The 56,841-nt window shown below is 66.2% G+C and carries 51 protein-coding genes and 7 tRNA genes (1 of these 58 only partly in view); 11 read left to right on the top strand and 47 right to left on the bottom strand.

Features of this window, described 5'->3' with window-relative positions:
* Positions 1-522: the final stretch of a TIGR03862 family flavoprotein gene (locus OC373_RS07010; RefSeq protein ID WP_261997352.1), read on the top strand. 726 nt of this gene lie to the left of the window's left edge; the window shows 522 of its 1,248 coding nt (coding positions 727-1,248); its start codon lies off the left edge, out of view; it ends in the stop codon at positions 520-522.
* Positions 523-626: 104 nt separating this feature from the next.
* On the opposite strand, the gene OC373_RS07005 is transcribed toward OC373_RS07010, so the two are convergent.
* The 8 genes from OC373_RS07005 to OC373_RS06970 all read right to left on the bottom strand — a co-directional run bounded on the left by OC373_RS07005 (position 627) and on the right by OC373_RS06970 (position 8,196).
* Positions 627-1,106 (bottom strand): GNAT family N-acetyltransferase, encoded by a 480-nt coding sequence (locus tag OC373_RS07005; RefSeq protein ID WP_156785767.1) that lies wholly within the window; start codon positions 1,104-1,106, stop codon positions 627-629.
* On the bottom strand, positions 1,103-2,725 hold the full coding sequence (locus tag OC373_RS07000; RefSeq protein ID WP_019183355.1) for an FMN-binding glutamate synthase family protein: 1,623 nt from the start codon (positions 2,723-2,725) through the stop codon (positions 1,103-1,105). Before OC373_RS07000 ends, OC373_RS07005 begins: the two co-directional genes overlap by 4 nt.
* 31 nt (positions 2,726-2,756) lie before the next feature.
* The gene (locus OC373_RS06995) at positions 2,757-4,043 is read right to left on the bottom strand and encodes a nucleotide sugar dehydrogenase (RefSeq protein WP_070427078.1); all 1,287 of its coding nucleotides are present in this window, start codon (positions 4,041-4,043) and stop codon (positions 2,757-2,759) included.
* Positions 4,044-4,346: 303 nt separating this feature from the next.
* Positions 4,347-4,802 carry a BLUF domain-containing protein gene (locus OC373_RS06990; protein WP_070427077.1) on the bottom strand — a complete coding sequence of 152 codons (456 nt, stop codon included), beginning with the start codon at positions 4,800-4,802 and terminating at the stop codon, positions 4,347-4,349.
* A 109-nt stretch (positions 4,803-4,911) separates the two neighbouring features.
* Positions 4,912-5,967 (bottom strand): TraB/GumN family protein, encoded by a 1,056-nt coding sequence (locus OC373_RS06985; protein WP_261997351.1) that lies wholly within the window; start codon positions 5,965-5,967, stop codon positions 4,912-4,914.
* 184 nt (positions 5,968-6,151) lie between these two features.
* A tRNA-Leu gene (locus tag OC373_RS06980) sits at positions 6,152-6,238 on the bottom strand.
* Between the two features lie 66 nt (positions 6,239-6,304).
* Positions 6,305-7,714, bottom strand: a complete 1,410-nt coding sequence (gene hemN / locus OC373_RS06975; protein WP_070427075.1) for an oxygen-independent coproporphyrinogen III oxidase — start codon at positions 7,712-7,714, stop codon at positions 6,305-6,307.
* A gap of 44 nt (positions 7,715-7,758) precedes the next feature.
* Positions 7,759-8,196 carry a group III truncated hemoglobin gene (locus tag OC373_RS06970; RefSeq protein WP_037553174.1) on the bottom strand — a complete coding sequence of 146 codons (438 nt, stop codon included), beginning with the start codon at positions 8,194-8,196 and terminating at the stop codon, positions 7,759-7,761.
* 188 nt (positions 8,197-8,384) lie between these two features.
* On the opposite strand from OC373_RS06970, the gene OC373_RS06965 reads away from it, so the two are divergent.
* Both OC373_RS06965 and OC373_RS06960 read left to right on the top strand, forming a co-directional pair.
* On the top strand, positions 8,385-8,678 hold the full coding sequence (locus OC373_RS06965; protein ID WP_070427074.1) for a hypothetical protein: 294 nt from the start codon (positions 8,385-8,387) through the stop codon (positions 8,676-8,678).
* A gap of 2 nt (positions 8,679-8,680) precedes the next feature.
* Positions 8,681-9,766: a 4Fe-4S dicluster domain-containing protein gene (locus OC373_RS06960; protein WP_237393522.1), complete on the top strand. Its 1,086-nt coding sequence runs from the start codon at positions 8,681-8,683 to the stop codon at positions 9,764-9,766.
* Between the two features lie 54 nt (positions 9,767-9,820).
* Here OC373_RS06960 and OC373_RS06955 read toward each other — a convergent pair whose 3' ends face one another.
* The 8 genes from OC373_RS06955 to OC373_RS06920 form a co-directional block, all read right to left on the bottom strand.
* Positions 9,821-10,069: a hypothetical protein gene (locus OC373_RS06955; RefSeq protein WP_019183363.1), complete on the bottom strand. Its 249-nt coding sequence runs from the start codon at positions 10,067-10,069 to the stop codon at positions 9,821-9,823.
* 280 nt (positions 10,070-10,349) lie between these two features.
* Positions 10,350-10,811: a BLUF domain-containing protein gene (locus tag OC373_RS06950; protein ID WP_070427073.1), complete on the bottom strand. Its 462-nt coding sequence runs from the start codon at positions 10,809-10,811 to the stop codon at positions 10,350-10,352.
* Positions 10,812-10,962: 151 nt separating this feature from the next.
* Entirely contained in the window at positions 10,963-13,017 is a 2,055-nt protein-coding gene (locus OC373_RS06945; protein ID WP_070427072.1) for a PAS domain-containing sensor histidine kinase, read from the bottom strand.
* Positions 13,007-14,506, bottom strand: a complete 1,500-nt coding sequence (locus tag OC373_RS06940) for an ATPase domain-containing protein (RefSeq protein ID WP_070427071.1) — start codon at positions 14,504-14,506, stop codon at positions 13,007-13,009. Before OC373_RS06940 ends, OC373_RS06945 begins: the two co-directional genes overlap by 11 nt.
* 132 nt (positions 14,507-14,638) lie before the next feature.
* A tRNA-Cys gene (locus tag OC373_RS06935) sits at positions 14,639-14,712 on the bottom strand.
* Between the two features lie 77 nt (positions 14,713-14,789).
* Positions 14,790-14,865 (bottom strand) — tRNA-Gly (locus OC373_RS06930).
* A gap of 146 nt (positions 14,866-15,011) precedes the next feature.
* Positions 15,012-15,087: transfer RNA gene (locus OC373_RS06925), tRNA-Gly, on the bottom strand.
* Between the two features lie 172 nt (positions 15,088-15,259).
* Entirely contained in the window at positions 15,260-15,586 is a 327-nt protein-coding gene (locus tag OC373_RS06920; RefSeq protein ID WP_152663769.1) for a hypothetical protein, read from the bottom strand.
* 1,047 nt (positions 15,587-16,633) lie between these two features.
* Here OC373_RS06920 and OC373_RS06915 point away from each other — a divergent pair.
* Positions 16,634-16,876: a hypothetical protein gene (locus tag OC373_RS06915; RefSeq protein ID WP_261997350.1), complete on the top strand. Its 243-nt coding sequence runs from the start codon at positions 16,634-16,636 to the stop codon at positions 16,874-16,876.
* Between the two features lie 89 nt (positions 16,877-16,965).
* On the opposite strand, the gene OC373_RS06910 is transcribed toward OC373_RS06915, so the two are convergent.
* The 10 genes from OC373_RS06910 to OC373_RS06865 form a co-directional block, all read right to left on the bottom strand.
* Positions 16,966-17,041 (bottom strand) — tRNA-Gly (locus OC373_RS06910).
* A gap of 46 nt (positions 17,042-17,087) precedes the next feature.
* A complete protein-coding gene (gene pgsA, locus OC373_RS06905; RefSeq protein ID WP_019183370.1) occupies positions 17,088-17,711 on the bottom strand; it encodes a CDP-diacylglycerol--glycerol-3-phosphate 3-phosphatidyltransferase in 624 nt (207 codons plus the stop codon).
* Positions 17,712-17,720: 9 nt separating this feature from the next.
* A complete protein-coding gene (gene uvrC, locus OC373_RS06900; RefSeq protein WP_070427015.1) occupies positions 17,721-19,568 on the bottom strand; it encodes an excinuclease ABC subunit UvrC in 1,848 nt (615 codons plus the stop codon).
* The gene (locus tag OC373_RS06895) at positions 19,565-20,980 is read right to left on the bottom strand and encodes a hypothetical protein (protein WP_070427014.1); all 1,416 of its coding nucleotides are present in this window, start codon (positions 20,978-20,980) and stop codon (positions 19,565-19,567) included. The genes uvrC and OC373_RS06895 overlap by 4 nt, the downstream gene beginning before the upstream one ends.
* A gap of 46 nt (positions 20,981-21,026) precedes the next feature.
* A complete protein-coding gene (kdsB, locus tag OC373_RS06890; RefSeq protein WP_070427013.1) occupies positions 21,027-21,800 on the bottom strand; it encodes a 3-deoxy-manno-octulosonate cytidylyltransferase in 774 nt (257 codons plus the stop codon).
* A 66-nt stretch (positions 21,801-21,866) separates the two neighbouring features.
* Positions 21,867-22,889, bottom strand: a complete 1,023-nt coding sequence (lpxK, locus tag OC373_RS06885) for a tetraacyldisaccharide 4'-kinase (protein ID WP_070427012.1) — start codon at positions 22,887-22,889, stop codon at positions 21,867-21,869.
* The gene (gene msbA / locus OC373_RS06880) at positions 22,889-24,637 is read right to left on the bottom strand and encodes a lipid A export permease/ATP-binding protein MsbA (protein ID WP_070427011.1); all 1,749 of its coding nucleotides are present in this window, start codon (positions 24,635-24,637) and stop codon (positions 22,889-22,891) included. The genes lpxK and msbA overlap by 1 nt, the downstream gene beginning before the upstream one ends.
* Positions 24,634-25,056, bottom strand: a complete 423-nt coding sequence (locus OC373_RS06875; protein ID WP_019183376.1) for a biopolymer transporter ExbD — start codon at positions 25,054-25,056, stop codon at positions 24,634-24,636. The genes msbA and OC373_RS06875 overlap by 4 nt, the downstream gene beginning before the upstream one ends.
* 3 nt (positions 25,057-25,059) lie before the next feature.
* Positions 25,060-25,734, bottom strand: coding sequence for a MotA/TolQ/ExbB proton channel family protein (locus OC373_RS06870; protein WP_070427010.1), 675 nt, complete (start codon positions 25,732-25,734; stop codon positions 25,060-25,062).
* A gap of 3 nt (positions 25,735-25,737) precedes the next feature.
* A complete protein-coding gene (locus tag OC373_RS06865; RefSeq protein ID WP_070427009.1) occupies positions 25,738-28,146 on the bottom strand; it encodes a DNA internalization-related competence protein ComEC/Rec2 in 2,409 nt (802 codons plus the stop codon).
* Positions 28,147-28,370: 224 nt separating this feature from the next.
* Between OC373_RS06865 and OC373_RS06860 the strand changes: the two genes are divergently transcribed.
* Positions 28,371-29,834, top strand: a complete 1,464-nt coding sequence (locus OC373_RS06860; RefSeq protein WP_261997349.1) for an MASE1 domain-containing protein — start codon at positions 28,371-28,373, stop codon at positions 29,832-29,834.
* Positions 29,835-29,918: 84 nt separating this feature from the next.
* Here OC373_RS06860 and OC373_RS06855 read toward each other — a convergent pair.
* Positions 29,919-29,993, bottom strand: a tRNA-Val gene (locus OC373_RS06855).
* A 107-nt stretch (positions 29,994-30,100) separates the two neighbouring features.
* Positions 30,101-32,131 carry an excinuclease ABC subunit UvrB gene (gene uvrB, locus OC373_RS06850; RefSeq protein WP_019183381.1) on the bottom strand — a complete coding sequence of 677 codons (2,031 nt, stop codon included), beginning with the start codon at positions 32,129-32,131 and terminating at the stop codon, positions 30,101-30,103.
* Between the two features lie 202 nt (positions 32,132-32,333).
* Here uvrB and OC373_RS06845 point away from each other — a divergent pair, with 202 nt between their 5' ends.
* Entirely contained in the window at positions 32,334-32,816 is a 483-nt protein-coding gene (locus OC373_RS06845; RefSeq protein ID WP_051010499.1) for a GspH/FimT family pseudopilin, read from the top strand.
* A 69-nt stretch (positions 32,817-32,885) separates the two neighbouring features.
* Here OC373_RS06845 and OC373_RS06840 read toward each other — a convergent pair.
* The 11 genes from OC373_RS06840 to grxD all read right to left on the bottom strand — a co-directional run bounded on the left by OC373_RS06840 (position 32,886) and on the right by grxD (position 46,486).
* A tRNA-Asn gene (locus OC373_RS06840) sits at positions 32,886-32,962 on the bottom strand.
* Positions 32,963-33,035: 73 nt separating this feature from the next.
* On the bottom strand, positions 33,036-33,428 hold the full coding sequence (locus OC373_RS06835) for a type IV pilin protein (protein ID WP_261997553.1): 393 nt from the start codon (positions 33,426-33,428) through the stop codon (positions 33,036-33,038).
* Positions 33,429-33,487: 59 nt separating this feature from the next.
* Complete coding sequence (locus OC373_RS06830) at positions 33,488-37,303, bottom strand: PilC/PilY family type IV pilus protein (protein WP_261997348.1); 3,816 nt, start codon at positions 37,301-37,303, stop codon at positions 33,488-33,490.
* Positions 37,304-37,312: 9 nt separating this feature from the next.
* A complete protein-coding gene (locus OC373_RS06825; RefSeq protein ID WP_070427006.1) occupies positions 37,313-37,831 on the bottom strand; it encodes a PilX N-terminal domain-containing pilus assembly protein in 519 nt (172 codons plus the stop codon).
* A gap of 1 nt (position 37,832) precedes the next feature.
* Entirely contained in the window at positions 37,833-39,002 is a 1,170-nt protein-coding gene (locus tag OC373_RS06820; RefSeq protein WP_070427005.1) for a PilW family protein, read from the bottom strand.
* Positions 38,999-39,481 (bottom strand): type IV pilus modification protein PilV, encoded by a 483-nt coding sequence (gene pilV, locus OC373_RS06815; protein ID WP_070427004.1) that lies wholly within the window; start codon positions 39,479-39,481, stop codon positions 38,999-39,001. Before pilV ends, OC373_RS06820 begins: the two co-directional genes overlap by 4 nt.
* Positions 39,478-39,993: a GspH/FimT family pseudopilin gene (locus OC373_RS06810; protein ID WP_261997347.1), complete on the bottom strand. Its 516-nt coding sequence runs from the start codon at positions 39,991-39,993 to the stop codon at positions 39,478-39,480. The genes pilV and OC373_RS06810 overlap by 4 nt, the downstream gene beginning before the upstream one ends.
* 161 nt (positions 39,994-40,154) lie before the next feature.
* Positions 40,155-41,543, bottom strand: coding sequence for a nucleotide 5'-monophosphate nucleosidase PpnN (ppnN, locus tag OC373_RS06805; protein ID WP_026070247.1), 1,389 nt, complete (start codon positions 41,541-41,543; stop codon positions 40,155-40,157).
* A 298-nt stretch (positions 41,544-41,841) separates the two neighbouring features.
* Positions 41,842-45,000: a TonB-dependent receptor gene (locus tag OC373_RS06800; protein WP_037554124.1), complete on the bottom strand. Its 3,159-nt coding sequence runs from the start codon at positions 44,998-45,000 to the stop codon at positions 41,842-41,844.
* Between the two features lie 428 nt (positions 45,001-45,428).
* Positions 45,429-46,169, bottom strand: coding sequence for an SDR family NAD(P)-dependent oxidoreductase (locus OC373_RS06795; protein ID WP_261997346.1), 741 nt, complete (start codon positions 46,167-46,169; stop codon positions 45,429-45,431).
* The gene (grxD, locus tag OC373_RS06790) at positions 46,166-46,486 is read right to left on the bottom strand and encodes a Grx4 family monothiol glutaredoxin (RefSeq protein ID WP_019186185.1); all 321 of its coding nucleotides are present in this window, start codon (positions 46,484-46,486) and stop codon (positions 46,166-46,168) included. The genes OC373_RS06795 and grxD overlap by 4 nt, the downstream gene beginning before the upstream one ends.
* A 162-nt stretch (positions 46,487-46,648) precedes the next feature.
* Here grxD and OC373_RS06785 point away from each other — a divergent pair, with 162 nt between their 5' ends.
* The gene (locus OC373_RS06785; RefSeq protein ID WP_261997345.1) at positions 46,649-47,230 is read left to right on the top strand and encodes a Fe-Mn family superoxide dismutase; all 582 of its coding nucleotides are present in this window, start codon (positions 46,649-46,651) and stop codon (positions 47,228-47,230) included.
* Positions 47,231-47,359: 129 nt separating this feature from the next.
* Here OC373_RS06785 and OC373_RS06780 read toward each other — a convergent pair whose 3' ends face one another.
* Together OC373_RS06780 and purE are read right to left on the bottom strand one after the other, a co-directional pair.
* A complete protein-coding gene (locus tag OC373_RS06780; protein WP_261997344.1) occupies positions 47,360-48,508 on the bottom strand; it encodes a 5-(carboxyamino)imidazole ribonucleotide synthase in 1,149 nt (382 codons plus the stop codon).
* The gene (gene purE / locus OC373_RS06775; RefSeq protein WP_019186188.1) at positions 48,505-49,008 is read right to left on the bottom strand and encodes a 5-(carboxyamino)imidazole ribonucleotide mutase; all 504 of its coding nucleotides are present in this window, start codon (positions 49,006-49,008) and stop codon (positions 48,505-48,507) included. Before purE ends, OC373_RS06780 begins: the two co-directional genes overlap by 4 nt.
* Positions 49,009-49,067: 59 nt before the next feature.
* Between purE and OC373_RS06770 the strand changes: the two genes are divergently transcribed.
* From OC373_RS06770 to OC373_RS06755, 4 genes are all read left to right on the top strand, one after another.
* The gene (locus tag OC373_RS06770) at positions 49,068-49,337 is read left to right on the top strand and encodes a Trm112 family protein (protein ID WP_019186189.1); all 270 of its coding nucleotides are present in this window, start codon (positions 49,068-49,070) and stop codon (positions 49,335-49,337) included.
* Positions 49,334-50,191 carry a carboxylating nicotinate-nucleotide diphosphorylase gene (gene nadC / locus OC373_RS06765; protein ID WP_261997343.1) on the top strand — a complete coding sequence of 286 codons (858 nt, stop codon included), beginning with the start codon at positions 49,334-49,336 and terminating at the stop codon, positions 50,189-50,191. Before OC373_RS06770 ends, nadC begins: the two co-directional genes overlap by 4 nt.
* Before the next feature lie 95 nt (positions 50,192-50,286).
* Positions 50,287-51,402, top strand: coding sequence for a DUF2272 domain-containing protein (locus OC373_RS06760; RefSeq protein ID WP_261997342.1), 1,116 nt, complete (start codon positions 50,287-50,289; stop codon positions 51,400-51,402).
* An 84-nt stretch (positions 51,403-51,486) separates the two neighbouring features.
* Entirely contained in the window at positions 51,487-51,843 is a 357-nt protein-coding gene (locus OC373_RS06755; protein WP_019186192.1) for a DUF3301 domain-containing protein, read from the top strand.
* 178 nt (positions 51,844-52,021) lie between these two features.
* Here the strand turns inward: OC373_RS06755 and OC373_RS06750 are convergent, their stop codons facing one another.
* The 6 genes from OC373_RS06750 to OC373_RS06725 all read right to left on the bottom strand — a co-directional run.
* Positions 52,022-52,465, bottom strand: a complete 444-nt coding sequence (locus OC373_RS06750) for a ClpXP protease specificity-enhancing factor (RefSeq protein WP_019186263.1) — start codon at positions 52,463-52,465, stop codon at positions 52,022-52,024.
* A gap of 152 nt (positions 52,466-52,617) precedes the next feature.
* Positions 52,618-53,253, bottom strand: coding sequence for a glutathione S-transferase N-terminal domain-containing protein (locus OC373_RS06745; protein ID WP_019186262.1), 636 nt, complete (start codon positions 53,251-53,253; stop codon positions 52,618-52,620).
* A gap of 160 nt (positions 53,254-53,413) precedes the next feature.
* A complete protein-coding gene (locus OC373_RS06740; RefSeq protein ID WP_019186261.1) occupies positions 53,414-54,160 on the bottom strand; it encodes a cytochrome c1 in 747 nt (248 codons plus the stop codon).
* Positions 54,153-55,412 carry a cytochrome bc complex cytochrome b subunit gene (locus tag OC373_RS06735; protein WP_019186260.1) on the bottom strand — a complete coding sequence of 420 codons (1,260 nt, stop codon included), beginning with the start codon at positions 55,410-55,412 and terminating at the stop codon, positions 54,153-54,155. Before OC373_RS06735 ends, OC373_RS06740 begins: the two co-directional genes overlap by 8 nt.
* 2 nt (positions 55,413-55,414) lie before the next feature.
* Positions 55,415-56,035: a ubiquinol-cytochrome c reductase iron-sulfur subunit gene (gene petA / locus OC373_RS06730; protein WP_070426998.1), complete on the bottom strand. Its 621-nt coding sequence runs from the start codon at positions 56,033-56,035 to the stop codon at positions 55,415-55,417.
* A gap of 171 nt (positions 56,036-56,206) precedes the next feature.
* Positions 56,207-56,841: lytic transglycosylase domain-containing protein (locus OC373_RS06725; protein ID WP_261997341.1), on the bottom strand; the 635-nt coding region annotated here is incomplete at its 5' end.

The following is a 56,841-nucleotide window of genomic DNA, read 5'->3' as shown; positions in this document are numbered from 1 at the left end:
ATCACGGCGACCGGCATCGAAGGCAGCCTGATCTACGCGCTGTCGGCCGATCTGCGCGACAGCCTGGCCCGCGACGGCCAGGTGGAACTGCAGCTGGATCTGCTGCCGGGCCAGACCGAAGCGCAGGTGCTGGAGAAGCTGGGCAAGCCGCGCCAGGGCCGCAGTTTCGGCGAGGTCCTGCGTCGCCAGCTCGGGCTGGGCGGGGTGAAGTCGGCCCTGCTGTTCGAGGTGCTGGGCCGCGAGGCCGGGCAGCTGCCGCTGGCGCAGATCGCGCACGCGCTCAAGCGGCTGCCACTGGCCCTGGAACGACCGCGTCCGATCGATGAAGTCATCAGCACCGCCGGTGGCGTGCGCCTGGAGGCATTGGATGCGCAGTTGATGCTGCGCGCACGGCCGGGCACGTTCTGTGCGGGCGAGATGCTGGACTGGGAAGCACCGACCGGCGGCTACCTTCTGACGGCGTGCTACGCCAGCGGGCTGCGCGCCGGGCGTGGCGTGGTGGCCTGGCTGGCGCAGGGATAGATCGTGAGGTGCCGGCCAGCGGCCGGCACTACCAGTGACGTGCCCTGACAGGCGCTCGGCGCGGCTCAGCGCGGCATCCGGGTAGTGCCGGCCACTGGCCGGCATCAACGCGTGCGCTGCATCCGCACCGACGCGAGTGCGACGCCGCTGGGGTGCGGGTAGCTCTCCTCGCGCAGCGCCTCAAAACCACACCGCTGGTAGAACGGCACCGCATTGAGCGAGGCCGAGAGCACCAGCGGCCGCGCAGGGTCGGCCAACGCCTCCATCGCCTGCATCAAGGTCAGGCCGATGCCACGGCCGCCGCAGTCGGGATCGACGAACAACGCATCGATCTCGTTGCCGGCCAGATCGATCACGCCATAGCCCAGCAGCGCACCCTCGGCGTCTTCGGCAATCACACCGCCACCGGCGGCGAGCAGCGCGCGGTAGTGTTGCGGCGGCGGCGAGGCCGACCATGGGGCAATTACCTCCGGCGGATACGCCGTACTGCACACCTCGCGGACGCAGCGCGTGCGCAGTACCCACAGCCGGTCCGCCTCGTCGGCGCGGCCGACCCGCAAGCGCACTGCACGATCGCCCGTCATCGCGATTTGCTCGCGCGCAGCGCCTGGATGCGCGCTGGTGGCTGGAACGAGTCGCTGCGCGCATCGGCCCAGTAATCGTGGAAGACCGCGTGGTCCGGCACCTTGCGCAGCAGTTCACCGGGCGCAAGATAGCGATACAACGAGGCCAGCGAACGGATTTCCACCGGCGAGACCCGGCGCAGGATGTGCTCCGGCCCCAGCTCGGAGGGATCGTTGAGGCCGGCCGCGCACAGCAGGTCGCGCAACGCGCGCAGCGTGTTCTCGTGGTAGCTGTGCACGCGCGTGGCCTTGTCGGCCGCATCCAGGTGGCGCCAGCGATTGGGGTTCTGGGTGGCGATGCCGGTCGGGCACTTGTCGCTGTGGCAGCTCAACGACTGGATGCAGCCCAGCGCGAACATGAAACCACGGCCGGCGTTGCACCAGTCCGCGCCCAGCGCGATGGTGCGCGCGATCTCGAACGCGCTGGTCACCTTGCCGGCCGCACCCACGCGGATGCGGTCGCGCAGGTCCAGCCCGACCAGGGTGTTGTGTACCAGCAGCAGGGCTTCGTGCATCGGCACGCCAACATGATCGATGAACTCGGCCGGTGCGGCGCCGGTCCCGCCCTCGGCGCCGTCAACGACGATGAAGTCCGGCAGCAGTCCGGTTTCCTGCATCGCCTTGGCAATGCCGAACCACTCCCACGGGTGGCCGATGGCCAGCTTGAAGCCGACCGGCTTGCCGCCGGACAACTCGCGCAGCCGCGCGACGAACTGCAGCAGCTCGACCGGGGTATTGAACGCGCTGTGCCTGGAGGGCGACACGCAATCCACGCCCATCGGCACGCCACGGGTGATCGAGATCTCTTCGCTGACCTTGGCCGCCGGCAAGACGCCGCCGTGACCAGGCTTGGCGCCCTGCGAGAGCTTGATCTCGATCATCTTGACCTGATCATGGTTCGCGTTGGCGACGAACTTCTCTTCACTGAAGCCGCCGGCCTCATCACGACAACCGAAGTAGCCCGAGCCGATTTCCCAGACCAGGTCACCGCCCATTTCGCGGTGATAGGGAGAAATCGACCCTTCGCCGGTGTCGTGGTAGAAGCTGCCGCGGCGCGCGCCTTCGTTCAGTGCGCGGATCGCGTTGGCCGACAACGAGCCGAAGCTCATCGCAGAGATGTTGAACACGCTGGCCGAGTACGGCTTGGCACAGTTGGGCCCGATCTGGATGCGGAAATCGTGGTGGCCGATCTCGGTCGGCGCCAGCGAGTGGTTGATCCATTCGTAATCCACCGCATACGTGCTGCGCAGCGTACCGAATGGCACCACGTCCATTTCATTCTTGGAGCGCTGGTAGATCAGGGCACGCTGCTGGCGCGAGAACGGCACGTCTTCCAGATCGCTCTGCACGAAGTACTGGCGGATCTCCGGCCCGATCGATTCCAGCCCGTAGCGGAAGTGCGCCATCACCGGGTAGTTGCGCCGCAGCGTGCTGCGCTTCTGCAGCATGTCCCACGTGCCCAGCACCACCAGCAGGGCCGTCACCCCCACGCCCCAGTACCAGGCGGGCCAGATCGTGGCCAACCACAGGCAGACCGGGAACAGCAGGATGGCGAGCAGATACGCGAGATAGCGGTGCATGGCTTTCCTCAATCGATAGCTGCCAACGAGTCTACAGGCGGCCGTCCACCACTTCCCGGGGCCATACGGATTTGACGTCGTACACCACGCCGCCCGGTGCCAACAGCGCGCGCACCTGCGCCGCATCCAGGGCACGGAAACGATCGTGCGCCACGGCGAGCACGACCGCGTCATACCCGCCCGCATCCGGGGCTTCGACCCAACGCACGCCGGCATCAGCCAGCGCCGCCGGACCGACCCACGGGTCCTGCACGTCCACCCGGGCCCCACTGGCCTGCAGGCGCTGCGCCAGTTCCAGCGCGCGGCTGTTGCGCAGGTCCGGGCAGTTCTCCTTGAAGGTCACGCCCAGCACCAGCACCCGGGCCTGGGCGACATCGATGCGGCGCGATGCCAGCAGCGCCAGCACGCGTTGTGCGACGTGCTCGCCGACCCGGTTGTTGACCTGGCGCGCGGTGTGGATCAGATCGGGGTGATAGCCCACGCTCTCGGATTTGTGCAGCAGGTAGTACGGATCCACGCCGATGCAGTGGCCGCCGACCAGGCCGGGCCGGAACGGCAGGAAGTTCCACTTGCTGCCGGCCGCGTCCAGCACATCCTGGGTATCGATGCCGAGCCGATCGAAGATCAGCGCCAGCTCGTTGACCAGGGCGATGTTGACGTCGCGCTGGATGTTCTCGATCACCTTGGCGGCTTCGGCCACGCGGATCGACGGTGCCGGCCACGTGCCTGCGGTGATGATGCTCTTGTACAGGGCATCGACCACCGCGGCGACCTCGGGCGTCGAGCCGGAGGTGATCTTGCGGATGTCCGGCAGCCGCCGCTCGCGGTCGCCCGGGTTGATCCGCTCCGGGCTGTAACCGCAATAGAAATCCTCGTTGAAGCGCAGCCCCGACCCTTCCTCGAGCAGGGGGACGCAGACTTCCTCGGTGGTACCGGGATAGACCGTGGATTCATAGATCACGATGTCGCCGCGCTTGAGCAGGCCGGCAATCAAGGTACTGGCGCTGCGCAGCGGCCCCAGATCGGGCTGCTCATGTGCATCGATCGGGGTCGGCACGGTCACGATGTACACATTGCAGGCGGCCAGATCGGCGGGATCGGCGCTGTAATGCGCATGCACAGCGGCAGCGAGCTCGTCGGCCTCCAGTTCCAGCGTGTGGTCCAGGCCACGCTGCAGCTCGGCGACCCGCGCGCTATCGATGTCGTAGCCCACCGTGGCCTGCTGCCGGCCGAAGGTCACCGTCAACGGCAGCCCGACATAGCCGAGCCCGATGACGCCGATGCGCGGCGCGGCCGCGGCGGAAATGGCCTGGGTCATCGCTCGGCTCCGCATCGCGGAACCGGGCCGGCCAGCAGGCGGGGCGTCATCAGGGGATACGTCATGCGATACGGAGCCGGGATACAGGTCATGCAAGCCTAACGCGCCTGCCCCTGCCCCACAAAGAACAAAGCCGCCGCCCGCGGAGAGTACGGACGACGGCCAAAGGAATAATGGTCCAGCTGCGGTTACTACCCTTTCAGACAGCCTCCAAGGGCAAACCCCGCAAGACTGGTCACAGCTGGTAGGAAGAGGATAGGCGGGCAACCGTGATCATTGTGTTACGGCCAGCGTTGTTCTGCGTTACGAACCCAGCGTCACCGCAGCCGGTTCCAACTCGCCGGAGACACCGGTCCACGCCGCAAGCAGACAGCCAAACCCCGTGGGCGCGTCGCCCACTGCGGGCAGGACGGCCAGAAATCCGTGCCAGGGCGCATCGATGATGCGCGCCAGTGCTTCGGGCTCCACTGCTGCGGAGGCCATCGTCCAGCGGGGGAAGTGGCGGGCACCGACCGACCCGCGCGCAAGCTCGCGCAGATTGGTATGGATGCGCGCGTTGAACACCCGCTGGAATACCGAATCCACGCCATCCTCCGGGCCTTCGAAATACTGCAGGAACCGACGCCCGTCGAACATCAGCACGCCGGTGACGCCGGCCACTTTATTGAATCCCGATGCCGCGCGCAGGATCTGATCGATATCAGACGTTTCGATTCCATCGACAGCGTCGCTGACATAAGCGACCGCATGCAGCGGCATGAAGGATTTCCGGAATGAACTGAAGCTGACTATGCCATGAAGTATTCGCACTGGGTAGACATCGACTGTGTCTGCCATCCCGTTCCGGAAAAGCGCGTCGGCGCACGCCTCATTCCGGGATCTGCACCTCGAATCCACGCTCGCGCAGCTGATCGATGTAGCCGCCGGGCGTGACCAGCGAGGTCACCGGCACCGTCGCGAAGGTCACCGCGTTGCGTGCCAGCGCGTCGCTGGCCATGGAGATCCATTTGCGGTGAGCCTGGGCATCGACGTCGGTCAGGCCGCGGCGGCGCCCGAAGTCACTGTTGGCCACCGCATCCACGCAGGCCACGTACTGCCCTTTCACTGCAAGGCGCTGCAGCGCCTGGATATCACCCACGGCCCAGGCATTGGCCCGCTCGGCCAGCAGCGGCAGCCCGTGCTCGATCACCTCCAGCGTGCGACGGAAGCATTCCACGTCCTGCAGGGCCGTCCCACGCACTTCCTTCAACGCCTGCCGGGGGTCGGCGATCTTGATCGTGACCTGGGTCGACACCGGCTTGAGGCCGTGTGTCTTGCTGGCCTTCTCGATGATCCTGGAGACCGGCGAGGATCGGCCCAGCCCCACATCCTTGAGGGCGGCGGCGTACAACTGCGTCGCCGCCACCAGCGGGCGGTCTTTCTCGATGCCATTGTCGCGCCCGATGTGACGCTGCTTGAGCAGCGCCCAGCGTGCATAGAGATCGGGCGGCAGGACCTCGCGCAGCGTGCGTCCGTCCGGATCGCGCGCCGCCTTCATCGCCGCAGGCGCCAGGGTCAGGCGGCGGAAGAACCCCACATCGGCATCCAGTCTCCAGCCGGGCGAGCCGAGCACCTCCTGGGCACTGGCGATCACCGCCTGCACCTCGTCGGCGCGCCAGTCCAGCTTGGCCGGTAGCGGCGAGACGGTGCCGAGAATCCACAGTGTGTGCCCCTGGCTGTTGCGGACCTGCCACATGCCCGGCCCCGGCTGCACGCCGGAGACCAGCACCGGGGCAAGGTCGATCACCTCGCCCGCCGCTGGCGCCGGTACCGGTACCGGTTCCGGCGCCGGCGCATGGACCTGGGCATTGGCATGGACCGCGCCGCCGAGCAGCACCGCCATGCCCCACACCAGTGCGTTCCTTGCACGTCCTGCGTTGGCCATGTGACCTTTCCGAAGTGAGTTGCTGCGCAGCGTACGGCGGCGCGCGGCCGGCTGCGTAAAGTTTGCGTTGCACCGGAACGCCGGCTGCAACGAACAAGGGCAGCCGGTTGGCTGCCCTCGCGTGGAATCATCACCGGCGTGCGTCGATCGCAGCGCGATCAGAACCCACGCCAAGGGGAAGCCTTGGTGCCCGGGGCCGGAATCGAACCGGCATGGGGTCGCCCCCGGCGGATTTTAAGTCCGATGCGTCTACCAGTTTCGCCACCCGGGCAACGGCGCGCATAGGGTGCCTGATCGCGCCCGGTTTTGGAATGCACGCACGCCGGGGCGACGGCACTCAGATTGCCCTGGAATACCGCACCGGCTGGTCCGGCTGCGCCAGATAACGGTCGAAGCACATCGCCAGCAGCCGCAGCAGCGGGCGCCCGCGTTCGCTGGCGCGCACAACGCCCTGCGCGTAGTCGGCCAGGCCGTCGGCCTGCAGCGTGGCCAGCGCGCGCAGCCCGTCGGCGAAATACGCCTCGAAGTCCACGCCATGCCGTGCTGCCAGCGCGGCGCCATCCACTTCACCCTGGCACATCAGCTGGCCGATCAGCTCGGCGCGCAGTACGTCGTCCTCGTCCAGCTGCAGGCCACGCCAGACCGGCAGGCGCCCTGCATCGACGGCCGCCTCCCAGGCCGGCAGCTCGCGCGGGTTCTGGCTGTAGGTGTCGCCGATGTGGCTGATCGCGCTGGCGCCCAGGCCGACCAGATCGGTATCGGCATGCGTGGTGTAGCCCATGAAGTTGCGGTGCAGCTGGCCCGCGCGTTGTGCCCGCGACAGATCCTCCTCCGGCAATGCGAAGTGGTCCATGCCGATGTATTGATAGCCCGCCTCGGAAAGCCGTTGCACCGCCAGGCCGAGCAGGGCGAGCTTCTGGTCGGGACCGGGCAGATCCGCATCGGCGATCTGGCGCTGCGCGCGGAACAGGTGCGGCAGGTGGGCATAGCCGTAAACCGCCAGGCGATCTGGGCGCTCACGCAATACTGTTTCCAGTGTCTGCGCGAAGCCGGCCAGCGTCTGCTTCGGCAGGCCATAGATCAGGTCGACATTGACCGAGCGCAGCCCGTACTCGCGGCACGCGCGCAGGATGTCCAGGGTGGCCTCCACGCCCTGCTCGCGGTTGATCGCCCTCTGAACGTCCGGATCGAAATCCTGCACGCCCAGGCTGGCGCGGTTGAAGCCCAGCGCGGCAAAGCCGGCGATGTCGGCGCGGGTGACGAAGCGCGGGTCCAGTTCGATGGAGAAATCGCGTGCGGCCGCCGTGCTGAAATTGAAGCGCTCGCGCAGCCCCTCGAGCAGCTCGCGCATCTGCGCTGGCGCGAGGAAGTTCGGCGTGCCGCCACCGAGGTGCAGCTGGATCACTTCGCGGGCCGGATCGAACTGCGGCGCCATCAGGTCCGCCTCGCTCAGCACGCGGGCGACGTAGCTGATGCCCTTGCTGTGGTCGCGGGTGATGACACGGTTGCAGCCGCAGTAGAAGCATGGGCTGCTGCAGTAAGGCACGTGCACATACAGCGACAGCGGCCGGCCGAGCCGGTTGCTGCCGGCGATGGCCTCGCGCAGGGCCAGCTCGCCATACCCGTCATGGAAGTGCGGCGCGGTCGGATAGGAGGTGTAGCGCGGCCCGGGCCGGTCGTGGCGGCGCAGCAGCTCGGGGTCGAAGTGCCAGGCAAGCCCGGCGGCGGCAGGCGAGAAAGTATCCATGCCGCCAGCGTGCACGCGCGCGGGCACGCACGCATTGCGTCAGATCAATTCAGGCCCTGGCGGCCGACCAGCGGCAGGCTGGGCCATCGCAGCATCTGGAAGCGACGCCAGAACGTATCGGCGATCCGCCCGGCAACGTCATCGGCCAGCCGCTGCATCGGCGGATTGCCACATTCGGCGGTGGTCTGCCGGAACAGGGCCAGCCAGCGGTCGAACAGATCGCGGTCGAGCTCATCCATGGCCATGTGCTTGGGCATCGGCGCGCCTTTGAAGCGGCGCGTGCCGCGCAGCATCGCCGACCAGAAATCGACCAGCTGAGCCAGGTGCGCATCCCAGTCGTGAATCCGTGCCGCGAAGACCGGCCCCAGCCGCGGCTCCTCGCGGACGCGCGCATAGAAGTCATGCACCAGCCGGGTGACCTCCTCTTCGCTGCACAGGTCCGGCGCAGGGAGAGGCAGCGCGTTGTCGGTGGGATCGGCCATGAACATCCTCGGGCGGCAACGCCCAGCATCGGCGGCAGCGCGTGCCGCTGCCTTGATCAGAATCAATGAAGGCCGTCGCGAAGCCTTCTAGTCTGGGAGCTCGACAGGAAGCGCGCACCCGCGATCCCGGCCCCCGGTCGGCGCGAAGTATAGCCGTGCCCTGCCCCCTCCTCCTGACCGTGGCCGCAATGAACGACCTGCACGACCCGCCCGACGGCAGCCGCCGACGGCTGATCCAGCAATGGGGCGCCATCCTGTGGCCCAGTTTCGTCGCAGCCGGCCTGGCCAGCGTGGTCTTCTTCGCGTTCGTCGACCCGCTGCGCCTGCGCGACATCACCTTCCCGCAACACGAGATCAGCCGCGAACTGGGCTACACACTGGGGTTCTTCATGTTCTGGGCGATCACCGCCGCCGCCAGCACGATCACCTGGTACCTGCTGCGGCCGATGCCCGGCGACGACGACGATCTGCCGCTGGGGTGACCATGACAGACCGCCTCACCCTGCATCTTGTCGATCCCCCACCGGCACCGCCGCCCACCGTTCGCCGCGCGCCACTGCGCTGGCGGCCGCTGCTGTCGGCGCTGCTGCTGGCCGGCTTCTATGCCCTGCCGTGGCTGCGCTGGGAGGGCCGCCAGGCAGTTTTGTTCGAACTGACCGCGCGCCGTTTCGATCTGTTCGGCTGGACCCTCTGGCCGCAGGACGTGGGCATCCTGCTGGGGCTGGCCGCCGTAATGGCCACCACTCTGGTGCTGCTGACCAACCTGGCTGGCCGGGTCTGGTGCGGCCATGCCTGCCCGCAGACCTTGTGGAGCCGGTTGTTCCGCTGGATCGAACAGGCCGCCGCGCACTGCCTGCCGGCCGCACCGGCCCGCGCGGCCAAGCACCTGCTGTGGCTGCTGGTGGCCGCGTGGACCGGCATCACCTTCGTGGGCTTTTTCAGCCCGATCCACGGTCTGGTCGGTACGCCGTGGCCGCCGGCCTGGAGCGGCTGGGAAACGTTCTGGATCCTGTTCTATGCCGCCGCCACCTGGGGCAATGCGGGCTTCCTGCGTGAACATGTCTGTCGCGAGTTGTGCCCATATGCGCGCGTCCACGGCGTGTTCTGCGACAGCGACACGCCGCGCATGCACTATCACGCGCGCCGCGGTGAACCGCGTGGCCCGCGCGTGGCAGGGCTGGGTGGCGTGCAGGCCCGCGGCCGCGGACTGCTCGACCCCACCAGCGCCAGCGATTACGCGTTCCGCGCCGCGCATGAGGACATCGCCGGCCCCATGCCGCACTTCAGCGCCGATCGGCTCGGCGATTGCCTGGATTGCGGGGACTGCGTCACCGTCTGCCCGATGGCGCTGGACGTGCGCGCCGGGCCACATGCCGATTGCATCGGCTGTGGCGACTGCCAGGACGCCTGCGATGCGCGCATGCGTGCGTGGCAGTTCCCGACCGGTCTGATCCGCCGTGCCAGCCCGTCAGCCATGCAGCAACGCCCGCCACGCTGGATCCGCCCGCGCACGCTTGCCGCGGCGAGCACGCTGCTGGCCCTGCTGGGCATCGGTCTCCATTACCTGTAGTGGCGCCGCGCTGGCAGTTGTCCCCGTCCCGATTCCCGGTCCCCCGACCCGGTTTCAGCGAGCGCGCGGTCGCGCACTGCGTGGGGGCACCAACTGGGCGCGCCGCACGATCCCCAACTGTTCGATGATCAACGCCAGCTCATTGGTGACACGGGTTCGCGCGGTGCCCTGCGCCGGTGGGACCAGTCGCTCCAGCACGCGTTGGTAGGTGGACCAGAATTCCGGGCCGCAGCCATGTTTCACGTAGCTGGCTTCCAGCTCGGTTCGCACTCCGTCAGCCAAGTCATGTTCGCCGTATTCCATACGACCTCCGTGGGACTTGCTTGCTTCAGGGACGACAAAACCCCCTCAGGGGCGGATTCACTTCGGGTTCACTTAAAATTTGCACTTCCTTTGCATTAAGTCAATTACCACACGGCCAAAGGCGACGCCCCCGATGAATGGTTCATCTCGCGCCTGCGCCCGTATCTGCATCATGCAGGGCGCATATTGACAGCAGCATGTCAGCGCGGCGGCGGGTACTCCGCCTCTGGCCGGCTCCCCCTGGTATCAGCCCCTGCGGGTAAACCCTACAGGGGTCATCTCATTCCGCTGCCGAGCGCACCGGCTGCGACGCGGCCTGCCCGGGCAGGTGCGGGGCGACGAACTGCAGCAGCCGCTCCATTCCGCTGCCCACCGGCGCGCCGCCGGCGATACGGTCTGCGAAGGCCTCCCAGTCACCTGCCGAGAGCATCTCGATCAAGGCAGGCTCCACGCCCAGCCAGCGCATGCTCCAGTACGGGAAAAAGCGCTGCGGTACGCGCGCGTGGCCGAGCTTGTGGATGGCGCGATGGCTCCGCGCCTGCAATACCCGCTCATGCACCGCCGACACCCCGTCATCGGGACCTTCGAAGTACTGCAGGAAACGACTGCCGTCGCACAGCAGTACGCCGGTCACCCCCGCCAGGCTGTTGAAGCGGATGGCATCCTCGACAAGGGCGTCAAGATGCGCCGCAGCCAGCGGGCCCGCAACGTCGCTGACATACGCGATCGCGCATAAGGGCATGGGTAAACTCCGACATTCTCAAAGCACTATGCTGGCACTTTCAGGTATCTAAATAAAGCCGCTGGCTGAAGCATTCAGATGCCGCCGCAAACGAAAGTTTCGATCGCGCGGTGCTTTCGTCACCCAGGCCGCCGCAGGCAGCCGCGCGCACTCACTGCCGCGTGGCGATCGAACTACGTACTGCCTCACTGAACGCATCGAGCAGGAACGGCTTGGCGATCATCGCCATGCCGTTGTCGAGGAACGCCGAGCGTTCCTGCGCCTTCTCCGCGTAGCCGGTCATGAACAGCACCGGCAGGGATGGCCGGGTCTGCCGCGCGATTTCCGCCAGTTGCCGTCCATTGAGACCGGGCAGCCCGACATCGGTGATCAGCAGGTCGATCTTCTTCGACGAGCCGAGGATGGGAATGGCGCCATCGGCGTCGCCGACCACCTCGGCGGTATACCCGAGATCCTCAAGCACCACCGTCACCAGCATCCGCACCTGCTCGTCGTCCTCCACCACCAGGATCGACTGCCCGGCGCCAAGCGATACCGCCTGTGCGTTCGGCGTGTCCTCATCCTCGGCCGGGTCGTGCACCACCGGCATGAACAACGACACCGTCGTGCCCTGCCCCGGCGTGGAGTCCACGGTGATGTGGCCCCCGGACTGCTGCATGAAGCCGTAGATCATCGACATGCCCAGCCCGGTGCCCTTGCCGATCGGCTTGGTGGTGAAGAACGGCTCGAAGATCCGTTCGACCACCTCCGGCGGCATGCCGGTGCCGGTATCGGACACGGCCACCACGGCGTACTCGCCGGCCGGGATGGTCGGCACCTCCGCCTCGGCGACATGCACATGCGAGGTGCGCAGCCGCAACTCTCCACCATCGGGCATGGCATCGCGTGCATTGATCGCTAGGTTGAGCAGCGCGCTTTCAAACTGGTTGCTGTCCAGGTTCGCGCGCAGCGGGGTATCGCTGGTCACCATCTGGATGCGGATCGTTTCCCCCAGGGTGCTGCGCAGCAGGTGCTGGACCGACCCCACCAGTGCGTTGAGTTCGACGGTTTTCGAATCCAGCGATTGCCGGCGCGAGAACGCCAGCAGGCGCTGGGTCAACGCGGCCGCACGCTGGCTGGAGGCGGTGGCGGCATCCAGGAACCGTTCCAACCCTTCCATGCGCCCCATCTCCACGCGCATGCGCATGATGTCCAGCGAGGACAGGATGCCGGTCAGCATGTTGTTGAAGTCATGCGCGATGCCGCCGGTGAGCTGGCCGATCGCATCCATCTTCTGCGACTGGCGCAGTGCGGCTTCGCTGGCTTCGCGCGCGGCCATCTGGTGTTCCAGTTCGGCGGTGCGCTCGGCCACCATCGCCTCCAGGTCCAGCGCGTGCTGCTGGCTGGTCTCCAGGGCCAGTTTGGAGGCGGTGATGTCGGTGACGAACACATGGAACCCGTCCGGCGTGCCATCCGCATCAACGCGTGGCGAGTAGCGGATCTCACTGTCGCGCCGCCGGCCATCGCTGAACGGCCAGTTCGCCTCGAATACGATGTGCTCGCCGGCCAGCGCACGTTCGATCAACGGCCGGCGACTGGTCCACACTTCCTGCCCGAACACGTCGGGCACGCGCCTGCCGATCACGTCCGAAACCGGCCGCTCGAACCAGGCTTCATACGCCTTGTTGGCGAAGCGGTAATTCAGGTCACGGTCGATGAAGGCGATCAGCACCGGCATCGCGTCGGCCACCAGGCGCAGCTCGGCTTCGCTGCGCTCCAGCGCGGCACGCCCATCGGCCAGCGCCCGCATCTGGTCACGCACCAGGAACTGCTTGTCGCGCGCACGCAGCGCACTGCGCACCGAACTCAGCAGCGAGCTGCTGCCCAGTGGCCGGTCCAGTTCGATGATGTTGATCGCCAGCTGCAGGCCGGCGTCGGCCAATGGCCGCTTCTGCGAGCGCGGGGACCGCAGCAGGATGAAGGGAATATCCGACCAGGACGGTTGCCGGGCCAGGGGCTCGAGCAGGGCAGCCGTGCCTTTCGCCACGGCCTCCTCGGTGACCACCACCGCGCCCACCTCGTCATCGAGCGCGTCGGCCAACCGCGCCAGGCTCTCCTGGATCGTGGTCCGCAACCCGGCGGCGTTGAGCACGGCAGCGATGCTCGGCGCATCACGCCCGAACGGTGCAACGATGTGCACCACGCCGGACGTGGCGTCAGTCTGCACGGGTGTGGCCGAGCAGATGCGCCGTATTGCCCACGAATTCCGGTGTGCCGGTCAGGATCCCCTTGAACTCGTTGAGGGGCGCACTGAGCGAAATGCCCTTGCCGTCGATGTTCAGCTCGCGGATCGTGTTCTCGTGTGCACCGCCGCGGTTCTTGATCACCGAGATCGCTTTGCGGATCCGCCCCTGCGACTCGAAGAAGCGGAACAGTACGACCGAGTCGGCGATGTAGGACACGTTGAGATTGCCCGTGGACATGGTGCCGACCAGGCCATGCTGCGGATTGATCAGGATGGTCGCCACGCCCCGCTGGTTGAGATAGGAGAGCATCTCGTGCAGCTGGAGCATCAGCTGCTTTTCCTGCGGCATCGCCGTGACGTAGCCGTTGAGGCTGTCGATCACCAGCAGGCGGCACTGACGTTCTTCCACCGCACGCTGCATGTTCCAGGCGAACTCGCCCGGCGAGATCTCGGCCGGGTCCACCTGCTGGATCTCCAGCAGCCCCGTCTCCAGATGTTTGCTGAGATCGATGTCCAATGACTCCGCGCGGGCCAGCAAGGTGCCGATGCGCTCATCGAATTCGAAGATGCAGCAATGCTCACCGCGCTCGCACGCGGCCCACACATACTGCAGCGCCACGTTGGTCTTGCCGCTGCCGGCCGGGCCGGTCAGCAACGTGCTGGTGCCCCGCAGCGGTCCACCACCGAGCAGGCTGTCGATCTCGCCCACCCCGCTGCTGATCGGGGTACCGTTGAATTTGGCGTGATGGTCCGAGGCGATCAGTCGCGGGAACACCTCCAGACCGCCCTCGCGGATGGTCATGTCGTGGTAGCCGGCAGTGAAGTTCACCCCGCGCAGTTTCTGCACATGCATTCGCCGCCGGGCCGGACCGAAATCCAGCGTCAGTCGTTCCAGCGATACGACGCCATGACACAGGCTGTGCAGCTGGCCATCACGCTCCTCGCCGGAGGCGGTCATGTCATCGACCAGCACAACGGTTGCGCTCTTCGGCGCGAAGAACTGCTTGAGCGACAGAATCTGCCGGCGATAGCGCAGCGGATCCTGCGAGAGCAATCGCAGCTCGGAGAGCGAGTCAAACACCACCCGGTGCGGCTTGATGCGCTCCACCTCGCCCAGGATCAGCTTGACCGTCTCATCCAGCTCGACCTCCCAGGAGTGCAGGACCGACTGCATGCGGCCATCGCCCAGTGCTTCCTCGGCCGAGGCCAGCTCGAACAGGTCCAGCCCGTCCAGCGACCAGCCGTGGGCATTGGCGACTTCCCGGAGTTCGTCAGCCGTCTCGGAGAGCGTGATGTACAGGCAGCGCTCCCCCTTGCTCAACCCGTGCAGCAGGAACTGCAGGGACAGCGTGGTCTTGCCTGAGCCGGGCGGACCCTCGAGCAGATACAGCCGCCCCTGCGGGAAGCCCCCGCCCAGGATGCTGTCGAGGCCTTCGATACCCGTCGCTACGCGTGCTTTTTGTGTCTGCATAAGGCTGCCAATATGGACGGGCGCAGCATACGAAGCGGGTTGTGTAGGCCCTGTCGGCTCTCGCCTGCGAAACTGAATGGAGGCCCACAACGCACAAAGCCCGCATGCGCGGGCTCTGGGCTACTTTCTATTTGGAGGCCTGGGTCGGAATTGAACCGGCGTACGCGGATTTGCAGTCCGCTGCATGACCACTCTGCCACCAGGCCGGTGACCCTACGATCATCGGAGGCGTGTTGCATGCCCCGATAGAACAAGACCCCGAGAACGGGGCCTGGTCAGGATTTGGAGCGGGAAACGAGACTCGAACTCGCGACCTCAACCTTGGCAAGGTTGCGCTCTACCAACTGAGCTATTCCCGCAAAATCAAGCGTGCATGTTACCGAAACCACTCGAAACACACCAGCTTTTTCACACTTTTTTTCACATCCCGGCCAATGCTTCCGGACCGGATGCCCGCGTGCCACCGCGGAGAAAAACAAGGCCCCGAGGGGGCCCTGTCGAAATCTGGAGCGGGAAACGAGACTCGAACTCGCGACCTCAACCTTGGCAAGGTTGCGCTCTACCAACTGAGCTATTCCCGCAGACTTTCGCTTGCCCCGACGGCACCGCACCCTGGGGTGCTGGAGGCTGTCGGCCCCTCGACCTGCGTCGAAGGAGCGCTATTCTGTCGGAATTCCTTCACGTCGTCAACATCCTTTTTGCTGCATTTCCGTGCGTTGCCCCGGGCCGTGCGAGCCAAGGGATCCACCCCGGCTACACCCGCATCCCCTGCCGGTGGAAATAGCTCTGTTCGGCGATCCGCTGCATCGCGCCGAACTGCAGCATCAAGTCGATCGGCCACTCCACCTGCAGGTGCTCCATCGCCCAGCGCAACGCGCGTCTGGACCGGAACCTGGGCGCCACCCGCGCCACTGCGGCTTCGGCCGGCCGCCCCTCGTCGCGCAATGGCAGGGCGACCGCATCGCCTACCGCCCAGCCGTGCCGCCAGGACGAATGGATGCCGCCGGCCGAGCGGGGCAACACATCCCGGCCGCGTCGCCTGAGGATCACGCCCGGGCCGGTGATCGGCCCATCGCGCACTCCACACGGCACTCGGTCGCACTAAGGCAGATGCCCGAGTGGGGATTAAGCCGAACCTTCGACGTGTCTGAACATTGCAACTCGTTGCATGGCTTGGCCGCAGGGTCTGGCACATCCTCAGTTGAAACGCAGGTCTGCCGTAGCAACCATGGCGCTGCATTTGGCGCCACCAGCCCGGGCGGCAATGGAAGGAACCGAGCTGGAATCAGCTACAGGGAATCTCCTTTGATGCCTACTGGAGACGCCTCCATGACCTAATACGCGAGCAGAGCAACGGATCACTCCAATGAACTCATCTTTGTCATGGACGAACAAGCTGGATAGCTGGAGGACGAAGTTGCAAGGAACAGAACGACGTTACCCATAAGCCCAGCCCTCATGAAAAACACAATAGCGAAATTGTGGGAACAGGAATTACTTCCAATCAAGGACGCCATCTACTTCTCCAACGGGGAGTCTCACGAATGCAGGATTACGACCCATCCAGTTCCGAGCATAAACGTCGGGGAGAAATTAAGCCTTGACGACTTTAACGAACACGATAAGCGGGACGTCTGCGCCATAGACATTTTCAAGGAACCCCTCTCACCTACCCAGCAAAACAACTGGACATAAATGAAAATCACTAACGGGAAAAGGGTAGAACTTCGCACCTTCTTTGGCACAAGCACTCCAAGCCAACCCACGCGCGCCTCCGAAAATTACTGGAAGCTCATCGGACAGGCCGGAACGGTTATAGCGCAAGAGAATGAGTCCAGCCTTCCTAGACACAAACTCGGCAGCCGGGTACTAGTCGAATTCACCGCATGCATCACTGATCTTGGTCTCATCTGCCACAACGAAGTACGAGACAGCCTCTGGATCCTAGTGACAGACCTAGTCATAGCCCCGGAGAATCAACCATCAAGTTCGACAGAGCAAGCTAATACCTGACAACTTTATCTCGGGTCCGTCGATATCCCATATCCCCAATGACTTACCGAGTGCGTCATCCTTCCCATCATCATCTCCGGCACGAGCACCCACGTCCTCTCCAATGCGTGGATGATGTTGACTGACCTAAGCAACGTGATCCCGAGCGAATCCTCGATCCTGTGGTTCGAACCCTATGTGATGAACCAGGGCTCAGCGAACTACTGGCGTTACGGCAAGGACCGCACGAACTATTACCACTTCGTGCACACGGCGCAGGCGCTCTATGTGTACCTGCCCATCGAGAACAGCTGCCCGGGGTTCGACCGCGAGAACATCCGCACGTGGTGCAACGTCCGGATCGGAATGCGCCACTGACCGCAGACACGCGCATGCGAAAAAAGCGACCCGGAAGGTCGCTTTTTTCGGCATTTCCCTTCGCGACGGATCGCGATGGAAACAGTATCTGGAGCGGGAAACGAGACTCGAACTCGCGACCTCAACCTTGGCAAGGTTGCGCTCTACCAACTGAGCTATTCCCGCTTGGGAGGCGAAATTCTACAGCCAAACGAGGGGCTGTCAACAGCCCTCATGCATTTTTTTTCGCTTTGGCGTTCTCACGCGCAAGGCGCTCGTCCTCGCGCAGGCTCGGCCATGCCGCGTGCAGGTACTGCAGGCCCGACCACAGCGTGAGAATCGAGGCGATGGCCAGGGTCCAGTCACCGATATGGAAGACCTGGGTACCCATCCAGATGTCCTGCATCGGGGTGTGCGGCGCCACCGAGTACAGCAGGCACAGCAGCGCGATCATCTGCGCGGTGGTTTTCACCTTGCCGATCACCGCCACGCGCACCTTCGCACGCTGGCCGATTTCGGCCATCCATTCGCGCAGTGCCGATACGGCAATCTCGCGGCCGACGATCACCGCCGCCCACACCGCCATCCACGCAGTGGGATGGCCCTGCACGATCAGGAACAGTGCCACGGCCACCATCAGCTTGTCCGCGACCGGGTCGAGGAAGGCGCCGAACGCGGACTGCAGGTCGTAACGGCGGGCAATCCAGCCGTCGAGCCAGTCGGTGAGCGCGGCCAGGCCGAAGATCGCCGCGGAAGCGAAATTGGTCCACTTGTAGGGGAGATAGAACACCAGCACCAGGACGGGGATCATCACGATCCGCAGCAGGGTCAGCCAGGTGGGGAGGGTCAACTTCATTGCGTCTCTCTACTCGCCCGCCGCATCGGGCGTAGGCAGTCCATGAAGGTTAGCGTAGATACGCGCAGCGAGGGCGTCATTGATGCCGTCCACTTTCGCGATTTCCGCTTCGCCGGCGGCTTTCAGGCCGACCAGGCCGCCGAAATGCTTGAGCAGGCTGGCCCGCCGGCGCGGTCCGATGCCGGGAATATCTTCGAGCTTGCTGGTCATCCGGGCCTTCTGGCGGCGCCCGCGGTGGCCGGTGATGGCGAAGCGGTGGGCCTCGTCACGCACCTGCTGGATGAACTGCAGGGCGGGCGAGGCAGCGCCCGGGCGCAGCTCGCGACCATCCGGCAGCACCAGGGCTTCATGCCCTGCCCTGCGCTCCACGCCCTTGGCCACACCGACCAGCATCACCCCTTCCACGCCCAGGTCGGCCAGCGCCGATTGCGCCTGGGCCAACTGGCCGGCACCGCCATCGATCAGCAGCAGGTCCGGCAGCACGCCGTCTTCCTCGACCGCGCGGCGGAAGCGCCGTTCGATCGCCTGGTGCATGGCCGCGTAGTCATCGCCGGGCTCGATGCCACTGATGTTGAAGCGGCGGTACTGGTTGCGCACCGGACCGGCCGCATCGAACACCACGCACGAGGCCACGGTGGCCTCGCCCATGGTGTGGCTGATATCGAAGCACTCCACGCGCTTGACCTGTTCGGCAAGGCCCAGCATCTGCCGCAGGTCCTCGCTACGGGCGTGCTGCGCGTTGCGGCTGCCCAGCTCGGTGACCAGGGTGATCTGCGCGTTGCGTGCGGCGAGCTCCACATAGCCGGCGCGCTCGCCGCGCACGTTCCATCGCAACTGCACCTTGTGCTCGGCCGAGGCACTGAGCGCCGACTCGATCAGGCTCGCGTCGGGAATTTCGCGGTCGAGCAGGATCTCGCGCGGCGGGGCGTGCTCGGCGTAGTACTGCGAGACGAATGCACCCAGCACTTCATCGGCGCTTTCTTCGCCATTGGTGCGCGGGAAGAACGGGCGCGTGCCCATGTTGCGGCCGTCACGGAAGGCCAGCAGCAGCACGCAGGCACTGGCGCCCTGGGTTGCGCAGGCGAGCACGTCCAAGTCCGCCGCGCGGCCATCCACGTACTGGCGGGTCTGCATGCTGCGCAGCGAGGCGATCAGATCGCGCAGGCGCGCGGCCTGCTCGAACTCCAGCGCTTCGCTGGCGGTCTGCATCTGGGTGCCAAGCTCACGGGCGAGCTGGTCACTCTTGCCCTCCAGGAACATCGAGGCGCGGCGCACCGATTCGGCGTAATCCTCCGGCGCCACCAGATCCACGCAGGGCGCGCTGCAGCGACCGATCTGGTACTGCAGGCAGGGCCGCGAGCGGTTGCGGAACACGCTGTCTTCGCAGCTGCGCAGCTTGAACAGCTTGTGCATCAGGTTGAGCGTTTCGCGCACGGCGGTGACGCCCGGGTACGGACCGAAGTAACGCCCCGGCACCGCACGCGGGCCGCGGTGCAACGCGATCCGCGGCCATTGCTCGCGGGTCAGCAGCACGTGCGGGTAAGTCTTGTCGTCGCGCAGGGAGACGTTGTAGCGCGGCGAGAGCGACTTGATCAGCTGGTTTTCCAGCAGCAGCGCCTCGGCCTCCGAGCGGGTCACGGTCACGTCCATGCGCGCGACCTGCGACAGCATCGACATGATCCGGGTGGTCTTGGGCGTGCCGTTGAAATAGCTGCCCACGCGGTTGCGCAGCGCGCGCGCCTTGCCGACGTACAGCAGCGTGTCGTCAGCGGCGTACATGCGGTACACGCCGGGTGCGGTGCTCAGGTGGGCCGCAAATGCCTTGCCATCGAAGGCGGGGGCGGAAGAAACAGTCATTCGTTGATCGGCACGTCGCTCAGGACACCACTGACGGGGTCGAACCGCAGCACGGCATGGGCATCGGTCTCGGCGATCCAGACCGCACCACCGCCCAGCGCCAGGCCGGCCGGACCATGCAGGCGCCGCGGCAGCTCCAGCGTGCTCAGCTCACCACCGCCCAGGCGCAGGGTGCGCAGGCGGCCATTGCCGGCATCGGCGATCCACAACAGCGGCGCATCCGGACTCAGCGCGATCGCCTGCGGGTACTGCAGCAGTGCCGAGGCGCGCGGCCCGTCCTGGTCGCCGAAGCTCCACAGCCCCTGCCCGACCAGTGTCTGGACCAGATCGCCACGCAGTTGCATGGCGCGGATCGACGAGCCCAGCGCGTCGCAGACGTACAGCACCTGCTGGACCGCGGCGACCGAGCACGGCTGCGCGAAGGCGGCCATATGACCACTGCCGTCGCGTTCGTCGATGGCGCCACTGCCGGCGCGCCACTGCAGGCTGCGCTGGCCGAGGTGGTAGCTCCAGATCCGGTTGTCGCCGGCCATGGCGATGTGGACCTGGTTGTCAGCGACCGCCAGCCCCTGCGGGTGGTTCAGTGCGGTACGGCGCGGCTCGGCGATCGGCCCTTCGACCGGCTCGCCTGGGCGGCCGGTGCCGCACAGCGTGTCGACCTGCCCGGAGAGCAGATGGATCCGGCGCAGTGCGTGATTGCCGGTATCGGCCACGTACAGCCATTCGCGCTCCAGCGCGAGGCCCTGGGGATGATGGAATGCCGCCTGGGCCTGGTCGCCATCCATGAAATCGGCGGTGCCCATGCCGAACTGGCGCAGCACACGGCCACCATGGCTGCACTCGAGCACGCGGTGGTGGCCGGTGTCGGCGATGTACAGGCGCTCGGTGGTCACCGCCAGCCCGGTCGGGAAGCGCAGCGGCAGGCGGGGCTCGGGGCTCAGCTCGCGTGCGCCGTGCAGGTCTTCATCGGATGGGCGCGAACTGCCCTCGCACAGCGCCGTCAGCGAACGCTCCAGCTCCCCGCCGAGACCGATCAGCCGCTCACGCTCGCGTCCCTGCGCATCGAGCAGCACCAGGGTCGGCCATGCGGCCACGCCGAACCGACGCCAGCCATCCCAGTCCGCATCCAGCAGGGCCGGGGCGTTCAGCCCTTGGCGGCGCAGCAGTTTCAGGGACTGGGCAGGATCGCGCTCACCATCGAAACGCGGCACCTGCAGCACCAGCAGCTGCACCTTGCCGGGGTTGCGCGATTGCCACTGGGCCAGCTCGGCCAGCCGCTGCGCGCACCACACCGAGGCTGCGTTGACGAAGGCGAGCACCACGGGCCGCCCCTGCAGCTCGCCCAGCGTGGTGGGCGTGGCGTTGAGCCAGGTGGCGAATTCGGGCAGATCCTGGACGGGCTGGACGTTCATGCCCCGATTATGCCGGAGGACGCGTCATGCAGCCGTCGTGCCACGGTCACGGGTGGGCGGCCCACCAGGCCTCGGCGCGCGCCAGATCGTCCGGGGTGTCGATGCCGGGCGGGAACTCGGCCGGGGTCAGGGCCACGCTGATGCGGTGCCCTGCTTCGAGCACGCGCAGCTGCTCGAGCGATTCCAGCTGCTCCAGCGTGCCCGGCGGCAGCGCGGCGAACCGGCGCAGGAAGCCGGCGCGGTAGCCGTAGATGCCGATGTGGCGCAGCCAGTGTGGGCCGGCGAGCGTGTCGCGCGAGCGCGAGAAGGCGTCGCGGTGCCACGGAATCGGCGCGCGGCTGAAGTACAGCGCGTCCAGATTCTGCTTGCGCACCACCTTGACCACGTTCGGGTCGAACAGCGTTTCGGCGTCTTCCACCGGGGTGGCCAGCGTGGACATCTCCGCACCGCTGTAGACCAGCGCTTCGGCCACGGCACGGATGCCCTCGGCCGGGGCGAACGGCTCATCGCCCTGCAGGTTCACCACCAGGGTGTCGTCCGACCAGCCCGCCTGCGCAGCGCACTCGGCCAGGCGATCGGTGCCGGAAGCATGATCGGTGGAGGTCATCGCCACACGCACCTCGGCCAGGCCCTGCAACGCATCGGCGATGCGCTGGTCATCCGTGGCCACCCACACTTCGCGAGCGCCGGCGAGCAGCGCGCGTTGCGCCACGCGCAGCACCAGCGGTTCGCCGCCCAGCAGGCGCAGTGGCTTGCCCGGCAGCCGCGAGGCGGCGTAACGGGCGGGAATGGCGACGACGAACTCGACGGAAGCGCTCATGGGGGATGACCTGTACGAAAGGAAGGCAATCAGGGCCTCAGTGTGCCGCAAGCGTCACCGGAGGCGTCAACGCTTGCCGAGCTTCTCGACGCGATCCAGCAGGCTGATCCAGAACGCGGCCGGCAACTCCGCCGACAGCGGCACCGCGAAGTGCCACTCGGTCGCGAAGGCCTTGCACTTGACCGCATCCTTCTCGGTCATCAGCACCGGCAACTCGCTCCCGAAACGCAGGTCCGCAGGCTGGTAGGCATGGTGATCGGCGAAGGCATGCGGCACCACGCCAATGCGGTGTGCGCGCAGCATGTCGAAGAAGCGCTGCGGGTTGGCGATGCCAGCCACGGCATGCACCCGCTGCCCCTGGAAATGGGAGAGGCGCCGCGCACGGCCGCCCTGCAGCGGCTGCGCACTGTCGATGCGAAGCTGCATCGGCCATTCGCCGAAGCCGCAGGCGGTCTGCGCTTCGGTGCCGTCACTGGCCTGGCCCATGTTGACCACGCGGAAATCGCAGTCGCGCGCACGGCTGGCCGGCTCGCGCAGCGGACCGGCGGGAATCAGGCGACCGTTACCGTAGCGGCGCTGGGCATCGACCACTTCGATTTCGATGTCGCGCGCCAGCCGGTAATGCTGCAGGCCGTCATCGCAGACGATGATGTCGCAGCCCGCCTCGACCAGCGCCTTGCCCGCCGCGACGCGGTCCGCATCGACCCGCACCGGCACGCCGGTTTTCCAGGCGATCAGCACCGGCTCGTCGCCGCCGACCGAGGTATCGGTACTGGCCAGCACCCAGCGCGGCGTGCCCGCCTCCTGGCGGCCATAGCCACGGCTGGCGACCCCCGGCTTCCAGCCCGCGTCGCGCAGGCGGTTGACCAGGGCAATCGTCAGCGGGGTCTTGCCGGTGCCGCCGGCGGTGACGTTGCCGACCACCACCACCGGCACCGGCAGCGAATGCCGTTTCAGCCAACGGCGGCGATAGGCCATCCGCCGCAGCGCGATCGCCGCGCCATACAGCGGTGACGCCAAACGCGCCAGGAACGGAATGGTGCTGCCGTCATACCAGTACGACGGCGTCTGCGTGCCCTTGCCTGCCATCAAGGCTGCCTTTCGCGGAACTGCATCCTGTGCAGGTGCTCGTACAGGCCACCCAGCGCCAGCAGTTCGTTGTGCGTGCCACGTTCAACGATGCGGCCGTGGTCCATCACCAGCACCTGATCAGCATGTTCGATGGTGGACAGGCGGTGCGCGATCACCAGCGTGGTCCGCTCGGGCATCAGGCGCTGCAGGGCGTCCTGCACCAGGCGTTCGGATTCGTTGTCGAGCGCCGCGGTGGCTTCATCCAGGATCAGAATCGGCGCGTCGCGCAGGATCGCGCGGGCGATCGCCAAGCGCTGGCGCTGGCCACCGGAGAGCAACGCGCCATTCTCACCAACCGGCGTCTGCAGCTGCTGCGGCATGCGGGCGATGAACTCCCACGCATTGGCAGCTTCGGCCGCCGCGCGGATCTGGTCTTCGGTGGCATCCATGCCGTAGGCGATGTTGGCGCCCACGGTGTCATCGAACAGCATGACCTTCTGCCCGACCATCGCCACCTGGCGACGCAGGTCGGCCAGCGGGTAGTCGTCCAGGGCCACGCCATCGAGCGTGATGCGGCCGCCGCTGGGCTCGTAGAAGCGCGGCACCAGGCGGATGAGGCTGGTCTTGCCGCTGCCGGAGCGGCCGACGATCGCCGTCACCGTGCCCGGCTTGGCCACGAAGCTGATGTCGTCCAGCGCGATGCCGGTGTCCTCGCGATAGCGCAGCATCACGTGCTCGAACGCGAGCTCGCCGCGCGCGCGGCCGATGCGCTGGAGGCCTTCGTCGCGCTCGACCGGCATGTCCAGAATCCCGAACAGGCGCTCGGCCGCAGCGACACCACGCGAGATCGAGGTCTGCACGCTGGTCAGGCGACGCAGCGAGGGAATGATCGCCATCATCGAGGTCATCAGGCCCATGAACTGGCCTGCATTGAGCTTGCCGGCCAGCGCCTCGCGGGTGGACACCCACACGATCACCGCCAGCGCCAATGCCGCCAGGAACTGCACCGTGCTGGAGGCCAGTGCGCGCGTGGTTTCGACCTTCATGTTCAGGCCGAGCATGCGGTTGGCCAGCCGGGAATAGCGCGAAATCTCGTGCGCCTGGGTGCCATGCACCTTGACTTCCTGCTGCGCGGCCAACGACTGTTCGGCGGTCTGCGCCATGCCGCCCATGCCGTCCTGGATGCCCCGGCTGATCCGGCGGTAACGCTTGCCGACGATCGAGACGATCACGCCGATCAGCGGCACCACCACCAGCATCGCCATGGTGACCTTGACGCTCATCTGCAGCATCACCACCAGCATGGCGATGATGGTGAGGGTATCGGCCACCAGGGTCTTGAGCGCATCGGCACTGGCCTGGGTGACCTGTTCGGTATCGAAGTTCAGGCGGCTGACCATCACCGGCGTGGCCTCGGCATCGAAGTGCGAGGACGGCAGGTGCAGGTACTTCTCCAGCACCTGCTCACGCAGGTCGCGCACCACGCTGCGCCCGGTGCGGGCCAGCGCGTAGTCGCTGACCAGGGTGGCCAGGCTGCGCATCATGAACAACCCGAGGATGGTCAGCGGCAGGATCACCGCCATGCGCGGCTCCGGGTTGACGAACCCCCGGTTGACCAGCGGCTCCATCAGCTTGGTGAAGCTGTAGCCGGCCAGCGCCTCGACCACCATCGCGATCACGGCCGCGACCATGAACACCCAGTACGCCCCGGTGTACCCGAGCAGCCGCTTGTAGATCGGCCAGACGGAAGAATGTTTCTTGCTCATGGACGCACCTCCGGCGCGGTAGCGATGGCGATGCGGCGGAAGCCCAGCTGGCCCAGGGCATCCTGGGCCGTGACCACGGCCTGATAAGGCGTACGCGCGTCGGCGCGCAACAGCACGGTCTGTTCCCGATCGCTGCCGGCGACGGCGGCAATCGTCTGCTTGACCGACTCGACGTCGGTGCGCAGCACTTCCTGATCGTTGATGAAGTAACGCCCCTCGGCATTGACCAGCACGCTCAGCGAGCGCGGCGGCTCGGTGGTGTCCTGCTGGCTGGCGGTCGGCAACTGCAACTGCAGCGTCGAGCGCGCGTCGAAGGTGGTGGTGACCACGAAGAAGATGATCAGGACGAGGATCACATCGATCAGCGGGACCAGATCGATATGCGGTTCGTCCTGGATCCGGTCATTGCGGATACGCATCCGTCAGCCCTTGACCGTGACCGGTGTGGCGCCGGCGGGGGCACCAGCGGCACGCGGGGCCGTGTTCATCACGCCCGGGCGGCCATCCAGCGCGTCCAGCAGGGCCGAAGCTTCCTGCTCCATCTCGATCACGTAGCCGGCGATGCGGCCCTTGAAGTAGCGATGGAACATCAGCGCGGGGATCGCCACGATCATGCCGGTGGCGGTGCACACCAGTGCCTTGCCGATACCGCCGGCCAGCTGGTTCACATCGCCCACGCCGTGGTCGAGGATGCCCATGAACATCTGGATCATGCCGACCACCGTGCCGAGCAGGCCCAGCAGCGGGCCGGCGGAGGCAATCGTGCCCAGGGCATTCAGGAACCGCTCCATGCGGTGAACCAGGTGCCGGCCGGCGTCTTCAATGCGCTCGCGGATCTGGTCGCGCGGGCGATTGCGTGCTTCCAGCGCGGTGGCAAGCAGCGCGCCCAGCGGCGAGTTGCCGCGCAGCGACTGGATGTGGCTCGGGTCGAGCTTGCCGCGTGCGGCCCAGTTGCGCACTTCCTGCCCCAGCCCCGGGGGCAGGACTTCATTGCGGCGCAGGGTCCAGAAACGCTCCAGGACAATTGCCAAAGCCAGTACGCCCAACAGCAGCAGCGGCAGCATCGGCCAGCCACCGGCCTTGACCAGTTCCCACACGTTTCAATCCTCCGGCCCAGCGGCCGCCTGTTTGATCGCCGATAGGATAGCAGCCGACCGGCTCCGCTCCGCGGCATCCCACCAACGCCGCTCGAAAACCCGTTGTTCACGCACCTGCAGGCCTTCACGCCCGAGCCAGATCCGCACCGCGCCGCTCTCGGCCGTGTTGAGCACCTCCGCCCCCACCGCCTGCCAGCGCGACACCACCTCGGCGCGCGGGTGGCCGAAGCGATTGCGATGGCCAGCCGAGACGATCGCCAGGCGCGGCGCGACGGCATCCACCCAGGCCGGGGTGGACGAGCTGGCACTGCCATGGTGCGGCACCACCACGGCTTCGGCCGCCAGCAGCGCACCTGCCTGCTGGAGCAGCCGCGCTTCGCTGCCTTTTTCGATGTCGCCGGCCAGCAGGATCGCCCCCCGGGCGGTTTCCAGCCGCAGCACGCAACTGCTGTCGTTGATCGACCGGGCTTCGCCGGGAAGGGGATGCAGCACCCGGAACGTGACCCCGTCCCACGCCCAGGATTGTCCGGCATGGCAAGCCGATGCGCGGCCACGCAGGGCGCCCTGCGGTGCCTGCACGACCGCATCGGGGAAGCTGCGGCGCACCCCGCGCAGGCCACCGGTGTGGTCGCGGTGGTCGTGGCTGATCATGATCCGGTCCAGCCGCCCCTGGCCCAGCGCACGCAGCGTGGGCACCACGATCCGCTCACCGGCATCGAAGCCATCGTCGGTCCCGGGGCCGGTGTCGTACAGCAGCGTGTGGCGGCGCGTGCGCACGACCACCGCCAGGCCTTGCCCCACATCCATCACCAGCAGCTCCACCTCGCCCTCGCCAGGCCCGTGACGCGCCGGCCATAGCAACGGCAGGCACAACAGCAGCGCCGCCACCCGCCCGCCACTGCCGCGCGGCAACAACAGCCAGAACACGCCGGACACCGCCGCCAGCAACGCCCAGCGGTTGGCCTGTGGCAGCCACCACAGCGACAGCTCGCTGCGCGCGGCATACCCGAACAGCCACCAGCTCGCGTCGAAGCACCATGCCGCCAGCTGCCAGGGCCAGCGCCCCGCCCCCTCGATCAGCGCCTCAAGCGCGGTACCGAGCAGTGCCAGCGGCACCACCACCATGGTCCACCACGGAATCGCCATCAGGTTCACCAGCGGACCGGCGCGCGAAGCCTGCCCGAACAGCGCCACGGTCAGCGGCAGCAACGCCACGGTGGCCACGCCCTGGGCACTCAGGAATCCGCGCAGCCAGCCCTGCTCGCGCCCCGGCAGGCACCAGATCAGCCACAGCACGCCGGCAAAGCTCAGCCAGAAGCCGGGGGCCAGAACCGCAAGCGGATCGAACAACAGCATCGCCAGCGCCGCCAGCGACAGCGACTGGGCGACCGTCGCCCGTCGCCGGCTGCAACGCGCCGTTGCCACCACCGCGATCATCAGCACGGTGCGCACCGTCGGCAGCGCGAAACCGGCCGCTGCTGCGTACAGCGCCGCACCTGCGACCGCCGCGGCTGCGGCGCCCATCGGGCGCGGTAGGTAAAGGCCCATCATCGGCAGGCACCGCCACAGCCCGCCTGCCAGCAGTGCGGCCACGCCAGCCACGACGCCGACATGGAAACCCGAAATCGCTACCAGGTGGGTCACCCCCAGCGCACGCAGGTCGTCCCAATCGGCCTGGCCAAGGCCACGGGTATCGCCCAGTGCCAGCGCCTGGACGAAGCGGCGGCCGTCGTCCTGGACCGCGCGGGCGATCGCGTCGGCCATCCGCTCGCGCCATGCCGGCAAGCCGGCCGGCTCGCCCAGTGGATGCGCCCGGGCGGGCTCGCGCACGTACCCACTGCCCGCCACCCGCTGCCGCAATGCATAGCCCTCGGCGTCGAACCCGCCCGGGTTCACCAGGCCACGCGGCGGCCGGACCCGCACGCTGAGCGACCAGCGCTCGCCTGCCCGCAGCGTGCGCCGGCGATCATCGGCGGCGCCACGGAATCCGTCGTACCAGCCCAGCGCCAGATCGCGACCGCGGAGTCTGGTGGGCATCGCCGGATCTTCGTCAACCCGGAAGCGGAAGCGGGTTCCCCCGGGGCCGTGGTCGGGGAGGCTGACCACCCGCCCGTGCAGCACGTGGTCGACGGCGGCGCTGCCGGGTGTCAGCTGCTGGGCAAGCCCGGCGTGGCCGTGGAAGGCCGCCCAGCCGAGACCGAAGAGGGCCGCGCCGAGGAGGCGCAGGCGGGAGGGCAGGATCCAGAGCAGAAGACCGACCGCCGCCGCAGCAACGCCCCATTCCATCGGCAGCAGCCGGGGCGAGAAGATGATCGCGCAGATGCCTGCCAACAGCGAAACGACACACGCTTTGCCGAAGATCGGGAAGGCGTCATCGGTGGCGTGATCGGCACTGTCGAGCACCCGCGACATGCGCAACGCCCCACTGAAAACCATACTGTGCTTGTTCCCACAGCGTGTGCCCATCGGCGCCGGACCTGCCCGTCTGTCGGAAACTTGGAGACTCACGGGACAGGGAAGAGCCTTGGCCTGGCCATGTGCGGGAGGCGTGACCTGCCATTGCAGCAGCCTGTATTCGCCGATAGTGTCCGAGCAGTGCTGGTGACTGGTATCCAGCCCCCCGACAGGAGGCGACCGTGGCGTTCGACTGGTTGAGCCGCGACATCCATCTGCACGTACGCCTTCATCCTGGTGGCGTGCTGCTGGCGCTGAGCTATGCCGTTGCCTTCTGGGCAGCTCGCAATGTTTCGGTCGACCAGCTCTATCTTCCTGCGGGCCTGCGCGTTGCCGCCCTGCTGCTTTGCCCACCGCGCTACTGGGTCTACCTGATTGCGGGCGAGTACGCCTTCTTCGCCCTAGCGCGGTACCCGCTGATCCCGCAGTATGGCCTTGCCTGGGCCGTGGTCGCTTCGGCCAGCCTCATGCCCGCCGTCGCAGGGATCGTGCACACGCATCGACGCTGGATGGCGTCGAGCAATGACACGTGGCTGCTATCGGTCGCACTGCTCGCGGCAATCGTGGTCACCGCCCTGAATCAGGGCCTTGCGTATCTACTCATGCCCACGCAGCACGTGGCCGTCTCCTGGGAAGGCGCTGCGCGATATGCCGTGGGGGACTATCTAGGCATTCTGTTGATCGCCCCCTTGGTCGTCATGTGGCGACGCAGGCGCATGGCTGCCGAATCAATGCGAGGCTGGACACTGGCAGCTGTAGTTTCTCTGGTAGTGATCGGCGTCAACTTGATGGTCCTGCTTCGCATGGATAGCACTGGCCTGCCAGGCTCCCATGACCCCGCCGCATTCACCGCACAGCAGATTCTTGCAGCAACTGGAACTGTACTGCTCCTGCTCGGCGCGACCACCTCGCACTACTATCATCGTTTCAGACAGAACGAGTGGCTGGGGCGCCGCGCCATCGCCATGACCAGGACCACGCTTGTCGCCGGCGAACAGGACAGGCGCGAGCGTGCTTGGTACCTGCGGAATGTCGGCGATGACATCGACCGGTCCCTGCAGAAAATCGCAAATACGCTCACGGCAAAGGGCCAGGAAGGCTTGGCCTTGGAGCTCCAGCGCTTGCATGCCGCACAATCGGGCGCGTTACGGGTGCAGGCGAACTTGGTTTACCCCGTCGAAATAGAATCCGCGGGCCTGTACGTAGCTCTCCGGGCCGGCGCGATCGCCGATGCCTGGGCACAGACGGATCGCGTCCTGCCCGCGCATTTGATGGGCGACCCCTGTGATCTGGGCCTTGATCTGCAGTTGGCAGCGTTCCGGAGCATGGCAGACGTCGTCGCGGTCCTGCTGACGGCAGAAAAAGGATCTCTACGTCTTCGCGCACGCACGATTCAACGTGGAGGACAGCAGGGCATCGTGGTGATCGCCGGGCTTCTGGATCCCCACCGGACGCTGGCACCCGGTACTGTGGAGCTCGCCAGGCAGGCGCTCGGTGCCCGCGCGCTGGCCTATCAGGGCAACGTGCAGTGCCGAGGCAACCGGATCCGCCTGGTGTTGAGGGAGACTCGTGGCTGCCAGGCAGAGCGACACGCCAGCGCGCCAAGAACACCTGCGCTTCCACGCAGCAACGTGAGCTTCTTCTGACTGGGCGCCAGAAAACGAAAAAGCCGGCCCATTGGCCGGCTTCGTCTTGTTCCACCTGTTCCCGTGGTTTCCCAGGTACTGAAGTGGTGGGCGGTACAGGGTTCGAACCTGTGACCCCTACCATGTCAAGGTAGTGCTCTACCGCTGAGCTAACCGCCCGTTTTGCTTCCCTGCCCCGCTGCGAATGCGTCGGTGCAGGCCGCGTATATTACGGATGCCCCCTGGAAAGCGCAACACTTTTGTGAAGATATTTCACGATGTGTTGTTCAGCCCAGACTGGCCTCCTTCAACTGGCGGATCTGGTCGCGTACCCGGGCCGCATCTTCGAACTCCAGATCACGTGCGTGCTGGTACATCTGCTGCTCCAGCGCCTGCAGGCGCTTGGCGATCTGGGCCGGGTCCATGGTGCGGTAATCGGTCGCCTCTTCGGCCACGCGACCGCCCTTGCCCTTGCCCTTCCCTTTGCCGCGCGCCTCCTTCTCGGCCGCTTCCGAACGCGCACCTTCGAGCACATCGGTGATCGGGCGCAGGACCGACTTGGGCACGATGCCATGCAGCTCGTTGTACTCGACCTGCTTGGAACGGCGGCGGTCGGTCTCGTCGATCGCAGCCTGCATCGAACGGGTCATCTTGTCCGCGTACAGGATCGCCTTGCCGCGCAGGTTGCGTGCGGCGCGGCCGATGGTCTGGATCAGCGAGCCGGTGGAGCGCAGGAAGCCCTCCTTGTCCGCATCCAGGATCGCCACCAGCGAGACCTCGGGCATGTCCAGGCCTTCGCGCAGCAGGTTGATGCCCACCAGCACGTCGAACTTGCCCAGGCGCAGATCGCGGATGATCTCCACGCGCTCGACGGTATCGATATCCGAGTGCAGGTAACGCACGCGGATGCCGTGTTCGGTCAGGTATTCGGTGAGGTTCTCGGCCATGCGCTTGGTCAACGTGGTGACCAGCACACGGTCGCCGAGCTTGATGCGCTCGTTGACCTCGCTCATCAGGTCATCAACCTGGGTGCCGACCGGGCGGATCTCGACCACCGGGTCGATCAGGCCGGTCGGGCGCACCACCAGTTCGGTGATCTCGCCTTCGGTCTCGCGCAGCTCATATGGGCCCGGCGTGGCCGAGACATAGATGCTGCGCGGGCAGCGCTCCTCCCACTCTTCAAAACGCAGGGGGCGGTTGTCCAGCGCCGACGGCAGGCGGAAGCCGAACTCGACCAGCGTTTCCTTGCGCGACCGGTCGCCTTTGAACATCGCGCCGATCTGCGGAATGGTGACGTGCGATTCGTCGATCACCAGCAACGCATCCGGCGGCAGGTAGTCGAACAGCGTCGGCGGCGGATCGCCGGCGTTCTTGCCGGTGAGATGCCGGGAGTAGTTCTCGATGCCGTTGCAGTAACCGACCTCGGCCATCATTTCCAGATCGAACTGGGTGCGCTGCGCCAGGCGCTGCGCTTCCACCAGCTTGTTCTGCTCGTACAGCTGCTCCAGGCGCACCTTCAGTTCCGCCTTGATCGTATCCACGGCCGACAGCACGCGCTCGCGCGTGGTGGCGTAGTGGGTCTTGGGGTAGATCGTGTAGCGCATCATCTTGCGCAGGCTTTCACCGGTGAGCGGATCGAACATGCTGATCTGCTCGACCTCGCCTTCGAACAGCTCGATGCGCACCGCTTCGCTGTCCGATTCGGCCGGGAACACGTCCACCACTTCGCCACGCACGCGGAACGTGCCGCGATGCAGCTCGAACTCGTTGCGCGTGTACTGCAGCTGGGTCAGGTGCTTGATCAGGTCGCGCTGGTCGATCCGCTCGCCGGTGGAGAGGATCAGGCGCATCGACAGATAGTCCTCGGGCGCGCCGAGGCCGTAGATCGCCGAGACGGTCGCCACCACGATCGCATCCGGGCGCGACAGCAGCGTCTTGGTCGCCGCCAACCGCATCTGCTCGATGTGCTCGTTGATCGAACTGTCCTTCTCGATGAAGGTATCCGACGACGGCACATAGGCCTCGGGCTGGTAGTAATCGTAATAGCTGACGAAGTACTCCACCGCGTTGTGCGGGAAGAACGATTTGAACTCGCCGTACAGCTGCGCCGCCAGGGTCTTGTTCGGCGCCATCACCAGCGTCGGCTTCTGCACCTGCTGGATCACGTTGGCGATCGTGTAGGTCTTGCCGGAACCGGTGACGCCGAGCAGGGTCTGCTTGGCGATGCCCGCCTCGAAGTTGGCGGTCAGTTTCTCGATGGCCGCCGGTTGGTCGCCCGCCGGCGAATACGGGGATACAAGTTGGAAACGATCGCTCATGGTGCCGCCACTGCCGGGAAGCCTTCAGTATAACGGCCGGGTTGGTGACGGCCTGTTGAGGAATCCACCGATGCCTGGGGCCTGGTCAGGCTGATATTCAGGCTGGGCACCGGCGGGCAAGCTCAGGGCTCCCCGCTGACGGATGACCTGCCCCATGCGCCTCCGGCCCAGCCCGCGTGACCGAAGCGCTGGCCTCACCCTGATGGAGCTGATGGCCACCCTGGCGATCCTCGCGCTGGTGGTCGCCGTGGCGGCACCCAACCTGGCCGAGACCGTCTCCAGCCTGCGCGCCGATGCCCTGCGGCTGCAACTGAACTCGGCATTCGCCGGCGCTCGCATGGCCGCGGTGACACGGCGCGAGATCGTCACCATCTGCCCCAGTGACGATGGCCGGCGCTGCGCGTCGGAATGGAGCACGGGGTGGCTGACGTATCGCGATCCCCGTCGCCAGCCACAACCGGCCGAGGCAGACATCCTCCAGTACTACCCGGGGCAGACCGGCCTGACCCTGCGGGCTCCGGCCTCTGCCGGGCGCCCTCGCCTGCGGTTTCGTCCGGATGGCAGCAGCATGGGCGTCAACCTGACGGTCACCATCTGCACCCGAGGACAAAGACACAGCAAGGTGGTTGTCAACAATGCCGGGCGCGCCCGCTCGGAGCGACTGCGCGACCGCGCGCCCTGCTGATGCAGGACCGCCGGAAATGCCGGCACGAAAACGACAAAAGCCGCGATTGCTCGCGGCTTCTGCAGAATCTGGCGCCCGAAGTTGGACTCGAACCAACGACCCCCTGATTAACAGTCAAGTGCTCTAACCGGCTGAGCTATTCGGGCGGGGAGGCGCATTGTACGGGGCACTCGCGCGGAGGGCAACACCCTTGTGCATGCCGCCGCCCGTCACGTCACGTCACCAGCATTCGGAGAGCGCGCCCCCACTGGTCTTGACGTTGGCCTGGTTGATGCCGAGGTCGCCACACTTGTCCTTGGCCTGGTTTCCCTGTGCGGTCGCGGTCAGCGTGAACGTGGACTGGGTGCCGACAAACCCGACACTGTAGGCGGCCGTGCCCCCTTCGCGCGGCGAGCTGACCGAGTCCCCACCGCCGGGCAGCGTGAACCCTTCATAGGTGTTCTGCGTGGTGTGGAACCGCTCGGCCAGCTGCGCGTACTCGACCAGGTCGGCCTTGACCTGCCCGCGCTTGGACTTGCGCGTCTGCTCGACGTAACTGGGGTATGCGATACCGGCCAGGATCGCCATGACGATCACCACCAACATCAACTCGATCAGCGTGAATCCCCCCATCGCGCGGGCGGGGACAGCCGGCACGCGTCCGGCGCGGGCCAGGGTGGGAAACGAACGACTCATTGCAACTGCCTCCAGGACTGGCGTCCACAGGGATACGGCACGTACATGGGGACGCCGCCTGCCGCGGTGACCAGCATCTGGCAGGGCTCGGCGGGCGGGTCCACCGGGGGTGGCGTTCCGCCAGGTGAACCCGGTCCACCGCCGCCTGGGCTGTCGCCGGAAATCTTGCCGGGTGGCTGCTGGCGCGGCAGTACCTGCACCCCGACATCCTTCACCGGGGCGTTGCCGCCGGTCGACAGCGGAACCGCGGCCGTGCCAGCGCCGAACTTGGTGCCGGTCGGCGACCCGGCGCGCATCTTCGACAATGCCGGCGCACCGGACTGCGCACTCAGCCCGAACAGCCAGTTGGAGCCATCCGACGCACAGCTCTTGGTGGTTGGATTGGGCACATAGGTGGGCATGAAGACCACACCGGACGCCAGCGCGGGATACGCGAGGAAGCGCTCGCCCGCCGGCAGGTCGACATGCCAGCCGCGCGAATCGGCGGGGATCGTGCCCGGCGTCATCGTCCGCACATCACCCGAGGCAGACACGGTATACGGCCGCAGATCGGCCGCGGTCATCGTCAGGGAAGGCGTTTCGTCGGAGGCATCCAGGACCGCGTACAGGGATTGGATCGATTCGTCACGGACATCTTCGTTGAAGACGAAACTGCCCGTGCCGAAGAACAGCATCACACCACCGCGGTCACCATTGGTGGCGTTGATGCCGCCGGTGATCGGCTGACGGTAGGTCAAACCATTCCTGGTGCTGGTCTGCGTGGTGAACAGCGGCGTGGAAACCCTCGCACTGGTATCGCGCAGATCGAACTTCCATACCGCGCCCTTCTGGTCGGCCGCGTACACCGTATCGGCGTAACCGTCACGGCCGCGCGCATTGCGGCCGCTGCCGGTCCAACGGTCGACCACCAGGATGTTGCCCAGGCCATTCTTGCCAGCCGGCGGGCTTCCTGCCGTCTCGGACGCTTCGATCATCGTGATGTTGGGGGAGCCGGTGCCGATGTCCACCATGAACAGCACCACCTTGCCACTGGCACTGCCATAACCATTGCCGAAGATGGCCTTCCAGGTCACGGTTCCGCTCGCGTCCTTGAACGGAACGATGACCGGCTTGCCCAGCACATGGCCGATATTGGCCTTCACGCCTTCAGAGCCGCTGAGGTCGTTGATTTCCCACAGGCGGCTGCCGGTGCCGAAGCTGCCCGGCTTGGTCACATCCAGTGCGAACACGCCGCGGCCGCCCGCGCCGGTACTGCCGACCAGTACGGTGCCCCAGCTGGTGCCGATACGCGCATCGGACACGGCGACCGGACCATCGACATAGTAGCGATGAGAAAACTTCTGGAAGGCCTGATTGTTCGGATCGAGCGGGAACAGCAGGTTGCCCATGTGCCCCATGGAGGTGGCGGGAATGTAGGCGAACGTTTCCGCGCCGCCGCTACTATCCATCGTACCGCTTACACCCATGCCGCCATCAAAGGCATGCAGCATGCCGTCGTTGGCGCCGACATAGACCATGTAACGCCCACTGCGCTTGGCCTCCAGGTAGGTGGCGTAGCTCGCGCCCAGGCCTTGATCCAGCCCGCGATAACCGTAGTCATCGATGGGGGCACTGATGACCGGCGACGAATTGATGATGTCGCCAAGCACCGTGGTGCGGTCGCGGAAGCGCCCCCCTCGCCGCGTTTCCAGACTCCTTTCGCCCAGCAGGTAGCTGACCGCGTTTGCGCGCGTCGCGCCGAGATCGGTCAGCTCACCAGCCGAACACCGGGCCATGCCCGGGTACAACGACGGGGACAGGTCACACAACGATTCCAGCGTGACACTGTTGCTGCTGAAAGGAAGCACGTCGGTGTTCGTACCGAAGAACACCTTGCGCGCAGTCGGCTGCGGCATCTTGGCGCTGGCTTCCCACGCGGTGGTGTAGACCGCTTTGCGCGTGGCCTGGTCCACGGTGATCTGGCTCGCAGTGAGGCGGCTGAACCAGTCGGTCGATTCGTTGGCGATCTCGTAGTACGGCGCCACCGCCATCGAGCCGGTGCCGATGCGCGCGCCCGACTGCGCGTAGCTGCCCGAGGAAGATGCACCGGCCGTCACCGACGACAGCACGCGGCGCATGGCCTGGGTGATGTCGGCCGGGGTACGCGCGTTGATGAACTCGCCACGCGTGTTGACGGCGGCATGCCAGATGTCATCGATGGTGCTGATCGCACCGTTCTCGCGCTTTGGCCAGTTGTTGTAGATGGAGGCGTTGGTGTACGGGTCCTGGACGATATCGGGATTGAACAGCTTGCCGCGCCCGCCCAGGGTGATGCCGTAGAAATTGACGTGCAGGTTCTTCTGGCAATCCAGGCGCGGATCCGGGTTGGCCGTATTGCAGGCCTCCGGCACCGGCACCAGCCCGGGCGCGAGTTCCGGACGCAGTGGGGATTTGCCATCCTTGTTGATGTAGTACGAAGCGGCGATATCAGCCATCGTATTGTCGTGGCTATCCTTGAACGGGATGCCCATGTTGCCGTCGCCATTGGCATTGGCGACCTCCGGGCCATCAAGGTTGCTGTAGCCATCGGTGAACAGCATGACGGCGTTTTTCTGGCAAGCAAGCTGCACCGGCGCCTGATCATCGGTCCGGGTGAACTGGGTGGCGGCCGCCTTCACCGCCTGGCGATTGGGTGTACTGCCCGAGGCGTTCAACGCGATCATGTCGGCGTACAACGCACGCTTGTCGTCCTTGGTACCCAGATCGCGGATGGGCAACGCCGCACCCTTGTCGCTCATGTCGTAGTCGGCGTTGTCGTTGATCTTGAAATAGCCCACGCGCAGGTTGTCCACCGTCGCCATGGATCGGGTCATGCCGGCGATCATGGAGCGGTTGCGGTTGCCGTAGTAGGAGAACCAGTTGGCGAAGTTCTGCAACGCAACGCCGTCGGTGCTCTTGATCGTGTACTTCCACATCGTGCAACCCGTGCCACAGGCATTGGCGGCCTCCGTGCGCGCTACCGCCGTGTAGGCGCCAGGGCTCCCGGCCAACTCCGGAACCGGATCACTCTTCCCCGTGAACGGAAGAAAGAACGTCGCTGGAACGTAGGTGAAGGTCGCGTCGTACCGGGTTGGCTGGGTCTGATTCCTGCCCGCCACGTAGAAATCGGTGGTCTTCCACGTGTAGTCCTTGTTCGCCGCGTAGGCCGTTCCGTCCTTCCCGTTCGCCGCGAAGACAGTGCCCTGGGGCACCACCATTCCATCGACCATGTTGAACACACCGGTGGTGGCCGCGGTCAGATCCACCGTGTTGGCCGCGTTCGCCGCCAGACGTGGATCTATCAGGGTCTTGGACGTGGCTGCCTGTGCGTAATCGACCACCTTTTCCTGGTCGGTGTCATAGCGCATCCACGGCTCATACTTGATCGTGGGGTTGTAGAAGGCCGGGTTGTAGGTCGGGGAGCGTGCGAAGCCGAACTTGTCGAACGGTGCAATGCCGTAATACGCGCCGGAAATGCGCGTGCCCGGCAGCACGTAATAGAAGGCGCAGGTACCCGTAGTACTGAGCGTCTTGGTGCTGCTGAAGAAACTCTTGGCCGACGTATTCCAGCAGGCCTGGCCATCCGCCCCGGGGAACTGGGTCTGGAAGGTCATCGAGCCGGAGTTGTCGACCGTCATGATGAAGGCCGGCTGCGCCTGCACCTGGTTGTTCAACGGCACCTGGGACAGCGTCCCCTGCCCCTGCGCGGCGATCAGCTGATAGGTCAGCACCCCGCCGCCGACCAGAACGGCCAGTACCGACGCGGAAATGAGTGTGGTCCTGCGCGATACCATGGCGCGTCCTCAGAGCTTGAAAACCGTGTCGATCACGGTCGAAGAGGTGGGATGTTCTTCATCATCGGCGGCATAGCCGGTGATTTGATAGATCGGAATGGGGGTATCGCGCGGCCCGCCCAGGCCCACGCCGGTGCCGAAGGGCACGCAGGTATCGATCTGCCTGACCGTTACCGCTGGAACCGCATCGGAACTCTGCTCGCTGCCCCACTCTGAGGGGTCGAAGGCAGCATCGCAGCCGGCATCGATGTCGCCGGCGACGATCAGGCTGCCATCGGGCAGCTCCTGACGATTGGCGATTTTCTCCACCAGATGCTCGGCAGTGCGCACGGTCGCTTCGGTGTTCTGGAAGGACAGATTGCTCGCACGATAGTTGGCCGACATCTTCTCCTGCATGCCGGCGACCTGCATGCCCGCGATACCGATCAGCGCCAGCAGGATCAACATCACCAGCGCCACATACAGCACGGCGCCACGCTGGCGTTGTGGGGCCGGAGAACGAACGACGGGGCGGACGGAGGCGTGCATGTCAGTTCCCATAGAGTCGATTGCGCAAGGCCACCGATACTTCATAGCTGGCCCGGTAGCGGGTATCACGGGTATCGGACGGCGCGAACTCCACGCCCAGTGCGCCCTGGCGAGCCACCTTCTGCTGGGCCTGCAGCGCATCGGCCGGCTGCGGGCTGCGCGCCAGCACGCCGACCTGCACCAGGCCCACGCGTCGCCACTGCCCGGCCGCGGCCGCATCGGTGCCCGTGGAGACGCCACTGGCGGTTGCCTGCACGGTGATGTTGCCGATGGGCGAGGCATCGACACTGATGTCCGGGGTCGAATCCAGGCCGAACAGAACCTGCAGGTTTTCGATGCCTTCCACCAGCTCCTCATTGAGCTCGGCCGGGTACGCGCCGGCCGCATTGGCGCGGGCACGGCGCAACGCTGGCTCGCCGGACGCGCCGGCCCCGATGTAGTACACGATGGACTCGGCGCGGTAGACCAGCGTCTGCCCATTGGGCGGCGCATACCTGGACAGGTCCGCGTTGGTCGCCGTGACGGTGCCCCCGGCGACGCTTCCCGGGAAAATGTCGACGTGGGCACAATCGGCGATACCGAACATGGTCGGCGCAGCGGGCGTGCCCTGGCTCAACCGGGCGGCGCGCTCGGTGTCCACCGTCAATTCACTGCCGCCGCTGTCCGCGGTGATGGCCGTGACCGGAACGCCTTCACCGGCCAGGAAGCGCAGTACCAGCACATCGCTGCCCCCCAGTGGATTCAGCCCGACGATCTCGGACGGCAGGTTGCCTGCGTCACTCCAGGCCTCGCCCAGGGTCAGGGTATCGCCCGGCGCGGTACCCCCCGCTTCATAGCCCTGCACCGCCACCGAAAAATCCAGCGGACTGCCGGCCCCGGACGCAGCGGTGAAATGATGGCGCGGGTCGCCCTCGTCCTTGATGAAATGCGCCTGATCGTTGACGCAGCCGTAATGGCCGGCCATGCGGATGTCGCGCTCGAGGAAATCGATCGCAAACCGGGCGTTTTCCTGGGTGCGTGCCACGCCTTCAGCCAACCTCGAGGCGGTGCGCGAGGCGATGAAGACCTGGATGACGCCCAGCATCAGCACGGTGCCGATCACCACCGCGACCATCAGCTCGATCAGCGACAGACCCGACTGCCTGCGCCGTGTATTCGGGAAAGGGCTCATAGCTGCGATGTCACGGTGAAGGTGGTCTTTTCATCGGGTTTGTCCTTGTCCCAGCGCTGGTCACCCCAAGCGATCTGGACGGTGACGCTGCCATCTTCGTAGGCCACGTTGGCACTGGCGGTCTCGCCCAATGCCTTGGCCACCTGGCACTGCCACCGCGCGACGTTCTGCTGGATGGTGACCGCATTGCCGGTCGGGCGGCCGCAGGCCCCGGCAACAGCCACCGTCCCGGGCGAGAACGATGCCGTGCTGTACCAGGCCGCCTGATAGCGATTGGCGCGCATCTGATCGATCAGGTCGTACGCCAGGTTGGTCGCCTGGGTGCGGTAGTTGGCGCTCTGGGTGAAGCGCACACTCATGGTCTGCAGCAGCGCGAAGCCGAGCAGGCCGAAAGCAAGCACGACAATGGCGACCAGCACCTCGATCAACGTGAAGCCACCCGGCGCTGCGCGCAGGCGGCGAGGATGCTTGCGCTTCATTGGCACGCTCCCTGGGCACTGCGTGCCTGGCCGGAGGAATTGATGGTCACGGTGCGCTGCATCGGTTGGCCGCTGCATTCGTCCGGCCGCAGGGTCAGCGTCTGGTCGGCAGGCGCCTGGCGGCGACCTCGCCCGTCGAAACTGATGGCCACGTTGTCCGGCCCGTCCACCACCAGCCTGGGGTGGCCCTGGCTGTAGCGCAGGACCGTTTCGCCGGTTTCCAGGGTACCGCTGCCGTCGGGGTCGGCGAAGGCGAGGATGCCGCTGTTCCAGTCCCCGTCGCAGCTGGTGCCGGTGGCGCTGCCACAGACACCGCCGCCCTTGTTGTTGCGGATCGCCTCGCTGCGCGCGAGCGACAGCAGGCCCAGCGCTTCATTGTTGGCCGCGACCACCCGGTTGGAACGGATCACGCTCAGGAAATTCGGGAACCCCACCGCGACCAGCACGGCAAGCACCGCCATGGTCACCATGAGCTCGATCAGTGTGAAGCCGTTGGACCGGCGCAAAGACATGAAACGCTCCCCAGCGTTGATGACACAGAAGATGAACGCCCCGCCGCCGATCAGCAAGCGGCGGCAGGACGAACGGTCGCCCGGAGGCGACAGGCGTCAATGGGTTGACGCAGATCGAGAACCGGCAGGGGCCCCTGCCCTCCGCCGGCCCGGTCAGACCCTCAGGCCATGACCTTGTAGCAGGGTTGGTACTCGCCGGAGATCTTCATCCGGCGCTGCTCGACGAAGGCGCGCAGCAGTTCATCCAGGGCCTGCATCATGTCCGCATCGCCGTGGATTTCGAACGGGCCGAACTGCTCGATGCGGCGCATGCCATCTTCCTTCACGTTGCCGGCCACGATGCCGGAGAACGCGCGGCGCAGGTCGGCCGCCAGGGCATGTGGCGGACGGCCGTGGTGCAGGTCCAGCGACGCCATCGCCTCGTGGGTCGGCACGAACGGCTGCTGGTACTCCCACGGAATCTCGATGGACCAGTTGAAGAAGAACGAATCCTTCTGCGCCAGGCGGTGCTCGCGCACGCGCTTGATACCCTGGGCCATCTTGCGGGCGACGTTGACCGGGTCGCCGATGATGATCTCGTAGCGGCTGGCGGCCTCTTCACCCAGGGTGAGGCGGATGAAGCGGTCGATCTGCTCGAAGTACGGTGCGGCCACGGTCGGGCCGGTCAGGATCAGCGGGAACGGCAGGTCCTTGTTCTCTTCGCGCAGCAGGATGCCCAGCAGGTACAGGATCTCCTCGGCGGTGCCGACGCCACCGGCGAACACGATGATGCCGTGGCCGATGCGCACGAACGCTTCCAGACGCTTCTCGATGTCCGGCATGATCACCAGATGGTTCACGATCGGGTTCGGCGACTCGGCGGCGATGATGCCCGGCTCGGTCAGGCCGATGTAGCGCGTGGTGGTCTTGCGCTGCTTGGCATGGGCGATGGTGGCGCCCTTCATCGGGCCCTTCATCGCGCCCGGACCGCAGCCGGTGCAGATATCCAGCCCGCGCAGGCCCAGCTCGTAGCCGACCTGCTTGGTGTACAGATACTCATCGCGACCAATGGAATGACCGCCCCAGCAGACGACCAGGTTCGGGTCGCCGGGGTTGAGGATGCGCGCATTGCGCAGCAGCCCGAACACCGCGTTGGTAATGCCTTCCGAAGATTCCAGCTCCGCCGCGTAGGCCGGGCCCATCTCGATGGCCATGTAGGCCAGATCGCGGACCACCGCGAACAACAGCTCGGCCACGCCGCGGATGATCTCGCCATCGACGAAGGCCATCGCCGGGGCGTTGACCAGATCGATGCGCACGCCGCGGTCCTGCTGCGCCACCTGGATATCGAAATCGGGATACAGATCGCGCGCCGCGCGCGGATCGTCCGAGGCGCTGCCGCTGGTCAGCACGGCCAGCGCGCAGCGGCGCAGCAGCTCGTGCATGCCGCCGCCGGAGGCGTCGCGCAGGCGTGCCACTTCAGCGCGCGACAACACATCCAGCCCACCGCGCGGGTAGATCCGCGCGTCCTGCACCGGCAGCGTACGCGCCGGCTTTTCGTTGATCGTCATGTCCATCTTGTTCGCTTTCCTCAAGGTTACCGACTGTACCGCTGCCCCCTTAAAAAGCAAAACGGCCGGGAAACCCGACCGTTTGGATGTGTCCTGACCGCGACAGGGGCACTGGGCCGTCGCAATTGCACTGATTTCCGCGCAACCAACTGAATATACAGGCATGCACTACCCAGCACAACACTCAGTGGGGCGGCCGATGGAGACTGGGGCGCTCCAGCCGCCCCCGTCCTGACAGACAAAAAAAAGCGACCGGGTTACCCCGGCCGCTTTTCAATCATCCACTAGGTCCGACGCATCAGAACTTGTAGCGGAAGCCCAGCTGCAGCGACCACTGCGACACACCGGTGTTGAAACCGTCGGCGTCCGCGTTGGCGAAGGCGCTGTCGGTCACGGTGGCGCTCGTGTTGCCCTGGCGCTCTGCACGGAACTCGTACAGGTACTTGCCAGTGGTCGGGTCGATGCCGCGGAAGTTGGCGATGCCCTGGTCAGCATAGAAGCCGAAGTCGTCGATGCGACCCCACTTCTTGTTGAGCAGGTTGCCCACGTTCTGGATATCGAGCCAGATTTCGGACTTGTGGCCCTTCATGAAGCCCGGCAACTGCTGGGTGATACGCACGTCAAAGGTGTTGACCCAACCGGCGCGAGCCGAGTTCTGCGGGGTCACCTGGCCGGCGTAACGGTTCAGCTGTGCATTGTTCTCCATCCATGCGAAGAAGGCTTCTTCCATGGCGGCACCGCCGGTGAACAGCACGTCGCCACGACCCTTCGGCACATAGAACAGGTCGTTGTAGGTGCGGCCGTCGCCGTTCATGTCGTTGGAGTACACGAAGCTGTACGGACGACCGGTACGGCCTTCATAGAACATGCCGACCTGGGTCTCGTAGTCACCGAAGAACGCATGCTTCCAGTTCACCGAACCCGAGATGCGGTTGCGGATCTCGTAACGCGAGCGCGCAAGCGCGTTCTCGTTGGCCTGGAAGATGTAGTTGTTGTTCCAGTTCGAGGTCGCCACCGAGGAGGTGTTGCTGGCAACTTCCTTCGCATCGGTATAGGTGTAGCCCAGGTTCCAGGCCCAGTCACTGTCCGGGCTGAACGGCTTGGCCAGGGACACGGTGAACTGCGCGGTGCGGCCCTTGTCGGTGTTGTCCAGCAGCACGGCATCGCTCACCCAGCTCGGGGTGGTCGACTTGGAGGTCGAGGCGTTGGCAACGTTGCCCCAGTAGAAGTTGCGACCGTCCGGACCGCCGGTGTAGCTCGGCTGCATCAGCTCCAGGCGCTTGAAGTACAGACCATCCTTGACCTTGGTCACCAGCAGCTCGGCCGATGCGACCAGACCGTTCCACGGCAGTTCGTGATCGAACGCCAGATTGGCCTTGTACACGGACGGGGTGCGGAAATCGTCGGAGACGAAGTTCACGACCTGCTGTGCCGGACGGTTGCGGTTGTTGTACGGGTAATCGGTGCCCTGGGTGAAGTTCACGCCGTTGTTGGCGTAGATGTTGCCCAGCCACACCTGCGGCGCTTCACCACGGAAGAGGCCAACGCCACCGCGCAGCTGCGTCGGGCGATCGCTGTCGAAGGTGTAGTTGAAGCCCACGCGCGGCTGCACCAGGAAGCCGTTGTCGCCGATCGAACGGTTGTCGTAACCGAAGAACTCGCTGGCGCGCTGGTTGTAGGCCGTGTCCTTGTTGGTGTCGTACTTGTCCGCACGCACGCCCAGGGTCAGGGTCAGGTTGTTGTTGACGTACCACGTGTCCTGCACGAACAGGCCCAGGGTGGTGTAGTCGTAGTCGGCCGCAAGGCTCTCCACGCCACCGTCCACCGGGTTGCGCCAGGTGCTGACCACCGGCGTGTTGTTACGGAAGCCTTCGATGCCGTTGTAGACCAGGTAACCGTCAATGTTCGGTGCGTACAGGTTGTAGATTTCGTTCTTGCTGTAATCCGCACCGAACTTCACGTCATGGTCGCCCAGGGTGAGCGTGCCGGAGGCGAAGTAGTTCCAGGTCTTGGTGTACAGCTCGTTGTACTGGGTGTTGGCTTCGGTACCCAGGTACAGGGTCGGGTTGGCGACCGACTCACGGTTCGAGTTCAGACCGCCGAAACCGATCAGGATCGCCGGAGTACCCGGAGCCGACGGATTACGGATGGCCGAGTAATCACGGTAGCTGGCCTTGATTTCGGTCGAGAAGTTGTCGCTCCAGTCGCTGAACAGCTGGCCGACGTAGGACTCGATCTTCTTGTCGTGCTGGTACCAGTACGAGCTGATCGAGGCACCGGTGGTCTGGCCGTAGCCGTTGATGCGCAGCTTGTCCTGCTCCAGCTTGCTGTAGCGGAAGCTCGCACGCTGATTGTCGGTGATGTTCCAGTCCAGCTTCAGCGCGTACTCTTCGAGGTTGGTGTCCGAAGCGGCGTCGTAGCTGCCCGCCGACACGCCATAGCGCTCCTGGAAGATCTGCTGGGCCTGCGCGATCTGGGCATCGGTGATGGTACCGGCGCCGATGGCGCTGCCGGCGATGTCGGCGCCCGGGGCGGACTGCTCGAACTTCTCATAGTTGGCGAAGAAGAACAGCTTGTCCTTCACCAGCGGGCCACCCAGCGTGAAGCCGTAGGTCTTCTCGTCTTCGAAACCGTTGAACTTGCCGCCACCCGGGTTGTCACCGAACCAGCTGCCGTCACGCATGTAGCCGTAGACCGAGCCGTGGAACTCATTGGTACCCGACTTGGTCACGGCATCCACCACAGCGCCGGTGGCGCCGGTGATGGTGATGTCGTAGCTGGACAGGTCGACGTTGATGGCTTCGATGGCTTCCATCGAAACCGGCTGGCGACGGGTCGGGAAGCTGTTGCCTTCCAGGCCAAAGGTGTCGCTGGCGGACACGCCATCGATACGGACGGCGTTGTAGCGCGGGTTCTGGCCGCCGGCGCTGATGCTGCCCGAAGCACGGTCAACGAAAGCGACGCGCGGGTCCAGGCGCATCATGTCCTGGATGTTGCCGCCGACGGACGGCATGGCTTCGATCGTTTCCTGGCTGATCGACGTGCCCGAGCCCATCTTGGTGGCGCTGAACACTTCCGAGCCTGCGGCCACGGCGGTGACCTGCACGGCATCGAGGTTCGTTGCAGCGAGGTCGCCGGTCAGTGCCGCATTGACGGTACCGATCTGGTTGACGCCGAGGTACACACCCTCTTCCGTCTTGGTGCCTTCACCCGGCTTGTTGATGGTGATGGTGTACGGACCACCCACGCGCAGGCCGCGCGCGTTGTAACGACCCGATGCATCGGTCGTGGCGCGGCTGACGGTGCCCGACTCGGTGTGCGTGATGGTGACTTCTGCACCGACGACAGGCGCGCCTGCAGCCGACGTGACCTGACCGCCCACACCGGAAGAGGTGCTCTGGGCGAAGGCGGGAGCGGCGGCAAGTGCAGCCACGAGACCAAGCGTGAGCTTGGACATCCGGAGACAACGGGAGTGGGTCATTGGGGAGTAGCCTCGATGCGAGATTGGCGATGGCGGAGAAAAAAACGCGCCCAAGCAGCCTTGCTGGCGGCTGACTGGACTTTTATCTGGGTTCCCTAGCCGCGAGCTGGTTTCAGCCGCAACGGTTAACACTAGATTAACACGATAGCCTCGGATTGTGACGGTTTGGCGACAAAACACACGCCATCACAACGGGATCATGACGCCATCTTCACATTTGATTGTGACCGGCTGAATGCGGGCTACCGAGGGCCTCAGCGGTGTCCGGTTGGCGTTCTGCGGGTTGGCTGGGGAGCCGGCCAGCGGCCGGCACTACCTATAGGCCCGGGACACATTCAGGAGGCTCTGGGCACGTTGAGGAGGCCCGGGGCACGTTCGCGCCAGCGGTGACGCCTTTGCCGCGCTCAGGCGTCGAGAATCTGGCCGCGATACGCCGCGCCGGCAGCGGACAACAGCAGGACCGCGGCGGCGGCACACTCGGCCGGGTCACGGGCGGTGCGGTCCTCATCCAGCGAGAATGCACGGGCGCGCAGGGCCGTGCGCATCGGGCCCGGCTGCAGGCCACTGACCCGGACCGGGCTGCGGCCGAGTTCGTCATGCAGCGAGGCGATCAGCCCACGCAGGCCGTGCTGGGCGGCGCCGTAGCCCCCCCAATAGGCCTGCCCCACCCGTGCCGGATCGTCCACGGTGAACACCAGCGCGGCATCGTCGCTCTGGCGCAGCAGCGGCAGGCAGGCCTGGGCCAGCCAGGCCGGCGCGGTCAGGTTCACGTGCACGGCGCGGGCGAAGGCGGCCGGGTCAGCCAGCTCGAACGGGGTCAGCCCGGCGAAATCGGCCGCACAGTAGAGCACCCCATCCAGGTGGCCAAGTTCGGATTGCAGGCGTTCGGCCAGGGTCGCGTAATCGTCGGGGGTAGCCCCTTCCAGATCCAGCGGATACAGCAGCGGCTCGGGACCGGCTGCCTCGACGGCGGCATAGACCCGGTCCAGGCGGCGCGGTTTGCGCCCCAGCAGGACCACGGTTGCCCCGGCCTGCGCGCAGGCCACGGCTGCGGCGCTGCCAAAGCCTCCCCCGGCCCCGGCGATGAGAATGACGCGATCGGCGAGCGATCCGGTCCCGACCACCGCGGACGGGACCGCGCTCACGGCTGGGAGGCCTCTTCGACGATCCGCTTGAGCTCGCCGGATTCGAACAGCTCCAGCACGATGTCGCAGCCACCGATCAGCTCGCCGTGGATGAACAGCTGCGGGAAGGTCGGCAGGTTGGAGAAGCGCGGCAGGTTGGCGCGGATCTCGGGTTCTTCCAGCACGTTGACCGTGCGCAGCGCGATCGCGCCGGCGGCCATCAATGCCTGGATGGCACGGCTGGAAAAGCCGCACATGGGATATTGCGGAGTGCCCTTCATGAACAACACGAGGGGGTAACGTTCGACTTCGGACTGGATCTGCTGCATCACCGCCACAACGACTCTCCCTCCAATGGGACAACCCGGCCTCACCGGTCGGATAGACTTCCCTGGCCGCCATTGTATGCCCTACCTTCGCGTGGTGGGCACCCTGCCATCGGCCACACTGATGCCGATCCGCGATCGCGCGGCGCTTTCCCTTCCCAATCTGTCGTGCCCATGCCCCTCGAACTGCCTCGCCTCCCCTACGACCGCACCGCCCTGCAACCCCACCTGTCGGCGCAGACGCTGGACCTGCATCACGGGCGGCACCTGCGCGGCTATCTGGACACGGTCAACGCACGTATCGAAGGCACGGAACTGGCCGAGCTGCCACTGGAGGACATCGTCCGCCAGAGCCAGGGCAGCCTGTTCGATGCCGCAGCCCAGGCCTGGAACCACCAGTTCTATTTCCACTGCCTGCACCCGCGCGCCGGTGGCGAGCCGCAGGGTCGGCTGGGCGAACTGGTGACCCGTCATTTCGGCGATGCCAAACGGCTGCGCGAGGCGTTCGACCGGGCGGCGTTGAGCCTGTTCGGCTCAGGCTGGGTGTGGCTGGTACAGCATCCCAACGGCGCACTGGCGATCCAGGTGACGCGCAATGCGGGCACGCCCCTTACCGGCGAGAGCACCCCGCTGCTGGCCTGCGATGTGTGGGAGCACGCGTATTACCCCGACTACCAGAATGAGCGCGCGCGCTATCTGGAGGCGTTCTGGAAACTGGTGAACTGGGACTTCGTTACCGCGCAGCTGCGCGACTGATGCCCGGCAGCGCACGGCCGTTGGTCGTGCGTCCCGGTCATGCGCCCTGGCAGGTAGTGCCGGCCGCTGGCCGACTCCCCTTGTACCTTGCACCGCGGGAGCTGGCCAGCGGCCGGCACTACCGGACCTCTAACCGCGCAGGATCTCGATCACCCGCGCGACCTGCTCGCCGCGATCAAGCTGCCCACCGACACGTTCCAATGCATCGGCCAGCACCGCCGCATCGTCATCACGCAGCGTGGCATGGCCAACCTTGCGCCCGTCCCGGGCCTGCTTGCCGTAATCGTGCCAATGGCCGCTGGCCTGCGCGAGCACGGCGTTGGCCTCCGGCATCTGCCCGATCCAGTTGAGCATGCAGGCATGACCCAGCATGCGCGTATCGCCCAGCGGCAGGCCCAGCACGGCGCGCAGGTGGTTTTCGAACTGCGAGGTCTCGCTGCCTTCGATGGTCCAGTGGCCGGAGTTGTGCACGCGCGGGGCCATCTCGTTGGCCAGCAGCTCATCGCCACGGCAGAACAGCTCCAGCGCGAACACGCCGACATAGTCCAGCCGCTCGGCCAGGGTGCGTGCGTAGCCGATGGCCGCCTCGTGCTGCGCCGCTGACAGCTGCGCCGGCGCCAGGCTGGCCGAGAGCACGCCGTTGACGTGCCAGTTGCCGGTGATCGGCCAGGCGCGGAACTCGCCGTCCTGCGCCCGTACCGCCACCACGCTGACCTCGCGATCGAAGGCGACGAAACCCTCCAGGATCAACCCGGTCTTGTCGACCTGGCTGCCGAGGGAGTCCCAGGCCGCGTCGATATCGGCGGCGCTGCGGATCCGGAACTGGCCCTTGCCGTCATAGCCCAGGCGGCGGGTCTTGACGATGCAGGGCATGCCGAACTCGGCGACCTTGGCGGCCAGTTCGTCACGGCTGCGGATATCGGCGAAGGCTGGCAGCGGGATGCCCAGCGACTGGAACAGGGTCTTCTCGCTGAGCCGGTCCTGGGCCACCGCCAGCGCATCCGGATGGGGATGCACCGGTACGCGCTCGGCCAGGAACTTGGCGCTGCGCGCCGGCACGTTCTCGAAATCGAAGGTCACCACGTCCACGCGGGCGGCGAACGCGGCCAGGGCCGCCTCATCCTCGAACGCGGCCACCTGCAGTGGCGCGACCTGGCCGCCACAGGCATCGGCGGCCGGATCGAACAGCTCGAAGCGCAGCCCCATCGGCGCACCGGCCAGGACCATCATGCGGGCGAGCTGACCGCCGCCCAGAATGCCAACGGTCCTGACGCTCATTGACGCGGGTCGTCGTGGGCCATGACGTCTTCGGTCTGGCGGGCGCGGAAGGCCTCCAGCGCCTCGCCGATCGCCGGCTGGTCCGAGGCCAGCATCGCCGCGGCGAACAGCGCCGCGTTGGAAGCGCCGGCGTTGCCGATGGCGAAGGTGGCGACCGGGATGCCGGCCGGCATCTGCACGATCGAGAGCAGCGAATCCATGCCGTTCAGGGCCTTGGACTGCACCGGCACGCCCAGCACCGGCACGGCGGTCTTGGCGGCGATCATGCCCGGCAGGTGCGCGGCCCCGCCGGCACCGGCGATGATCGCGCGCAGGCCACGCTGGCCCGCCTGCTCGGCGTAGGTGAACAGCACGTCCGGCGTGCGGTGCGCCGAGACCACTTTCACTTCATAGGGAACACCCAGCGAATCCAGCTTCTGGGCGGCGTGCTGCATGGTTTCCCAATCCGAGCGGGAACCCATGACGATGCCGACGAGCGGCGCGGTTTGGTTGAGGGTCATTGGCCGTCACCTGCCTTAAAGACGTATTCTAGCCGTCTTCCACGCAAGACGAAGAATCCATGGATCGCAAGCTGCTCGACCTCCTGTGCTCGCCCGATACGCGCCAGCCCCTGTCCCTGCTCGATGCCACCGGTCTGGACGCGCTCAACCGCGCGATCGGCAGCGGCGCCGTGCTCAAGGCCGATGGCAGCCCGCAGGCGCAGACGCTGCGCGAGGCCCTGCTGACCCGCGACCGCAAGCAGGTGTTCCGCGTGGACGATGGCATCCCGGTGCTGCTGGCCGAAGAGGCCATTGCCACCGCCCAGATCGCCGATTTCCCGGAAAAATGAGCCACCTCCCCGTGCCGGCCCCCGAGGCCGCCCTGGTGGCCGCCGATGTGGCCCGTGCACTGGCCGAGGACATCGGCAGCGGTGATGTCACCGCCGCCCTGCTTCCGGACCGCCCCGACACTGCCTACCTGCTGTGCAAGCAGGACGCGGTGATCGCCGGCCGCCCCTGGTTCGATGCGACCCACAAGGCGCTGGATCCGCAGGTGCGGATCGACTGGCGCGTGGCCGAGGGCGACCGTGTCGCCGCCGGCACCGTGCTGGCCCTCCTGCAGGGCCGCAACCGCAGCCTGGTGAGCGCCGAACGCACCTCGCTGAATTTCCTGCAGACCCTGTCGGGCACGGCGACCACCACCGCGCAGTACGTCGCGGCGGTGGCCGGCACCGGCGCGCGGATCCTGGACACCCGCAAGACGCTGCCCGGCCTGCGCGTCGCGCAGAAGTACGCGGTGCGCTGTGGCGGCGGTGACAACCACCGCCTGGGCCTGTTCGACACGGTCATGCTCAAGGAAAACCACATCCGCGCGGCCGGCTCGCTGACCGCGGCGGTGCAGGCAGCGCGCGTGCAGTGGCCGGCGTTGCCGCTGGTGGTCGAGGTTGAAGACCTGGACCAGCTGCGCGAGGCGCTGGAGGTGGGCTGCACCCGCATCCTGATCGATGACTTCGATGCCGCCACCCGGCGCGAGGCCGTGCGCATCGCGGCCGGGCGGATTCCGCTGGAAGTCTCCGGCAGCGTCGGCCTGGACGGGCTGCGCGCGATCGCCGAGGACGGCGTGGACTGCATCTCCATCGGCGGGGTGACCAAGCACGTGCAGGCGATCGACCTGTCGTTGAAACTGGGCCCGCCCCCCGGCTGAAGCGCGTGCCGATCCACGGGCGATGCCTCCCCGCTTTCACGGTATGGGCAGATGCGGTCTGCGAGGCTGCGTCTGCCCCCATCTGGAATGCACGCATGCGCTGCCTGCCGCTTCTCGCCTGCCTGTCTCCCCTGCTCGCGCTGCTGCCGCTCCAGGCATCCGCAGCCGAGGTCTGCGATGTGCCCCCGCGCTTCGGACTCAGCCCGGTGGCGATCAACATCGTCCGGACCGCCTGCACTGAACATCGCCTCTGGTATCGGCCCTTCATCGACCGCGATGGACGCGCGGCCAGCCTGAGCGTCACCGAAGCCGAGGACGTCCACCTGGCCGACAACGGCCTGGTCGCCTGGCAGCGCGTGGTCGGGTACTGGCGGCAGAGCGGCACGTTGTCGCCGATGGGGAGCCAGCCCGGCGCATCGAGCTGCATGGCCCCGCCGGGTACGCGCTATACCGATACCGATTGCCGTGCTTTCCTGATCGACAACCCATGGTCGGCGGCCTTCATCTCATGGGTCATGACCCGCGCCTCGGTACCCGGCTTTACCCGTTCGCCCCGACACATCGACTATATCCGGGCCGCCTTCCAGAACAGTGGTCCGTACCGCATGGCCGATCCCGCGCAGGAGAAGCCTGCACCCGGCGACCTGCTGTGCTACCTCCGCGACCGGCGTGAAACGCTGAGCTACAGCGGCCTGGTCCAGTCGCTGTCCAACGGCTCGGTCACGCACTGGAAATCGCACTGCGAAGTGGTCATCGCGGCCAACATGGGCGGTGACCGCACGCTGTATCTGATCGGCGGCAACGTCATGAACACCGTGGCGATGCGCAAGCTCTCGCTGGACCGCAGTGGCCGGATCGAGCTGCCGCCGGCCAAAGCCACGGCGAGCGACGGCATGGACCTGGGCTGCACGCCCGGCCGCGAAGAGGAGTGCAGCTTCAATCGCCAGGATTGGGCCGCCCTGCTGAAACTGGTGGCCACCGCGCCCGCGCCGATGCCGACGGTCACCCCGGACCCGGTGACCCCGCCCGCTGCCGGTGCTGGTGCCACGGCACCGCCGATGGCATCGCCGGCTTCCCAGGCACCGATGCGGGCCCCCACCGTGGTGCCGCCCCGCCCGCCGGTCCCGAACGCGGATCCGAGTCCGAATCCCAATCCAACTCGAACTCCAACGCCAACGCCCCTTCCGGTCCCGCCACCCCGCACACCCTGATCATGATCAGGCGCATGGCTTGATCCGCGCCGCGTTCGTCGCCATCTTGGAGTCACCGACCTCCCTGACCGCGCCGAGTCACCGATGCCCAGTTTGATCCTGTTGATGATTGCCGGCGCGTTCGCCTACGCCTTCTGGAATTCCTCGCGTGCCGCCGCCGAACGCGCCGGCGTGCTCGGGCGCAACGCCTGCCGCGCAGCCGACGTGCAGTGGCTGGACCAGAGCGTGCATGCCACCGGCCTGCGCGTATGCCGCAAGGACAATGGCTGGCTGGGCTGGGAGCGCACCTTCAAGTTCGAGTACTCGCACGATGGCGTGGACCGCCACAGCGGGCGCATGGTGCTGCGCGGCGATCAGCTGATCACCTTCGTGGGGCCGTCGGCGGCGCGGATCAGCGAGATCCGGCGCGATATCGATACCCGCGACGCCGAAGACGTCTGACCCCGGTAGAGCCGACCGTTGGTCGGCTGCGGTTGGCCGTGGCCTTCGATGGGCGTGGAGAGCAGCCGACCAACGGTCGGCTCTACCGGGTCGTTGCCGCCGATGGCTGCGGAGAGCAGCCGACCAACGGTCGGCTCTACCCATGAAAATGGCCGCCTTGCGGCGGCCATTGTGTGTCTTATTTGACCACCCGCAGATGCGGGCGACCGCTGGGCTTGGGCGGTGCGTCGTCCGGCGGCGTCGGTGAATCGTCCGGCGGCAGCTCGTCGTCCGGGCCCGGCTCATGGCCGGGGATGTCATCGGGCAGCGCCATGCCCTGCCCGGTCTCGCGGGCATACACCGCCAGCACGGCCGAGATCGGCACCTGCACCGGGTAACTGGTGCCGGAGAAACGGGCCGAGAAGCTCACGCTCTCATTGTCGATATGCAGGCGTACCACGGCGCGCTCGGCGATGTTCAGCACGACGCGACCGTCCTTGACCGCGCTCTGCGGAACCTGCACGCCGGGCATGCCGGCGTCGACCAGGATGTGCGGCGTCAGGTCGTTGTCATTGATCCATTCCACCAGGGCCCGCAACAGGTACGGGCGGTGGCTGGTCATGCGAAAAGTGTCTTCTGTCATGTGGTAGAGCCGAGCCGTGCTCGGCTGCTCTTGATCCGGATTGCCTGATGCAAGTGTACGCGCCCGCCCACCCGCAGGTCAGCCATGGCGCGTACCGGCACCGCGATTTCGTTCAGTACAGCCGTGCCGCACGCGGCACTCGCCCCTGCCGATCAGACCGGCAGATCGCGCAGCTTCTTTTCCTGATCGGTCAGGCTGCGGATGAAGCCCGGGTGCCGGAAAATGCGGTTGCCGTAGTCTTCGATCGATTTGCCATCCTTCGGCAACGGCACGTCCAGCGCCTGCAGCCGCCAGATGATCGGCGCCATCGCGCAGTCGGCCAGGCTCATTTCCGGATTGAGGAAGAACTTGCTGGCCTTGAACAGCGGCACCGCGCTGGTCAGCAGTTCCTTGAGACGTTTGCGCCCGGCCTCGGCCTGGGTCTTGTTGCCCAGCTGGATGGCCTGCACCTGCGGCACCCAGTCGTGTTCGATGCGCAGCATCGCCAGGCGGATGCGGGCCCGCGAGAGCGGATCGACCGGCATCAGCGGCGGGTGCGGATAGCGCTCGTCCAGGTACTCGCTGACCACCGAGGCCGCGTACAGCACCAGCTCGCGTTCCACCAGGGTGGGCACGGAGTGATACGGATTGAGATCGATGAGATCTTCGGGCGGGTTCTGCGGGTCGACCGGCACGGAGTCATAAGTGACGCCCTTGGCCGCCAGTACCAGCCGTACGCGATGGCACAGGACATCGTCGTTCGAGGAAAACAGCGTCAGGGTATTCCGCATGCGTACGCTCGCCGCCATCAAAGGCTCTCCAACGTCCGGTAACCGCCGGTCGTATCGGCGCCGCCAGCCCATTGCTGACGGTCGTCACAGTACCCGAGTGTGCAACCGCACATCACAAAAGCCAATAGGTCGATCGTCCCACCTGGGGAACGATCGCCGCGGGAAGGCGCCGGACCGCTCAGTGGACGTCCTTCCAGTATTCCTTCTTGAGCAGATAGGCCAGGAAGGTGAGCAGTGCCAGGAACAGGATCACCCATACCCCCAGCTTCTGCCGCTTCAGGGCGGCCGGCTCACCGGCATACTCCAGGAAATTGGTGATGTCGCGCACCGCCTGGTCGTATTGGCCGGCATCGATGTTGCCGGGCTGTTCGATCTTCAGGCCGACCACCGGCGGGTCTTCGCCGGGATTCTCCGGCTTGCCGTGCACGGCGTGCTGGAGCCCCTGCATTTCCCACAGCGGGTTGGGCATGGAGGCATTCGGGAACACGGTGTTGTTCCACCCCAGCGGACGCGTGGGATCGAGGTAGAACGACTTGAGGTAGGTGTAGACCCAGTCACTGCCCCGCACCCGCGAGATCAGGCTCAGGTCCGGCGGCATCTTGCCGAACCACTTTTCCGCCTGCGCCTTGGGCATCGTCACCGGGATCGGCTCACCGACCGGCGTACCGGTGAAGTTGAGGTTGTTCATGACCTCTTCTTCGCTCAGCCCGAGATCGGCGGCCATGCGCGAGTAGCGCAGGTATTTGAGCGCGTGGCAGCCTGAGCAGTAGTTCATGTAGAGCTGTGCGCCACGCTGCAGCGACGCACGGTCGCTGAGGTCGTTGCCGGCCTGCAGGGTCTTGGCGCCTTCGGCGGCATCGGCCACCGCGACACCGAGCATCAGGGCGGCCGCGCAGGCCAGCCGGACAATCCAGTGGTCAGTCATGCGTGGTCACCCGGTCCGGTACCGGCTTGGTCCTGTCCAGCTTGGTCCATAGCGGCATGGTGATGAAGAAGGCAAAGTACAGGAAGGTCAGCACGCGCCCGATGTAGGTCTCGTGCGCATCCGTACCCGGGCCGGAGCCGATCACGCCCAGCCACACGAAGCACACCGCGAACATGCCCAGCAGACCGCGCGAGAGCAGGCCGCGGTAGCGGTAGGACTTCACCCGCGCGCGATCCAGCCACGGCACCAGGAACAGGATGGCGATCGCCGAGAACATCACGATCACGCCGCCGAGCTTGTTGGGCACCACGCGCAACATCGCGTAGTACGGGGTGTAGTACCAGACCGGCTTGATGTGCTCGGGTGTCACCAGGCGGTTGGCCTCGGTGAAGTTGTCGTGCTCCAGGAACAGGCCGCCGAAGGCCGGCGCGAAGAAGATGATGAAGGCGGCAATGATCAGCAGGAAGCCGGCGCCGACCGCATCCTTGAGCGTGTAGTACGGGTGGAAGGGAATGCCGTCGGTAGGCGCGATGGCCGACCAGCGGTTGCCCTTCGGCCCCTTCTTGATCTCCACGCCGTCCGGGTTGTTGGAGCCCACCTCGTGCAGCGCGCCCAGGTGCAGCACCACCAGCAGCAACAGCACCAGCGGCAGGGCGATCACGTGCAGGGCGAAGAAGCGGTTGAGGGTGGCGTCGCTGGGCAGGTAGTCGCCCATGATCCATTCGGTCAGGCCGGTGCCGATCACCGGGATCGCACCGAACAGCGAGATGATCACCTTCGCGCCCCAGAACGACATCTGGCCCCATGGCAGCACGTAGCCCATGAAGGCTTCGGCCATCAGCACCAGGTAGATCAGCATGCCGAGGATCCAGACCAGCTCGCGCGGCTTCTGGTAACTGCCGTAGAGCAGCCCGCGGAACATGTGCAGGTAGACCACGATGAAGAACAGCGAGGCACCGGTGGAGTGCATGTAGCGGATCAGCCAGCCCCACTCCACGTCCCGCATGATGTATTCGATGGAGGCGAACGCTTCGGCCGCGTTCGTCTTGTAGTGCATCGTCAGGAAGATGCCGGTGACGATCTGGTTGACCAGGATCAGCAGCGCGAGCGAGCCGAAGTAGTACCAGATGTTGAAGTTCTTCGGCGCGTAGTACTCGGTGACGTGCTTGCGGTAGACCGGCATCAGGCCCGGCGCGCGTGCGTTGACCCAGTCGGCGACGCCGGTGGCGGTGCGGGAAAGGATATTGGCCATGATCAAGCCGCCCCCTGCGGATCAACGCCGATGATGATGGTGTTGTCGTCCTGGTAATGGTGCGGCGGCACCAGCAGGTTGATCGGTGCCGGAACATCCTTGAACACGCGACCGGACATGTCGAAGCGCGACTTGTGGCAGGGGCAGAAGTAGCCTCCCTTCCACTGGGGGTCGTAGGGCTCGGGGCGGATCTCGGCGACCATTTCCGGCGAACAGCCCAGATGGGTGCACAGCCCGACCAGCACCGAGACCTCGGCCTTGATCGAGCGGAATTCGGGATTCTGCTTGAGCACGTACTCGGGCTGCTGTTCTTTCTCGCCCGATCCGGGATCCTTGAGGCGGCCGTCCAGTCCGTGCAGCGCATCGAGGATGGCCTTGGAGCGCTTGACGATCCAGATCGGCTGTCCACGCCACTCCATGACCAGACGCTGGCCTTCCTGGAGCGCACTGATGTCGGCAATCACCGGGGCACCGGCCAGTTTGGCGCGGGCGCTGGGATTCCAGGACTTGATGAACGGTACCGCTGCAAATCCGACGCCGACCGCTCCGACCACCGCAGTGGTTGCTGAGAGAAACCGCCGACGTCCAGTATTGACTGGATCGTTTACCCCATCGTTGGCCATCCGGCACTCCGATATTGATTTAGGTAGCTTGAGGCTGCCAGCAGACCGGTGGGGGCCAGTCCACATTGAATCAGCCGCGAGTGTAGCTGAACCGAAGTCGGCCACACAACGCGGTACTACGGAACGACATTACCCCGACAGTACGGCATCAGGCACCACCGGCGCCATGGGTCATTGATGGCTGGCCACGGCGCCGCGGTAGCGGTCGGCCAACAGGGCCACCCGCTTCACGTAATACTGGGTCTCGCTGTAAGGCGGCACGCCACCATGGCGATCGACCGCGCCCTCGCCGGCGTTGTAGCCCGCCGCGGCCAGGGTGAGATCGCCGTTGAAGCGCTTGAGCAGCCAGGACAGGTACTGCACACCGCCGCGGATGTTCTGCGAGGCATCGAAGGAATCGCTGACCCCGAAGCGGCGCGCGGTCGGCGGCATCAGCTGCATCAGCCCCTGCGCGCCGGCCCGGCTGAGCGCGGTCGGGTTGTAGGCCGATTCGGCATGGATGATCGCGCGGACCACCGCCTCTTCCACCCCGAACTCGCGGGCCGCGGCGGCGATCTCGCTCTGGTAGGCCGTGGTGTTGAGCCGTACCGAGCCGAAGTTGACCGCCGGGTTGGCGCCACAGGCGTAGCAGCGCTCGATGAAGCTGTAGTGGATGGTGCGGACCTGGCCGAGGCTGGCGACCCCGCTCGGGCGTGCGCTGGTGTAATGGCGCACGCCGTCTTTCATATAGGCATACAGCTGGCCACTGCGGACCTTTCCAGCCTTGTTGCCAGCCGCCGCCGGAGCGGAGGGCGCGGTCAGCACCG

Origin of the sequence: Stenotrophomonas sp. Ste96 (assembly GCF_024519495.1) — a bacterium.
Taxonomy (GTDB): domain Bacteria; phylum Pseudomonadota; class Gammaproteobacteria; order Xanthomonadales; family Xanthomonadaceae; genus Stenotrophomonas; species Stenotrophomonas bentonitica_A.
Note: the sequence above shows the minus strand (reverse complement) of the source record. Positions and strands in the feature narration are given on the sequence as shown.

Excerpts from the sequence above, each read along its gene's own strand:
- hemN (WP_070427075.1), bottom strand. The coding sequence starts at position 7,714 with ATGGATACTTTCTCGCCTGCCGCCGCCGGGCTTGCCTGGCACTTCGAC.
- OC373_RS07000 (WP_019183355.1), bottom strand. The coding sequence starts at position 2,725 with ATGCACCGCTATCTCGCGTATCTGCTCGCCATCCTGCTGTTCCCGGTC.
- OC373_RS06820 (WP_070427005.1), bottom strand. The coding sequence starts at position 39,002 with ATGAGCCCTTTCCCGAATACACGGCGCAGGCAGTCGGGTCTGTCGCTG.
- lpxK (WP_070427012.1), bottom strand. The coding sequence starts at position 22,889 with ATGGCAGGCAAGGGCACGCAGACGCCGTCGTACTGGTATGACGGCAGC.
- OC373_RS06780 (WP_261997344.1), bottom strand. The coding sequence starts at position 48,508 with ATGAGCGTCAGGACCGTTGGCATTCTGGGCGGCGGTCAGCTCGCCCGC.
- OC373_RS06810 (WP_261997347.1), bottom strand. The coding sequence starts at position 39,993 with ATGTCTTTGCGCCGGTCCAACGGCTTCACACTGATCGAGCTCATGGTG.
- OC373_RS06770 (WP_019186189.1), top strand. The coding sequence starts at position 49,068 with ATGGATCGCAAGCTGCTCGACCTCCTGTGCTCGCCCGATACGCGCCAG.
- OC373_RS06950 (WP_070427073.1), bottom strand. The coding sequence starts at position 10,811 with ATGCCCTTATGCGCGATCGCGTATGTCAGCGACGTTGCGGGCCCGCTG.
- OC373_RS06960 (WP_237393522.1), top strand. The coding sequence starts at position 8,681 with ATGACAGACCGCCTCACCCTGCATCTTGTCGATCCCCCACCGGCACCG.
- OC373_RS06755 (WP_019186192.1), top strand. The coding sequence starts at position 51,487 with ATGCCCAGTTTGATCCTGTTGATGATTGCCGGCGCGTTCGCCTACGCC.
- OC373_RS06785 (WP_261997345.1), top strand. The coding sequence starts at position 46,649 with ATGCCCCTCGAACTGCCTCGCCTCCCCTACGACCGCACCGCCCTGCAA.
- OC373_RS07005 (WP_156785767.1), bottom strand. The coding sequence starts at position 1,106 with ATGACGGGCGATCGTGCAGTGCGCTTGCGGGTCGGCCGCGCCGACGAG.
- kdsB (WP_070427013.1), bottom strand. The coding sequence starts at position 21,800 with ATGAGCGCTTCCGTCGAGTTCGTCGTCGCCATTCCCGCCCGTTACGCC.
- petA (WP_070426998.1), bottom strand. The coding sequence starts at position 56,035 with ATGGCCAACGATGGGGTAAACGATCCAGTCAATACTGGACGTCGGCGG.
- OC373_RS06830 (WP_261997348.1), bottom strand. The coding sequence starts at position 37,303 with ATGGTATCGCGCAGGACCACACTCATTTCCGCGTCGGTACTGGCCGTT.
- OC373_RS06965 (WP_070427074.1), top strand. The coding sequence starts at position 8,385 with ATGAACGACCTGCACGACCCGCCCGACGGCAGCCGCCGACGGCTGATC.
- OC373_RS06995 (WP_070427078.1), bottom strand. The coding sequence starts at position 4,043 with ATGACCCAGGCCATTTCCGCCGCGGCCGCGCCGCGCATCGGCGTCATC.
- OC373_RS06845 (WP_051010499.1), top strand. The coding sequence starts at position 32,334 with ATGGAGCTGATGGCCACCCTGGCGATCCTCGCGCTGGTGGTCGCCGTG.
- OC373_RS06745 (WP_019186262.1), bottom strand. The coding sequence starts at position 53,253 with ATGGCGGCGAGCGTACGCATGCGGAATACCCTGACGCTGTTTTCCTCG.
- OC373_RS06800 (WP_037554124.1), bottom strand. The coding sequence starts at position 45,000 with ATGTCCAAGCTCACGCTTGGTCTCGTGGCTGCACTTGCCGCCGCTCCC.
- OC373_RS06985 (WP_261997351.1), bottom strand. The coding sequence starts at position 5,967 with ATGGCCAACGCAGGACGTGCAAGGAACGCACTGGTGTGGGGCATGGCG.
- OC373_RS06955 (WP_019183363.1), bottom strand. The coding sequence starts at position 10,069 with ATGGAATACGGCGAACATGACTTGGCTGACGGAGTGCGAACCGAGCTG.
- OC373_RS06760 (WP_261997342.1), top strand. The coding sequence starts at position 50,287 with ATGCGCTGCCTGCCGCTTCTCGCCTGCCTGTCTCCCCTGCTCGCGCTG.
- OC373_RS06825 (WP_070427006.1), bottom strand. The coding sequence starts at position 37,831 with ATGCACGCCTCCGTCCGCCCCGTCGTTCGTTCTCCGGCCCCACAACGC.
- OC373_RS06940 (WP_070427071.1), bottom strand. The coding sequence starts at position 14,506 with ATGCAGACACAAAAAGCACGCGTAGCGACGGGTATCGAAGGCCTCGAC.
- OC373_RS06895 (WP_070427014.1), bottom strand. The coding sequence starts at position 20,980 with ATGAACGTCCAGCCCGTCCAGGATCTGCCCGAATTCGCCACCTGGCTC.
- uvrB (WP_019183381.1), bottom strand. The coding sequence starts at position 32,131 with ATGAGCGATCGTTTCCAACTTGTATCCCCGTATTCGCCGGCGGGCGAC.
- nadC (WP_261997343.1), top strand. The coding sequence starts at position 49,334 with ATGAGCCACCTCCCCGTGCCGGCCCCCGAGGCCGCCCTGGTGGCCGCC.
- ppnN (WP_026070247.1), bottom strand. The coding sequence starts at position 41,543 with ATGACGATCAACGAAAAGCCGGCGCGTACGCTGCCGGTGCAGGACGCG.
- msbA (WP_070427011.1), bottom strand. The coding sequence starts at position 24,637 with ATGAGCAAGAAACATTCTTCCGTCTGGCCGATCTACAAGCGGCTGCTC.
- OC373_RS06835 (WP_261997553.1), bottom strand. The coding sequence starts at position 33,428 with ATGGGGGGATTCACGCTGATCGAGTTGATGTTGGTGGTGATCGTCATG.
- uvrC (WP_070427015.1), bottom strand. The coding sequence starts at position 19,568 with ATGACTGTTTCTTCCGCCCCCGCCTTCGATGGCAAGGCATTTGCGGCC.
- OC373_RS06990 (WP_070427077.1), bottom strand. The coding sequence starts at position 4,802 with ATGCCGCTGCATGCGGTCGCTTATGTCAGCGACGCTGTCGATGGAATC.
- OC373_RS06750 (WP_019186263.1), bottom strand. The coding sequence starts at position 52,465 with ATGACAGAAGACACTTTTCGCATGACCAGCCACCGCCCGTACCTGTTG.
- pgsA (WP_019183370.1), bottom strand. The coding sequence starts at position 17,711 with ATGAAGTTGACCCTCCCCACCTGGCTGACCCTGCTGCGGATCGTGATG.
- OC373_RS06740 (WP_019186261.1), bottom strand. The coding sequence starts at position 54,160 with ATGACTGACCACTGGATTGTCCGGCTGGCCTGCGCGGCCGCCCTGATG.
- OC373_RS06865 (WP_070427009.1), bottom strand. The coding sequence starts at position 28,146 with ATGTCGCGGGTGCTCGACAGTGCCGATCACGCCACCGATGACGCCTTC.
- OC373_RS06735 (WP_019186260.1), bottom strand. The coding sequence starts at position 55,412 with ATGGCCAATATCCTTTCCCGCACCGCCACCGGCGTCGCCGACTGGGTC.
- purE (WP_019186188.1), bottom strand. The coding sequence starts at position 49,008 with ATGACCCTCAACCAAACCGCGCCGCTCGTCGGCATCGTCATGGGTTCC.
- OC373_RS06970 (WP_037553174.1), bottom strand. The coding sequence starts at position 8,196 with ATGGCCGATCCCACCGACAACGCGCTGCCTCTCCCTGCGCCGGACCTG.
- OC373_RS06915 (WP_261997350.1), top strand. The coding sequence starts at position 16,634 with ATGTTGACTGACCTAAGCAACGTGATCCCGAGCGAATCCTCGATCCTG.
- pilV (WP_070427004.1), bottom strand. The coding sequence starts at position 39,481 with ATGAAGCGCAAGCATCCTCGCCGCCTGCGCGCAGCGCCGGGTGGCTTC.
- OC373_RS06875 (WP_019183376.1), bottom strand. The coding sequence starts at position 25,056 with ATGCGTATCCGCAATGACCGGATCCAGGACGAACCGCATATCGATCTG.